Raw genomic sequence first — 57,671 nt, forward strand, 5'->3', positions numbered from 1 at the left:
ATTGGACTCTAGACAAGCCCCACTCCACCCGGAGGTCTTCTTCATGTCACCAAACCACGCCGAGCGTCATCAACGTCCGTGGTCAATACACCTAGTACGCCGTCAAATCCCGTGTCGGACCTTCCCCGCCGATAAGCTGTGCGCATGAACGGCACTCCCTACCCCAACGGCATGACGGCGAAGCTTCGGTTCGGCGCATTGGTACTGGGTGCTGTCCTGCTGACAACTACCGCGGCCTGTTCCACTGAAAACAAGGGGCCACAGGTTTCCCAGACCTCCGGCTCCCATCCCAATGGTTCAGAGTCAGGCCTCCCGTCCCAAGGCTCCGGGTCGAAAAGCACGACGCCGCCAGGAGACGCCGTCTCCAACCCGCCGTCCGCGACACCCGGCTCAAGTGCTGCAACCAGCTCTGACCCGAGCCCGGCAGCCACGGCGTTGACCTGGAAGACCTACACGGATCCCGCCAAAAAAATCAGCTTCGAACTCCCCGGCGATTGGATTGCCCAGTCGGTCACGGCTCAAGCCGGCTCATTGCCCGGTGCCCTGAAGGTCGAAGTCAAAGATGGCGGGGGCCGATACATCGCGACCCTGCAGACAGGTCTGCCTCCTGCAGGTCCAATCTCCTGCCCCGCGGGCCAAAGCCATCCCTACGTTGTTATCAGCAGTGTGCCACTGGATGTTCCGCACTCCGATGGTTCGGACACCATTGATCCCCGCGTCGTTTTCCGCGTGATCCAGGGCTACAAATTCTTCGGATCCTATGGCATCACCAACATGGTGGCTGGCGCCGACGGGCATGCCTGCGAACTGAGGAACCGCGTTCAGGGGCCTGCCGGCAAGGGCGACTACTCTTTCGGGGATGTCACGGCGGTCCATGCCTTCGCCGCCGATGAAAAAGTAGCCCCCGCAAAGACTTTTGACACCTTGGACCTGGCCGCGAAGTACGTCGCCCACGATTCTGAATTCGCGAACGTCCAACGGATGCTACTGTCTCTGAAGGTCAATCTGTAGTCCTGCGGTTGGCTGATCCACACAACGGCGACATCGGGGGCTGTCCCGCCGCAACCCACCCCGGAGATCAATGGAACGCAACGTTGCTGCCAAGCTCGTTTTCAAGACTGTAGCCAACACGAAAGTGGCCATGGCCATTGCCGTGGCCAACAATCCGGGGTACGAGTCAGTGACGGAAACACTCTCCATCACTCTGGATGGGAACGAGATTCCTTTCGCTGAACTCAGCGACCATCACGGGGGCCGCTTCCAATATATGGAATTCGCGGAGCCCAGCGAAGTGACGGTTGACTACCAGGCAACGGTCCATGGCTTCGCAGAATGCGACACACCCTCTCCGATGGAACTCATCCGGTACGTCCGGCCGAGCCGCTACGCCGAATCTGATCGGTTGCTGCCCACCTCTTACGCCGAGTTCGGCAGCCTTGGCGGGGCCGAACTGCTCCACGCTGTCCGCGATTGGGTCAACGGAGAGCTTCGTTACGTCAGTGGGTCCTCACGAGGAACCGACGGGGCGGTGGAGACGCTTCTCCACCGCCGGGGTGTATGCCGTGACTTCGCCCATCTGGCCATCGCCCTGTTGCGGTCCAAGGATGTTCCCGCCCGCCTCGCGGCTGTGTACGCACCCGGTCTGAGCCCCATGGACTTCCACGCTGTGGCAGAGGCCTACATCGAGAATGAATGGCACATCATCGATCCCACGGGGCTGGCGCCCCGCGGGTCCATGCTTCGCATTACGGCAGGACGGGATTCTTCAGACACAGCCTTCTTGTCCACTGTAGGTGGCAGCCTGTCGCTGAAGACCCTCAAAGTCAGTGCATCAGTCAACGGTGAGCTCCCAATGGAGGATCCACGGCAGCTCGTCCGCCTGCGCTGAGATAACCTGCGCTGAAATTAACCTGCGCAGGGTGGCAGGCTTACCCGTGCGTCCCCTGGTGTCCTGACACCGAGGCCCGCAGCTTCTCCGTCAGCCGCAACAGCTCGCGCTGCTCCTCCACAGTCAGCGCCGGCCCCACGAGTTGCGCAATATCACGCACGTGTTCCCGGCCAATTGTTTTTTGCAGCTCGCTGCCTGATTCGGTCAGGGACAGCAGCACTCCACGGCCGTCGTCGGGCGCTGTTGTCCGTTCCACCAAACCGCGCTTCTCCAGACGGTCCACCAAACGGCTCAGGCTGGACTGGCTCAGCAGCACTTTGTCATTGATCTCGTTCAACCGCAGCTGGCCCGAAGGGCATCGCGAGAGCGTGAACAGGACGTCGTACTCCTTCACGGGCAGTGATTTGAACGCAGGACCTGATTGAAGTTTCCGCATCACCGCCACCTGGGAGCGGAACAGCGACTCCCAGGTCTCGGCCGCGAGGCGAACGGCGGATGACGCCGAAGGGCTGGACATCAGGCCTCCTGACCCGGGGCTCCAGCTGGAGCAGACTCGTTGACGCTGGCCTCCATGGCGGCAGCAACGCGGGAAGCATGCGTCGGCGCGTCCGGCACGGTGGCCGGCTTCAAGGCAGCATATTCCTTGCGGAGCACGGGAAGGACTTCCTCGCCGAAGAGGTCAAGCTGCTCCAGTACGGTCTTCAGGGGCAAACCTGCGTGATCGATCAGGAACAACTGCCGCTGGTAGTCGCCAAAGAACTCACGGAAGGTGAGCGTCTTCTCGATGACTTCCTGCGGACTGCCCACGGTCAGGGGAGTCTGTGAGGTGAAGTCCTCCAAGGAAGGGCCGTGGCCGTACACCGGCGCGTTGTCGAAGTAGGGGCGGAACTCCTTGACGGCGTCCTGGGAATTCTTCCTCATGAAGAACTGGCCACCCAATCCCACGATTGCCTGGTCGGCCGTGCCGTGCCCATAGTGCTCGTAGCGCTCGCGGTAGAGGCCGATCAACTGCTGGTAGTGCTCCTTGGGCCAGAAGATGTTGTTGGCGAAGAAGCCGTCGCCATAGTAGGCAGCTACTTCGGCGATCTGCGGCGTGCGGATTGATCCGTGCCACACGAAGGGGGCAACGCCGTCCAAGGGGCGCGGTGTGGACGTGAAGTTCTGCAGTGGTGTGCGGAACTTGCCCGACCAATTGACCGTATCCTCATCCCACAACTTGCGGAGCAGGCTGTAGTTTTCGATCGCGAGCTCGATCCCGTCCTGGATGTTCTTGCCGAACCAGGGGTATACAGGAGCTGTGTTCCCGCGCCCAAGCACCAGATCTACCCGGCCATCGGAGAGATGCTGCAGCATCGCGAAGTCCTCGGCGATCTTGACCGGGTCATTCGTGGTGATCAGGGTTGTGGCCGTGGACAAGGTGATGCGCTCGGTCTGGGCTGCGATGTAGGCCAGGGTGGTGGTGGGGGAGGATGAGAAGAAGGGCCGGTTGTGGTGCTCGCCAATGGCATAGACATCCATGCCGATTTCTTCAACCTTTTTGGCGATGGCAACCGAGGCCTTGATGCGTTCGTTCTCCGTGGGCGTGCGGCCCGTGGTGGGGTCAGTGGTGATGTCACTGACGCTGAATACGCCGATCTGCATGATGTGCCTTTCTCCCTGCCCGTGGTGCCGGGCTCTGTAAACAGTGTATCCCAAACTAGATGCATTTGCATGTATCACTGCCTGTAACAGGACAGGGCCGGGAATTGTTCCCGGCCCTGTTGGCTGTGATGCGGCGCTACTCCGCGGGGTTGTTTGCCGCCCGGCGTCCGGTAACGCGGGGCACCATTCCAGTGGTCCAATCGGCGAAGTCGTCCTTGCCGTTCCCGCCGTTTCCCGGACCGGGTGTGACTTCGGGACGGTGTTGCAATTGCTTCAGGAGTTGTTTTTTCTCCCGGCGTCCCTCCACCAGCTTGTAAAGGACGGGGACCAGGATGAGTGTTAGCGCCGTCGAGGACACCAGGCCACCGATCACGACGATTGCCAGCGGCTGCGAAATGAAACCACCGCCACCAGTGAGGCCCAGGGCCATCGGAGTCAGCGCGAACACCGTGGCCAACGCCGTCATCAGGATGGGGCGCAGGCGCTGACGGGCACCGTGGGTAATGGCATCAGCCACGTTCATGCCCGGCGTGCGGTTGTGGGGTTTGCGGTACTGGTTGATGAGGTCGATCAGCACGATTGCGTTGGTGACCACGATGCCAACAAGCATCAGCATGCCAATCAGCGATGGCAAACCCAGCGGAACGCCCGTAGCCAACAGCAAGCCCACAGCGCCCGTGGCAGCGAAGGGGACGGAAACCAGGAGGATCAGCGGCTGCACCAACGATTTGAAGGCGGCCACCATGATCACGTAGACGATCGCGATCGCGGCCAGGAGAGCCAGGCCAAGTTGCCGGAAGGACTCCGCCTGCTGCGTCGTGGCACCACCGATCGCGGCAGTGACGCCGGCAGGCAAGTCAACGGACGCCAACCGCTTCTGAACTTCCGTGCTGACGCTGCCAAGGTTGGACCCCGACGGCGTCACCGTCACCTTCGCGGTCCGCTGGCCGTTGCTGCTGGTGATGGACACCGGCGTATCGACTTGTTCCACGGTCGCGATACTCTCCAGCGACACAGGACCACGCGGCGTCGGAAGTGGCAGTGCGCGTACCGCCACGATGCTGGTAAAGCGCGTTCCCTTTCCAATCTGGACGGGGTAGTCGTTGGTCTCGATGCGTACCGTACCTGCCGGAACCGGGCTGACGGTCGACGCCAGGAAAGCCCCCACCTGCTCCTCCGTCAGACCGGCGGCCACTGCCTTCGCACGATCCACGCGCACTTGGACCACGGACTGGTTCGCGGCGAGGTTAGTAGACACCTCGGTGCTGCCGGGTACGTCCTGCATCGCCTTGACCATGGTGTCACTTGCAGGTTGAAGATCAGCGGAATTGGCGGCCTTGATGGTGATGTCCACCGTCGATGATGTGCCAAATCCGCCCTGCTGGGAACCCACACTGATCTTGCCCGCTGCACCCTGGAGCTTGGAGCGGACATCATCCTGAAGCTTCTTCTGGTTCGCTTTCTCGTCCGTAACGATCGTGAAGGTCGAGTTGGAGGAACCAGTTGACGTTAGCGCGGCGAAGCCGGACTGGGCGTTACCGGACGTCACCTGGACGTCCTTGATGCCCTCCATGCCCCGGAGCGTATCCTCCACCTTGGTGGCTTCAGCGCTGGTGGCCTCCAGGCTCGTTCCTGCGGGAAGGACCTGGCGCACTGTCATGCTGTTCTCGCCGGATCTCCCCAGCAGGTCCGTGGCAAGCAGCGGCGATACCGCGACCGTCGCCACCAGCACCAAGGCCGCCGCAGACAAAGTAAGGACGGGGTGCTTCTGGGTCTTCGCGAGGATAGGCAAATAACCCCGCTGGAGCCGGCTGCGCTGCTCGGCCTCCCGGGCCTTCGCAGCAGCCTCGTTGCGCGTGATTGATGCTTCGGCATCCTGGCGGGGCGAAGGAAGGAACCAGTAAGCCAGGACTGGAACGATCGTGAGGGAAACCAGCAGGGATGACAACAGGGCGATGGTTACCGTCAGGGCAAAGGGCCGGAACAACTCGCCCGCGAGGTCCCCAACGAAGGCGATGGGCAGGAAGACAGCCACTGTGGTCAGGGTGGACGCAGTGATAGCGCCGGCAACTTCCCGGATGGAGGTCAGGATGGCGGCCAGCTTGTGCTCGCCATAACTTAAGTGCCGCTTGATGTTCTCGATCACCACGATCGAATCATCAACCACACGGCCAATGGCGATGGTAAGCGCACCGAGAGTAAGGATGTTCAACGAGTAGCCCGCGGCGGAAATGCCGATGAACGTAATTAAGAGGGAAAGCGGGATCGACACTGCGGTAACCAGCGTGGACCGCACGGACATGAGGAAGACAAGGATGACAGCGACGGCAAATCCCAGGCCAAGGAGCCCTTCGGTGGTGAGGTCCTTGATGGACTTCTCTATGAAGGGAGCCTGGTCGAAGACTGGCGTGAAGGCAGCGTTGTTCCCCAACTCTGCTTCCATCGGCGCAAGTGCGTCCCGCACCGCGTGCGAAATCGCCACAGTGTCGCCTTCGGGCTTCTTGGTGACTGACAGCGCCAGCGTTGGCTTGCCATTCGTGCGCGTGATGGACGTGGCGGCATCGTCCTCGATGCTGACATCAGCCACAGTTCCGATGGTGGCGGAATCCTTGGCGCCGGATATCGGCAAGCCCTTAATGACGTCAAGGGAATCAACCGGGCTGCCCAGTTGCAGGGACAGGGTTTTGCCCTGGTCCTCTATGGTGCCCACAGGAACCAGGGCACCGTTGTTCTTCAGTGCGCTGCTGATCGACTGGATGGACGCACCCTTCGCCGCAAGATCGGCAGGGCGGGGCTGGATCAGGATGTGCTGCTTGGAGCCGCCAGTCAGATCGGCGCCGCGTACGCCGTCGATTTTTTGCAGTCGGGGAACGCTCAAGCGCTGGAGGTCGGCATTGAGTTCGCTGAGCGGTTTGTCAGAGGAGACAGCCAGGAACACGATCGGAAAGTCACTGATGTTGCCGGCAATGGATTGAGGTTCGACGTCGGCCGGAAGCACGCGTTTGGCGTTGGATATCGCGCGGTCGATCTGGTTCCGTGCACGGTCAAGGTTGGAGCCGTACGTGAACACCATGGTGATCTGCGAAACACCATTGCGGGATGTGGAGGTAGTGGACTCAAGTCCCTCGACGCTGTTCAGGGCCGTCTCAAGGGGCCTGCTCAGCTGCTTGTCCACCACTTCGGGAGAAGCGCCCGGCATGGAGGTAATGACGGTGATCTGCGGGAACTCGATCGACGGAATAAGTTCCTGCTTGAGCGAGCCCATGGTGATCACGCCGAACACCGCCGCAAAGACGGTGATCAGCGCGATCAGGGCACGGTTTCCCAGGGACAACGTGGCCAGGCGGAACATTGCATAGTCTCCTGAGATCTACGGAATAATTCGGCTGACGGGAACCCGGCCGCAGCCCCGGCCGGCCTAGCCCTGGAGGGCGTTGGCCACTTCCAATTGCAGCGACCGTGCAGTGCTTGCCTCAAGCTCGGCGGCAAGCTCCGGGTTCTCGTTAAGCTTCACGCCATAGCCCGGCATCATGTCCTTGAGCTTGGACTGCCAACCCTTGAAGTTCTTGGGGAACGTCTTCTGCAACAGCTCAATCATGATCGGAACAGCCGTGGAAGCTCCCGGAGACGCACCCAAAAGGGCGCCGATTGAACCATCACGGGACGCGATGACCTCAGTACCGAACTGCAGTATGCCGCCCTTTTGCGGGTGCTTCTTGATGATCTGGACGCGCTGGCCTGCAGTGATCAGCTCCCAATCAGCGCCAACGGCCTCGGGATAGTACTCACGCAAGGACTCCACCTTCGCCTCGTGGCGCTTGGCTACCTCTTTGATGAGGTAAGCAGTGAGGTCCATATTGTCCTTGGCCACCGCCAGCATCGGAATGATATTCCCCGGGCGGATGGACAGCGGAAGGTCCAGGTAGCTGGAGGTCTTCAGGAAGTTCGTGGAGAAACCAGCGTACGGCCCAAAGAGGAGTGAACGCTTGCCCTCAACAAACCGGGTATCCAGGTGGGGGACGGACATGGGTGGGGCGCCAACGGACGCCTGGCCATATACCTTGGCGCTGTGCTGGGAGGTGATGGACTCGTCCGTGCAGCGGAAGAACTGGCCGGAGACGGGGAATCCGCCATAGCCTTTGCTTTCCGGGATGCCCGAGGCTTGAAGCAGGTGCAGTGCGCCACCACCGGCGCCCACGAAGACGAACTTGGCGTGGATGCGGCCGTGCTCACCTGATTTGGGGTGTTTGAGGGAAAGATCCCAACCGCCACCTGATGCACGATGGATGTTGGTGACGTCGTGGCCAAAGTTGACCTCGGCGCCGGTGGCCCGCAGGTAGCCGGTCAGTTCACGGGTCAGGGCGCCGAAATCGACGTCGGTGCCTTCCGCCGCGCGGGTGGCTGCAACGCGCTGCTTGCGGTCCCGGCCCTTGACGATCAGGGGTGCCCACTTGGCGATCTTGTCCTGGTCCTCGGTGTATTCCATGCTGCGGAACAGCGTGTTGGGCTTGAGGGCCTCGTACCGGGTCTTCAGGAAGTTCGCGTGATCGTCGCCGATGACGAAGCTCATGTGCGGAACAGTGTTTATGAAGCCCTTGGGGGAGCCAATGACATTGCTGTCCACCAGATGGGACCAGAACTGACGCGAAAGTTGGAACTGCTCATTGATGTGGATGGCCTTGGAAGGATCCACAGAGCCGTCTTTGGCCGCGGGGGAGTAGTTAAGCTCACACAGCGCAGCATGTCCGGTGCCGGCGTTGTTCCATGGTCCGGAGCTTTCGAGTCCCGCTTCTTCGAGTCGTTCAAAGAGGGAGATGGTCCAGGTGGGTTCGAGTTGCTTGATGAACGCACCAAGGGTGGCACTCATGATTCCGCCGCCAATAAGGACGACGTCGGCATGTTGAGTCTTGGAAATGAAGGTCACGATCAATCTCCGTTAGCGGCGGCACTGGCTGTCACAGAATATCCCCGGGCAGACGCAATACTGAAATTACAGGGAATCGTCAAGGCTTTAAGCGGACGTTTGTGAAAACTTCGTTGAGGACAGGTGAAGCGGGATAGCTTTCCACCTTGTCGGACAGGGCAAGCGCCGAGATGGGGAAGGCTATGGGCACGGCCGGTACGGAGGCCGCTATCTCGGCATTGACGGACTGGTACTGGGTATTGCGCTCATCGCCATCGGGCAGGGCGCGGGCCCGCTCGATCTTGTGGAAAACTTCCGAATCCGTATATCCGAACTCACCCCTGGCCTCTCCGAAAAGCGGGCCCAGGAAGTTGTCAGCGTCCGCATAGGAGCCATTCCAGCCCAGGAGGTGCAGGGCGTGATCGCCAGGGGACTGCACCTTTTGGAGATAGCCATCCTCCCAGTCCACGGGAACCGGCTTGATATTGATGCCTACGGCAACGAGCTGGCGGCTGATCTCGGCGTAGATCTTCTCCGGGGTGGGCATGTAGGCCCGTGTGGCGTTGAGCGGATAGTAGAACTTCAGTTCCTCGCCTTTGTACCCGGCCTTCTCCAGCAGCTCCTTCGCCTTCTCCGGGTTGTATCCCAGCGACGGGGCATTGTTGTTGAAACCGCTGAGCTTCGGGGGAACAAATTGAGAAGCTTGTGCCGTGTTGTCTATGAAGAACCTGCGGATGAGCGATTCCTTGTCAATAGCCATCTCGATGGCTTGGCGGACTTCCAGCTTGTCCAAGGGTGCAACCGCCTGGTTCATGCCGAGGTACATCACCGAGAACGGGTCACGCTGGATGATCTGGACACCCTTTTTGACCAGTTGATCAAAGGTTCCGGATGTCACCAGATCGTAGGCGTCGATCTTGCCGTCCAGGAGCGCTTGCTGGCGCGTTTCGGCGTGGTCGTAAGGAATGAAGTTGATGACGGCGATTTGGCCCCTGTTGCCCCAGTAGCCCTTATAGCTGGTCAACGTGATCTTGTGTTCGTCCCAGGCAGTGAATGCGTAAGGGCCTGTCCCCACCGGATGGCTGGCGTAGGCGGACACCGCCTGGCCATTTTGCGCCTTGTCCAGGACGTTGGCCTTCTGTCCTTCCAAAGCGGCGGGGGAGGATATGGCAAAGGCGGGAAGCGTCAGGGCCTGCAGGAAACCTGTGAAGGGCCGGGTGAGGTTGATCTGGACGTTGCTGGCGGAAACAACCTTGCAGTCCTTGAAGATCGAAAACACGGGCTCGTCCGAATAGGCCTTGAAGACGCCTTGGAATGAGATCCCGGGCGCTTGCTTCCTCAGGTCGGCGGGAAACGTAAACCAGCGGTTGAAGTTGGCGCAAACGGCAGCGGCATCAAACGGCGTTCCATCATGGAAGGTTACTTTTTCACGCAGCTTGAAGTCGTAGCTCAGCCCGTTGTTGCTGTCTTTCCATTCCGTGGCGAGGAGGGCAGTAGTCTGCCCCGTGGTGCCGTCGACGCCTACAAGTCCCTCAAGGACCTGGCGGGTCACGCGGTATGACTCCGAATCTGCTGTCATTGCCGGGTCGAGGCCCAACGGCATGGATGCCGTACCGAAATTAAACGTAGCCGTCGGCTCCGCAGCTGCCGTGCTGCTTGCCGATGACGACGCTGCAGGCCCAGGCGTTCCGGTACATGATGCCAGTCCCAAAATCACGAGGACTGCCGTGAACAGTATTCCCAGCCGCCGTATCTTGCTGCTTGCCACTCTTGTCCCCTCAAGCCGGTCGGAAGTGCTGTGGCCGGCTTCGGCCAGACCGCATTCCAGTCTAGTTGAACGCCCCCGGTGCCGGTTCAGGCGTGTTGCGGGCATGGTCCCCGTCTGCTTGAGGAAAGAACACCCCCGGTCCGAATGAAATGTTCAGCGAACCGGGGGCGTTTCAGAATCCGTGGTTCTTCACCACTGTGTTGCTGTCGTGTTGCTCCAACTGCTGTGTTGTTACCTCTGCTGTGCGCAAGGGGGGACTTGAACCCCCACGCCCGAAGGCACAGGAACCTAAATCCTGCGTGTCTGCCAATTTCACCACTCGCGCTGGCTGGCCACTGGACTGCCCTGTGGGCTGACCGGAGCCTTCTTCCGGCCTCCAGTGTACCCGCTACTTGTCGAGTTTGAGGTCGCGGCGAAGCTTGGCGACGTGCCCAGTGGCTCTGACGTTGTACTGGGCCAAATGGACCTTTCCGTCCGGATCCACCACGATCGTGGAACGGATGAGGCCCATGTAGGTGCGGCCATAATTCTTTTTCTCGCCCCAGGCGCCGTAGGCATCGGCCACCGAATGCTCTGCGTCCGAGAGTATGCGGAACGTCAGCTGTTCTTCCCCCGCAAACTTGGCCAGTGCTTTCACCGGATCTGGAGAGACTCCCACTACTTCATAACCCGAAGTCTGGAGGGACGCGAGGTTGTCCCGGAAATCACATGCCTCCTTGGTGCAGCCGGGCGTAGATGCTGCCGGATAAAAGTAGACAATGACTTTCCGTCCACGGAAGTCGGAAAGACTGACGTTGTTGCCATCTTGGTCTTGAAGAGTGAAGTCCGGGGCTACATCACCGGGAATAAGACGTTCCGCCATAATTTGCTCCTTGCTAACGTTCGCGACTCCCCAGCTTAGTGGCCGGAAGCAACGGCGACAGCTTCCACACGCATATACTGGCGGCATGCCAGATATGGAGAGATGGCCCACCACGCGATTGCTTTCAACAGCTGCGCGACTCGTGGAAATCTCATGGAATGAAAAATTGAAGAACATCGGACTGACGCATGCCGGCGTGATCGCCATGGAAGTCCTTGCTGCGAAAGGGCCCATTACGCAGGCTGCTTTGGCTGAAGTTGCCAGGGTCAAGGCGCAGACCATGGGCACTACTCTTGCACGGCTTGAGCTGCACGGGCATGTCAGCCGCCAGCGCAGCGACTCGGATCGCCGCAGCCACGTTGTGACGCTCACGGACGCCGGTTCTGCAGCTTTGGCCGAAGCTGTGCGGCTTGAGCAGGACGTGCTGGCCCTGGTTGAGGTCGACACCGCCAGGCTGCGCGACGAACTCAAGATCGTCGTCCGTGGCCTCGCCGGAATACCCGCGCTTGACCGTTCGGTGGGGGACGCCAACCCGCCGGTTTGAACCCGACCCGCCCGAACGTGACCAGGTCAAGCTGACTCATTCCCCTGAGCCACGCCGGTAAGGAATTTCCCGGCATGGGAAAGCAGGAAAAGCCAAAGCAGGAAAGGCTCCGGATCGTAGCAACGATCCGGAGCCTTTCCTATTCTGTGCACCCCCCGGGACTCGAACCCGGAACCCATTGATTAAGAGTCAATTGCTCTGCCAGTTGAGCTAGAGGTGCAGCTATTGTTTCGGTCAAAACGAAGGAGTCATATTCTCCGTGACGTCCGCAACGACAGATAACTCTACACCACTTTTTGAGGGCTGCTAACCAGAATTAGCCCGGCGTGATGCATTCCACGAAGAGTGGTGTTCCAGCGCAACAAAGCAACGAAAAAAGGCCTTGGAGTGAATATCACTCCAAGGCCTTCCCTTGGTGCACCCCCCGGGACTCGAACCCGGAACCCATTGATTAAGAGTCAATTGCTCTGCCAGTTGAGCTAGAGGTGCAGCTGTTGATTTCGACCATACCCGGGGGCTTTTGTTCCCTCAGCGATCTCCGCAACGACATGTAACTCTACACGACTTCGGCGGATGAGGGAAATCGGCGGCGCCGGGCGTTGTAGGTTCACGAAGACGCCCTCAAAATCAGCGCAAAATCAGGGTTTCTGTTGTTGCTGAGGACCCACAGGGTCCCGTCGGGAGCCTTGGCGACATCCCTTAGGCGACCATACTCGCCTGTGAAGTAAGCCACAGGTGAACCCGCATTGTCGCCGTTGAGCGGGATGGCCCAAAGCCGTTGGCCGCGAAGGGCGCCCGTGTAGGCCACGCCGTCGGCAATTTCCAATCCGCTGGGTGACGCGTCAGCGGTTGAAGGCCAAACAACCTTGGCATCAATGAACCCGCTGCGGCCCGGGGCGCCCGTCACTGTGGGCCAGCCGTAGTTGCCGCCAGCGGTAATCAGGTTCAGTTCGTCGTCCACGTCCGGACCAAACTCACTGGCCCATAACCTCCCCTCACTGTCCCATGCCAAACCCTGCACGTTCCGGTGTCCGTAGCTATAGACGGGGTTGTCTCCGAACGGGTTGCCCGGAGCAGGGCGTCCGTCAACAGTCAGCCGGAGGATCTTCCCGCCCAATGCGTTTGTATCCTGGGGTTGTTCCCGGCGCTGCGAATCGCCGGTGCCCACATAGAGGAAGCCGTCAGGACCAAAACGGATCCGGCCGCCGTTGTGGGTTGAAGCCTTTGATATGCCGGAAAAGACCACGTCAGGGTCGCCGAGCCTCAAAGTGCCTCCCGGCTCTTCCGACAAGCGCATTCTGGCGATCCGGTTGTCCGTGGCTGACGTGAAATAGGCGTAAAGCCAGCGGTCACTGGCGAAGGCGGGAGACAGGGCAAGGCCTAGAAGCCCACCTTCGCCACCATGATCGACGCCGGCAACCTCACCGATGGTCGTTGTCCTGCCGTCACGAATGCTTTTGACCTGGGCCGAATCGCGTTCTGACACGATGGCTGTGCCGTCCGGCAGGAAGACGACGGACCACGGCAGCTGCAGGCCGGCGTCGAGCTTTTGCTGTACCTCCAATTTTGGTGGAAAAGCAGGTGGCACCAACCCGGAGGTGGAGCCCGTCCCGGGCGACACGGGGACACTGGAGCGGATGGAGCCGTCAGGGGTGGCCGCGGAACCTGGCGACGACGGACTACCCGTGCAAGCCGCCAGCAGGGCCGCCAGTAAAAAAGCGGCCGGAAACAGCACTGCGGCCCGGGTGGGCACCAACCGGCAGAAACCGTTGGCGGGTTGGTCGCCAGCATTTGCTGCATATCTGCCCATATCGCTCTCCCACGAACGATTCCCGGAAGTGAGTCCGGTTACCTGCGGAGCACTCAGTACCTGTTCCGTTCAGTGCCTGTTCCGCGGAGGAGGGCGGAACCCGGCCGCTTCCGCATGCGCGGCGGATTCGAACCACACATCCGCGGTTGCTTCGGCGTAGCCGGCGGTATCTTCATCGTGATAGGTCATCGTTGTAGCGTTGGCCTTCACCGGGTAGCCCTCGGGGCCAGTGCCGTCTGCCGCGGCTCCTGCAGAGCCAACCCCATAGGGATGCTCTGCGGCGAGATGGCCCGTTGCTGCCGTTGAATCGTCGTCGTCCGTTTCAGCAGCCGCGGTTTCCGCTCCCGCCAGCGTGGCCGAGTGTTGATCCGTGTATTCGTGATGGTGGACCACTGCGCCGCTTGCATCCGTCCACGAGGATTCCCACTCAGCCTTATCGGCTGCGTTGGCGTCTGCGGCGTTGGCCGCTGACCCGTCCACCTTGGGCGCGTCGTCGGCGCGCGTCACATCATCCGCGGTCACTCCCTCAGGGGATGCGGAAACGGGGGATTCAGAAACCGATGGTTCGGAAACTTCCGGCTCAGAGGCTGCGGGCACAGAAACTGCGGGCTCGTCCGCCCTGTGTACAGATGCCGGTGTTCCGGCAGCCTCCCAGTCATCGACATCCCCGGCAGTGACCTGTGCATCCGTGTCCACCACTGGTTCATCGACTACTGGCTCGTCGAGCTCAGGCGTTTCAACGACAGGTTCGTCCACCGTCTGTCCGGCGTGGGCTTCGGTTTCGACGCGCGATTCCATACTGGATTCGACGGGGCCGCTGCCCTCAGCCGCTGCCTTCCCCATATTCGTGACCCCAGCCAGGCCCGCCACGCCAGCCACCGCCGCTGCCGTATCCGGCATCGACATCGTGTCGCTGGGTTCCATTGCGGCGGGTGGGGCAGTGCCCGGCCGTCCGGGAGCCCCGGTTCCAGCGGCAGTGGTTCCAGCGGCAGTGGTTCCAGGGGCAGTGGTTCCAGAGGCAGTGCCCAATGGTGCAGTTGAGGAATTCCTGGCGTTGTTGCGGCTCAGGAGCCACCAAACAATCGCGACGATCAGCACAATAACAATGACCCAAATCAACCAGTCCATGGTGAGGCCCTTCTGCTCACAGGGTGCAGTTAGTGGTATTTCCGACGTTACGTGGCTGCAAATGGGGTGTCCAGCGTTTAGGGGCCTTCCAGCCCCGGTTGTGATGCAGTTGGCGACTTCACGGAAATGGCCGGTTTTCCGTCGGCGGCGAGGAAATATTCTTCTCTTCGTGCTTAATCCGGGTCGAATACGTCGTGGGCCGCTTCCGCTGACACATAGACTTTGGTCCATGAGCGACGCCACCCGAATTGCGACAGATACCAAACCGGACATCAAGCCCCGCAGCAGGGTCGTAACCGACGGAATTCACGCCGCACCCGCGCGTGGCATGTTCCGTGCTGTGGGGATGGGGGATGACGACTTCGCCAAACCGCAAATTGGTGTCGCCAGCTCGTGGAATGAAATTACCCCCTGCAACCTTTCCCTCAACCGTCTTGCGCAGGGCGCCAAGGAAGGGGTCCACGCCGGTGGTGGATTCCCTATGCAGTTCGGCACCATCTCCGTCTCGGACGGTATTTCCATGGGTCACGAGGGCATGCACTTCTCGCTCGTTTCCCGTGAGGTCATTGCCGACTCTGTCGAAACCGTGATGCAGGCAGAGCGCATTGATGGCTCGGTTCTCCTGGCTGGTTGCGACAAGTCCCTTCCCGGCATGCTCATGGCTGCTGCCCGGCTGGACCTCGCCTCCGTCTTCCTCTATGCCGGATCGATCATGCCCGGATGGGTCAAGCTCGAGGACGGCTCGGAGAAGGAAGTCACGCTTATTGATGCCTTCGAGGCTGTCGGCGCCTGTGCAGCAGGCAAGATGAGCATGGAGGACCTCACCCGCATCGAAAAAGCCATTTGTCCCGGCGAAGGCGCCTGTGGCGGTATGTACACGGCCAATACGATGGCATGCATTGGCGAGGCGCTGGGCATGTCCCTCCCGGGTTCGGCCGCCCCGCCATCGGCAGACCGCCGTCGCGATGACTTTGCACGCAAGTCCGGCGAAGCCGTGGTGAACCTGCTTCGCCTGGGAATCACTGCACGCGACATCATGACCAAGAAGGCGTTCGAAAATGCCATCGCCGTCACCATGGCGTTCGGCGGATCCACCAACGCAGTCCTGCACTTGCTCGCCATTGCCCGCGAAGCCGAGGTTGAACTGACCCTGGATGACTTCAACCGCATCGGCGATAAGATCCCGCACCTCGGGGACCTAAAGCCTTTCGGCCGCTATGTCATGACTGATGTGGACAAGATCGGCGGCGTGCCGGTCATCATGAAAGCGCTTCTCGACGCCGGGCTGCTGCACGGTGACTGCCTTACCGTTACGGGCAAGACGCTCGCCGAGAACCTCGCCTCGATCAACCCGCCGGACCTTGACGGCAAGATCCTTCGGGCACTGGACAACCCCATCCACAAGACCGGTGGTATCACCATCCTGCACGGCACCATGGCTCCGGAAGGGGCTGTGGTGAAGAGCGCCGGCTTCGACGCCGACGTCTTTGAGGGCACGGCACGCGTTTTCGAGCGCGAGCAAGGGGCCCTGAACGCACTCGACAACGGTGAGATCCACAAGGGCGACGTCGTGGTCATCCGCTATGAAGGCCCCAAGGGTGGTCCGGGCATGCGCGAGATGCTTGCGATCACCGGCGCCATCAAGGGCGCCGGACTGGGCAAGGATGTGCTGCTGTTGACCGATGGCCGCTTCTCCGGCGGTACCACCGGTTTGTGCATTGGCCACGTTGCGCCTGAAGCGGTCGACGGCGGTCCCATCGCCTTCGTCCAGGACGGCGACCGCATTCGTGTTGACATCGCGGCACGTTCATTCGACCTCCTGGTGGACGCGGCGGAGCTTGAAGCCCGCAAGGTTGGCTGGGAGCCCCTGCCGGCGAAGTTTACGAAGGGCGTTTTGGCCAAGTATGCAAAGCTGGTCCACAGCGCGTCCACGGGAGCTTACTGCGGCTGATGCCTGTACCGGACTCCCGGGCCTTTGGCGGGGGAGTCCGGTAGGCGGACACCACTGTCCATATGGTGAGATACGATGGTGGTCAATTGACACGTATCTCACTTAGAGGGAACACTGAACGCATGATCTCATTCGTTACCGTCGGCGTCGTCGTACTTACCAAGCGCGTGGCTTAGCCCGACTGGTAACGAACTGTCACGCGCAACCCCTCGAAAAGCCGGAAGGCTGAGGGGTTTTTTTATTCCCCGAAGCAAGACCCATCAATCGAAGATCCACTAAGGAAGAGTCCGATGAGCAAAGGATCGCCGATCAGCCCCTCGCTGATGGCTGCAAAGTCCGCTGGAGCCCCAAAGGCTCCGGATAAGGTCGACCGTACGGCTGAGGCCGTCGTCGTCGACACTGCTGCACCTCTCTCTCCTGTACTTGGGCCGAACAACGTTGTACCCCCAACGGTGATGACCGGCTCGCAAGCAATTGTCCGTTCGCTCGAAGAACTCGGCGTGGACGATATTTTCGGTTTGCCCGGTGGCGCGATCCTGCCCACCTACGACCCCTTGATGGCCTCCAGCATGAATCACATCCTGGTCCGTCACGAACAGGGAGCCGGCCACGCCGCGCAAGGCTACGCCATGGTTACCGGACGGGTTGGCGTTTGCATCGCCACCTCGGGACCCGGTGCCACAAACCTCGTTACCGCCATCATGGACGCCCACATGGATTCCGTGCCGATGGTGGCCATCACCGGCCAGGTTTCCAGCGGAGTCATCGGCACCGATGCCTTCCAGGAAGCGGACATCGTGGGTATCACCATGCCCATCACCAAGCACTCGTTCCTGGTGACTGACCCCAACGACATTCCGCATGTCATGGCAGAAGCTTTCCACCTCGCGTCCACGGGCCGCCCGGGACCCGTCCTGGTTGACATCGCCAAGGACGCCCAGGTAGGCCAGATGACTTTCTCCTGGCCGCCGAAAGTTGACTTGCCGGGCTATCGTCCTGTGGTCCGCGGCCACAGCAAGCAAGTGCGCGAAGCTGCCAAGCTGATCGCTGCCTCCAGCAAGCCTGTTCTCTACGTGGGTGGCGGTGTGGTCAAGGGACACGCCTCTGCAGAACTCATGGAGCTGGCGCTGGCAACCGGAGCGCCGGTAGTCACCACGCTGATGGCCCGCGGCGCCTTCCCTGACTCGCATCCACTCCATGTTGGAATGCCGGGCATGCACGGCTCCGTATCTGCTGTCACCGCCCTGCAGCAGGCAGACCTCCTCATTACCCTCGGTGCCCGGTTCGATGACCGCGTTACAGGTGTGCTGAAGACGTTCGCTCCCTTCGCCAAGGTGATCCACGCGGATATCGATCCCGCGGAAATCTCCAAGAACCGGACGGCCGATGTCCCGATTGTCGGTTCGGTGAAGGAGATCATTCCGGAACTGACCGAGGCCGTGAAGACGCAGTTCGAGCAAAGCGGTGCACCGGACCTGGATGCATGGTGGGCGTTCCTGGGCAACCTGCGCGACACCTACCCCCTGGGCTGGACTGAACCCGAGGACGGACTGACGGCACCGCAGCGCGTGATCAAGCGCATCGGCGAGCTCACAGGTCCGGAGGGTATCTACGTGGCCGGCGTCGGCCAGCACCAGATGTGGGCTGCGCAGTTCATCAAGTACGAGCGCCCCCACGCCTGGCTGAACTCCGGTGGAGCCGGAACCATGGGATACTCGGTTCCGGCAGCCATGGGTGCCAAGGTTGGTGAGCCGGACCGCGTGGTCTGGGCCATTGACGGCGACGGCTGCTTCCAGATGACCAATCAGGAACTGGCCACCTGCGCCATCAACAACATCCCGATCAAGGTCGCCATTATCAACAACTCCTCGCTGGGCATGGTCCGCCAATGGCAGACACTGTTCTACGAAGGCCGTTACTCGAACACGGATCTGAACACCGGCCACGACACCGTCCGCATTCCGGACTTCGTCAAGCTGGCGGACGCCTATGGTTGTGCCGCACTGCGTTGTGAGCGGGACGAAGACATCGATGCCACCATCCAGAAGGCACTTGAAATCAACGACCGCCCGGTCGTGATCGACTTTGTCGTCAGCCCCAACTCGATGGTCTGGCCGATGGTGCCGGCAGGTGTCAGCAATGACCAGATCCAGGTTGCCCGCAATATGACCCCGGAATGGGAAGAGGAGGACTAGGCATGAGCCGCCACACACTGTCCGTTCTGGTCGAAGACAAGCCCGGCGTGCTGACCCGCGTAGCCAGCCTCTTCGCCCGGCGCGCGTTCAACATCAATTCACTGGCTGTGGGACCCACCGAGGTTCCCGGCATGTCCCGCATGACGGTCGTCGTCGATGCCGACGGCGACCTCATCGAGCAGGTCACCAAGCAGCTCAACAAGTTGATCAACGTGATTAAGATCGTTGAGCTGACTTCCGAATCTTCCGTACAACGCGACCACATCCTGGTCAAGGTACGTGCGGATGCCGCGACACGCCTGCAGGTAACCCAAGCTGCAGACCTGTTCCGTGCCGCCGTCGTCGACGTGTCTACAGACTCGTTGGTGATCGAGGCAACCGGTACCCCCGAGAAGCTCGCCGCACTGCTCTCAGTGCTCGAGCCGTTCGGCATCCGTGAAATCGTGCAGTCCGGCACCCTGGCCGTTGGACGGGGATCCCGCTCCATGAGTGACAGGGCGCTCCGCTCCGCGTAGGAAACAGGCATAGGCCGCGTTAGCATGCCATGCCGAGCGTTGCGTCCAGTACCGCAGCACCACATCAATATCCAGAAACCACTCAAGAGGAGTTACGCAAGTGACTGAAATGTTCTACGACGACGACGCAGACCTGTCGATCATCCAGGGCCGCAAGGTTGCCATCGTCGGCTACGGTTCCCAGGGCCACGCGCACGCACTGAACCTGCGCGATTCCGGCGTCGAGGTTGTTATCGCGCTGAAGGAAGGGTCGAAGTCGACCGCCAAGGCAGAAGACGCCGGCTTCACTGTCAAGAACGTTGCCGACGCCGCTGAATGGGCAGACGTCATCATGATCCTCGCGCCGGACCAGCACCAGCGCTCGATCTACAACGACTCCATCAAGGACAAGCTGACCGAAGGCAAGGCACTCGCCTTCGCCCACGGCTTCAACATCCGCTTCGGCTACATCGAGCCCCCTGCAGGCGTTGACGTCATCCTGGTCGCTCCGAAGGCTCCGGGTCACACCGTGCGCCGCGAGTTCGAAGCCGGCCGTGGCATCCCGGACATCATCGCTGTTGAGCAGGACGCATCCGGTTCCGCTTGGGAGCTGGCCAAGTCCTACGCCAAGGCCATCGGTGGCACCCGCGCCGGTGTCATCAAGACCACCTTCACCGAAGAGACCGAAACCGACCTCTTCGGCGAGCAGTCGGTCCTTTGTGGCGGCGTTTCCCAGCTGGTCCAGTACGGCTTCGAAACCCTCACCGAAGCCGGCTACCAGCCGCAGATCGCCTACTTCGAGGTCCTTCACGAGCTCAAGCTCATCGTTGACCTCATGTGGGAAGGTGGCATCGCCAAGCAGCGCTGGAGCGTCTCCGATACCGCAGAGTACGGCGACTACGTTTCCGGCCCCCGCGTGATCACTCCCGAGGTGAAGGAAAACATGAAGGCTGTCCTCGCGGACATCCAGAGCGGCGCCTTCGCCAAGCGCTTCATCGAGGACCAGGACAACGGTGCCGTCGAGTTCAAGGAACTGCGTGCCAAGGCAGAGCAGCACCCGATCGAAGAGGTTGGCCGCGAACTGCGTTCCCTGTTCTCCTGGCAGCAGCAGGACCAGGACTACGTCGAAGGCTCCGCAGCCCGCTGATCCTTTGCCCAGTGCCCTGGGCACTGGAAGCGACGCCCGTCCGGCGAACAAAGCCGGGCGGGCGTCGCTGTTTCGCAGCCGCTCCTCCCAACACAGCGTCCTGTGAATTTCTTCACAACAACCTCAACCGGGCCGTAACATCGTTCACCGGCACCGGAATCCCTGTCCAGGTTCGATATTCTGGGCTGGTCCCGGCGTCGTGTCCGGGCCCGGCGCATCCGCTCCTTGTCCAGTACTGTCCCAAAGTTGTCCAAAGTAAGGTGCCACCCCGTGTCAGCCACCAAACCCGTCGTCCTCCTCGCTGAGGAACTTTCACCCGCCACCGTCGAGGCATTGGGTCCGGACTTTGAAATCCGCCAAACCGACGGCGCCGACCGTTCCCAGCTGCTGTCCGCCATCGCCGACGTCGACGCAATCCTGGTTCGCTCGGCTACCCAGGTTGATGCCGAAGCCATTGCCGCGGCGAAGAACCTTAAGGTCATCGCCCGGGCCGGCGTGGGACTGGACAACGTGGACATCAAGTCCGCAACGCAGGCCGGTGTCATGGTCGTCAACGCACCGACGTCCAACATCGTTTCAGCAGCCGAGTTGACGGTCGGCCACATCCTGAGCCTTGCCCGCCACATTCCCCAGGCTAGCTCCGCGCTGAAGAACGGTGAGTGGAAGCGCTCCAAGTACACGGGCATCGAACTCTTCGAGAAGAAGATCGGCATTATCGGCCTGGGCCGTATCGGCGCCCTTGTCGCAGCCCGCCTTCAGGGATTCGAAACGGAGATCCTGGCGTACGACCCCTACATCACCGCCGCTCGCGCCGCACAGCTCGGGGTCAAGCTGGTCACCCTTGATGAACTCCTGGAAAACTCCGACTTCATCACCATCCACATGCCCAAGACGCCCGAGACGGTGGGCATGCTCGGCGCCGACGCCTTCCGCAAGATGAAGGAAACGGCCTACGTCATCAACGTGGCCCGTGGCGGCCTGGTGGATGAGGAAGCACTCTACATCGCGCTGAAGGAAGGCCAGATTGCCGGTGCCGGCGTGGATGTCTTCGTCAAGGAACCCAGCACGGATCTGCCTTTCTTCGAACTGGACAACGTGGTCGTTACCCCGCACCTCGGCGCATCCACTGACGAAGCCCAGGAAAAGGCCGGCGTCTCGGTGGCCAAGTCCGTACGCCTTGCCCTTGCCGGCGAGCTCGTGCCCGATGCCGTAAACGTCGCAGGCGGTGTGATCGCTCCGGACATCCGTCCGGGTATCCCGCTGATCGAAAAGCTCGGCCGGATCTTCACGGCGCTGACCCATGCGTCGCTGACCCAGATCGACGTCGAGGTTGCCGGCGAGATTGCCGCGCTGGACGTCAAGGTGCTTGAGCTGGCTGCCCTGAAGGGCGTCTTCGCCGATGTTGTCACGGAGCAGGTCTCCTACGTCAACGCCCCCGTCATCGCAGAGCAGCGCGGAATCAATACCCGTCTGATCACCACCCCGGACGCCGAGGACTACCGCAACGTCCTCACGATCCGCGGTGCGCTCAGCGACGGTTCCCAGATCTCCGTTGCCGGTACGCTGACGGGACCCAAGCAAGTTGAGAAGCTCGTTGGCGTCAACGGCTACGACGTCGAAATCCCCATCAGTGAGCACTTGGTGGTGGTGGCCTACGCGGACCGTCCCGGTGTCATTGGCACCATCGGCCACATCCTGGGCATGAACAACATCAACATCGGCGGCATGCAGGTTGCACGCCAGACCGAGGGAGGCCAGGTGCTTGCGCTCCTGACCATCGACAGTTCTGTTCCGCAGCAGGTCCTGGAAGCCATCAAGGCGGGCATTGGCGCCGATATGGTCCGCGAGGTGGACCTGGAGGACTAGGACTGCTCCTCATCAGCCAACTTCGCGTGCCGGGGACACACCACTGACACGCAACGGTGGCCGGTCTGCTTACAATGGCTTGGTCCGGGATTCGGACCCGGCAGCAGGCCGGCCACTACTTTTTGCACATAGAGCCCGGGATTCCTTTGTGTTTTTCAAAGATTCACGGAGCATGTGTGCGCGCCCGCAATCAAGGTCTCAGGGAGCCCAATGAACGCCGTCCAAAGGTTCATCAGAAGCCGTGTGCTGCTGCTGACCGCGGCCATTTTGATCGTCGCGATGTGCTTGTCCGTCCTAGTCCAGAGCCAGTCACAGGCCGCTCTGAACAGGACTGTGGATGAGAACTCGCGGGGACTCTACGACATCCTGGTCCAGGCAAAGCCGGACCCCTCACAGGACGGGGACGGCGGTGCTCTGATCCAGCCGGAAATCGCCAATGGGCAGGGCGGCATCAGCTTTGAGCAGCTCGAGAAAATCCGCACCATGGGCCAGACGGCGGTCGCTGCTCCCATCAGCCTCGTTTCGCGGGTTTCGCAGAACCTCGAGGCTCCGCGCCTCAATGCCATGGACTACCTTGGGTACAACGCCGGCCTTGCCGGTGGCATAACTGCAGGGGACCCCTCGGCCATGGATTCCAGCAAGTGGCCCGCAGCTGAATCCGTTTTGTCCGACACGCCCAAGAAGTACCGGCTGACGGCCTCCGCCACCAGCTCCGATGGCGTCAACCAGCAAACCCTTTTCAAGACGAGCGCCGAAGGGACCCTGGGCAAGGGCCGTCTGATCCAGGAACAGGCTGCCGGTGGTTCGAATGTCCGGATCGCAGGTCCGGACGGCGAAACCGGAATTAAGTTCCCCGCTCCCGCACTCGGCTCGGAGCACAACCTCTTCAATCTTTCGGTGGCACTTCCATTGGCGCCGGAGGTGACTGAGTCCGTCGTCGCCGTCGACCCTGCCTCCGAGAGGGCATTGTTGGGCTCCGCAGGTGATTTCCTTGCACCCTTGGAAAAGGCTCCGCCAGCGGACGCGCGCAATGCGGGCGCTATTGGCCGCCATTTCGAAAGTCTCTTCACCAGCGGCCTCAGCATGGACCAGCTTGAAGAAGGACCTGATTTCCTTGGTGTCAAGCTCAAGTACTGGGCTCCCCTGATGACGCAGTACCAGCAGGCAAAGCGCGACGGACTGCTGACCGACGATTCCCAGGCCATTCCGCTGATTGTTCGCTCGGGGACGTCCCTGGACCTGAAGTACTCGGTCAAGATCGAGGAAATCGATAACAACGGCAAGGTGGTCAACGAAGTCGGCACTGTAACGCGGTCCCTGGACAAGGACTACCTGCCGTTCGTTTCCAAAGCCCCGTTTGCCCTTGAATGGCCGGGTTCAACAGACCACAGCCAGCTCCTGGGCAGTACTGCCTCCTTCAGCCAGGGGCTTTACAACCCGGCCACCTGGAGTACTGCTTTCGCTGCAGCCCCGAAGTACAAGGAGGGCGACGAAGCCTCCAATGGTGCTTCGGACAAGACAGCAACGCCGGGGGACTGGGTCACAGTCAACCGCCTTCCGGAAAAGTCGTCCTTTGGCGCAGCCGTAGACCAGACCCAGCGCAAGCCTGTGGATGAGCGTTCCTACCGGGAAGACCTGGAAACCGGAAAAAAGCCCGCCACTCCCATGCCGATGGTGTACGGCACGTTTAATCCGGCAGACGTTCAGGCCGCAGCCGGTGACGTTAACAAGCTCCCATTGGGCGGCTATGACCCAGCTCCGATGACACTGAGCAAGGATGCCGAGGGCAAAGACGCCGATGACACGGTCCTGAAGCCATCACTGAGCGCCACAGGTCTGGTCAGCCAGTCGGCCGGCGCCATCACTGACTATTACGGCCTGGCCGCAGCCCGTGGCTATGACACCAACGCCGACGTCATCGACGCCATCCGCGTCCGCGCCAACGCCACTGGAACGTGGAAGCAGGCGCAGCCGGAGGTCGAAAAGCTGGCCGCCCAGATCCGTGAACTGGGCCTTGAAGCGACCGTGGTGGCAGGTTCCGCCCGCGAAGACGCCAATATCTTCGTCCCCGGATACAGCAAGGACGACGCCGGCAAGGAGTCACCGCTGGGCACAGTCCAGCAGTCCTGGGTTCGGCAGGATGCTGCTGACGCCGTTTCGGGTTCGCTGACAGGGACAAACATCACCCTTCTCTTCCTGACGCTTCTGGGCGCCACGCTACTCACTGGTGCCTCGACCGTCAGCTACATCCGGCAGCGCCGGAGCGAAGCTGGCATCCTGAGGGCAATGGGCTGGACGCAGAAGCGCGTCAGGTCCTGGGTGCTGGAAGAGTTTGCCGTGGGCGCGGCTGCCCTGGCCGCCGCGGGGATCATTTTGAGCCTGCTCAGTTGGAACCTTGCCACGGTGATCGTCTCGGTGACCATGCTCATCATCTACAGTGGCGCTGCCTTGCTGGCTGCCCAGCAGTTGCGCCACCGCGTGGTGGTAGACCAGGAACCCCAGCATGATGAACGCCTCGTCACTGTTGATTCGCCCCTGACGTTCGCCAACAGGCAGCTCACCACCAACCGGTTCAATTCTGTCTCGCTGGCCGTGGCTGTGGGCGTTTTCGGTGCCGCAGTGGGGGCCTTGATCGCACTGTTGATCGACATCCCCCGGGCAGCAGGGGCCAGTGCTTTGAGTGGGCTGGCGGCCGCGAGCATTGCTTTGCCAAGCGTGATCCTCGCCGTGTTTGGTGTGGTTGTGGGTCTGCTGCTCACACTCGTGACCGGGCGGTTCGAGCTCCACGCCAAGCGCGAGTATCTGGGCACTTTGCGTGCCATGGGCTGGAACCCGGACATGCTGGGCCAGGTCCGCTTCTTTGAAAATGCACTTGTCGGCACCGTGGCGCTTCCCTTGGGTGTCCTTGGTGCCCTTGGACTGGGGCTGCTCCTTGCTCCGTACGCAGCACTCTGGGCCGGGCTGGCCGGACTGCTGGCCGTAATTTGCTGGATTCCGATTGCAACGAAAGTAGTCAAATGACTGACAACCTCAACCCCGAGCTGACGGCGACCCCGGAATCCACGGACGAGTCGCTGCAGACCCGTGCCAACACCATTGTCCGGGCGTCCGACCACGCGACACCCTTGGAGCTTAGCCGCGTCACTATCCACTACGGCGGAGACAAGGGCGGCGCCGAGGAAGTCGACGTCGTGGATGACTTCAACCTGACCCTGCACGCAGGCGAGATGCACTGCATCGCCGGCCGAAGCGGCTCGGGCAAGACCAGTATCCTGACCGTCAGCGCCGGGCTGACCCTGCCGACGTCGGGCACCGTGTTTTGGGAAGGCCAGTCCCTGGCGTCAATGGGCGACGACGAGATCGCCGACAGGCGCCGTGCCTTGATTGGCTACGTCGATCAGGGCGGCGCCTTGATCGACGGCATGAGTGCCCTCGAGAACGTGCTGCTGCCCGCCGTGCCGGATGGAGAAGTTGAACAGCGCACGGAGATGGCCAAGGACCTCCTGGACCTGGTGGGCCTCGGACGCCGCATGCGGCACCGTCCCGCCCAGCTGTCCGGCGGTGAGCGCCAGCGTGTGGCAATTGCGAGGGCCCTGATCCTGGGAACCCGCGTACTGGTGGTGGATGAGCCCACCGCCAGCTTGGACCGTGCTGCAGCCAACCGCATCATCGGCATCCTGAAGGACACAACCAACGATGGCATCGCTGTGCTCGTGGCTTCACACGACCACGAACTGGTCCGGCTCAGCGATACGCTGACCGAACTGAACTAGTCCGCAAGACTGCTCCTTCGCCGGGATATCCGGCACAGACCGGACCGGCCGTCATTTGCGGCCGGTTCAGTCATTCCATCCGAAAAAAAGGTAACTTCTTAGAGTGACGTCTGCAGAGAAATCCCCGTTCTACATCACCACGGCCATCAGCTACCCCAATGGCGTGCCTCATATCGGACACGCCTACGAGGTCATCGCGACTGATGCCATGGCGCGGTTCAAGCGCCTCGACGGCCATGAGGTGTTCTTCATGACCGGCACGGACGAGCACGGGCTCAAAATGCAGCAGTCGGCCGAGAAGGAAGGCATTACTGCCAAGCAGCTCGCGGATCGCAACTCGGCGGCGTTCAAGCAGATGAGCCAGGACCTGGGAATCTCCCATGACCGTTTCATCCGCACCACGGACCCGGACCACTACACGGCGTCGCAAGCCATCTGGAAGAAGATGGAAGCGAACGGTGACATCTACTTGTCCAAGTACGAGGGCTGGTACTCGGTCCGCGACGAAGCGTACTACGTCGAGGACGACACCGTTGTGAAGGAAGACGGCCTCCGGTACTCGAAGGAGACGGACACCCCCGTCACCTGGACTGCCGAGGAGAGCTACTTCTTCCGCTTGTCCGCTTACCAGGAGAAACTCCTGGCCCTCTATGAGGCCCAGCCTGAGTTTGGTGCGCCGCAGTCCCGGTTCAACGAGGTCATCAGTTTTGTGAAGCGTGGGCTTGAGGATCTCTCCATCAGCCGCACCACCTTTGACTGGGGTGTCCCTGTTCCGGGCGATGAGAAGCACGTCATGTACGTCTGGGTGGATGCCTTGACCAATTACCTGACCGGCGCCGGATACCCGGACGTGGAGTCCGAGTCCTTCAGGAAGTTCTGGCCAGCCGATGTCCACGTCATCGGCAAGGACATTTCCCGTTTCCATGCGATCTACTGGCCGGCCTTCCTCATGAGCGCAGGCCTGGCATTGCCCAAGCGCGTCATGATCCACGGCTTCCTGACCAACAACGGCGTGAAGATGTCCAAGTCGCTGGGCAATGTCGTCGCCCCCCAGGACTTCGTGGCGCAGTACGGGCTGGACCAGTGCCGCTTCTTCTTCCTCCGGGAAGTCCCGTTTGGTGCCGATGGCAGCTACAACCACGAGGCTATCGTGGGCCGCATGAATTCGGACCTGGCCAACAACTTCGGCAATCTTGCCCAGCGGTCGTTGTCCATGGTCGCGAAGAACTGTGAGGGCAAGGTTCCTGTCCCCGGAAAGTTCACGGCTGAGGACAATGCCTTGCTTGCCAAGGCCGGAGAATTGCTGGCTACCGCCCGGGGCGCCTTTGACAAGCAGGAGTTCAGCCGGGCCCTGGAGGCTATCTGGACAGTGCTTGGCGACACCAACGCTTACTTCGCCGAGCAGGCCCCGTGGGTGCTGCGGAAGACCGACGTCGAGCGGATGAATACCGTGCTTTACGTCACCCTGGAAGTTGTCCGCATCGTGGCGATCCTCGCCCAGCCGGTGATGCCTTCCTCGTCCGCGAAGCTTCTTGAGGTGCTCGGACAGCCCGAAGGCGAAGCCAGGCAGTTTGCTGCCATCGCAACGCCGATCGTCGCGGGAACTGAACTTCCCGCTCCGACGCCGATCTTCCCCCGCTACGAGGAACCAGCCGAGGCATAACGTTCTCTCACATAACAGCCATTAACGAGAATTGCTCTCTCACTTCCTCCCCCTCGGGTGAGGGAAGTGAGAGAGCAATTCTCGTATCGCGTGATGATGTGAGAGAAGAATTAGGCCGTGGCCAGACCCTCCACAGGCGACAGTCGTGCTGCCCGATGGGCGGGAATCACGGAGGCCAGCAAACCAGCCACTACAGCGACGCCGAACACGGCCAGCAGTTGCAGCCACGGTACGGCGGGAACCACATCTGCGACGCCGCCAAGGGTAGCTTGCGCTCCCAGCCAGCCGTAGACAATGCCGATGCCCGCACCGAGGACTGCGGCCACGCCAGCTACGAGGACGGCCTCGATCGCGAGCATTCCCCGGAGCTGGCCCTTCGTCAGGCCCAGTGCCCTCAGCAAGGAGTTCTCCCGCGTTCGTTCAAGGACGGACAGCGACAACGTGTTCGCCACGCCGATAAGGGCAATCACCACTGCCACTCCCAGCAAGCCGGTGACCACCAGCAACAGGACATCGATGATGCTGTTGAAGGTCACGCGCTCGATGGCGGCGCCGCTAACAGTGCGCTCGTGCACGCCGAGGGCGGAGGCAATCTCCTTCTGAATGGCCTGAACCTGTTCGCTGGACACAGAATCAGCGAGCTTCACCCACACCATGCCCGGCGTTTCCGGGAGGGCACCCGCTGTGATGCTCAAGCTTTCCACGAAGGCCGGGACGTGGCGGGTCCGCAGGACTTTCGCGTCGAGAGACGCTGTGCCGGCCGCCGTCGTGATGGTCGCGCGACCTCCAGCGGAGTCCTCGGGCAGGTAGACCGTGCCTGGGCCCGGCTTCAGGTTGTTGTCGCGGAGGATAGAGGCAGCATCGCCCGACGAGAGCGAATAGACGGTCCTCCCTCCGTCGGGCGTGGACTCGGCGAGGGTCCCAACGGCCGGTAGGAGGACCGCATTGCTGACCCCGTCGAGTGTCTTGATACGCGAGATCGCTTCTGCTGGATCGGCTGAACTGTCTACCGCGGTGATGGCAGCGAGATCCACAGGGTAGTTCTCGGCCAGCGTTGCATTGAACGCTTGCCGTGACGTTGCGGCCCCGGTCATCATCAGCGAAACCAGCGTTACGCCGATCAGCAAGGCAGCGGCAGTCGCCGAGGTACGTGCCGGGTTGCGCGTCGCGTTGACGGCGGCGAGCTTGCCGGGCACCCCTGCGGGGGCGGCCAACCGGCCGGCGAGGGCCACCACTGTGGGAATGAACAATGAGGAGCAGAGCAGAATCCCGACGAAGGAAACCGCGCCGCCAAGCAAAGCAACCAGCAATGAGACCGTGGTGCTGCCGAAAATCAACAGTGATACGCCGCCGATCAGGGCAATCAGGCCCAGCGCCAGCCGCACATTTCCTCGACGGTTGCCAACTGTCGCGTCGTCGGCGGGCCTCAGCGCAGCCAGTGGAGCGACCGATGTAGCCGCCCTGGCGGGGACGAGGGCCGCGACGACGGTCAGCAGGGTTCCCGCGACCAGCCCGGCGATGATTGCCGACGGCGGTATGGCCAGAGTGGCGAACGCTTGCTCTGGTTGTGTCTTGGCCCAGGCGACCAGCCCGGTCATCAGGCCCATCGCAGCCAGGACACCCAGAATCGATGAGACGAAGCCAACCACGAGGGCCTCCAGCATGACGGAGCCGCGGATCTGCGAGCGGCCTGCACCCAGGCAACGTAGCAACGCCAATTCGCGGGTCCGCTGTGCCACCAGCACGGAGAAGGTATTGGCCACCACCAGAGTGGAGACGAGGATAGCGACACCTGCGAAGGCGAGCAGGACGATAGTCAATTGGTCCTGACCAGCGCTGAGCATGGCGACCGTGGAGGTGACCTTCTCCTGGGCCGTTTCCAGGACAGGCGCGTCGGCACCTGCGGCTTCCATGCGGTGCGCGATGTACTCCTTCGCTGCGGGGACGTCTTCGTCGGGTTGCAGGACGAACTGCAGTCCCGAATATCCTGCTCCGGCATCCTGCACCGCGTCCAGGACAGACTCCGAAGCGACAAGCTGGGCCGCCGAGGACGAGAACGGATCGTTCGTAGCTTGAATCAGGCCGGTAACTGTCACCTTGGCAGTCTTGACGGATCCTCCACCGTGCAGCTCGAGCGTACTTCCAACCGTGAGTCCGAGATGCTCTGCTGTCTTGACGTCGATCACGGCTTCGAAGGGTTGCGACGGCATGGAACCTGAGGACAAGGTCGCGCCCTCCAAGGGTGAGGGCGCCGTATTTCGAAGCCGGCCCTGCTGTTCTCCGCCGCCGGCCACGAACGTCACGTAAGTGGAGCGTTCGGCGTAGTGGTCCTTGACTGCGGGCGCGGACCTCGCGGCATCCACCGCTGCCTGGCTGAAGGCGTCACCGTTCTTGGATGTAGCAATAAGATCCGCGTTACGGTAGGCCTCGCCGATACTCGCGCCAAGCGAAGCATTGGTGCTCGCGCCCACCATCAGCGTGGCGGAGAGGAACGCAACGGACAGCATCACGGCGAGCCCGATTGCGACGAATCGTCGGAAGTGCGTCGTCAATTGGGAGAGAGCTACGCGCAGCATGCCTTAAGCCCCCAGCTTGCCGAGAGCCGTCAAAACTGATTCGGCTGTGGGCTTCTGGATCTCGCCTACCAGACCGCCGTCGCTCATCAGCACCACGCGGTCGGCAAAGCTTGCGGCGACGGGGTCATGGGTCACCATGATGATGGTCTGCCCCATCTCCTGGCTGCTGCGACGCAGGAGCGCAAGCACTTCGCCGCCGGCTTTGGAGTCCAGGTTCCCGGTGGGCTCGTCACCAAACACGACGTCGGGACGCGTCAGTAGCGCTCGGGCTACGGCGACACGCTGCTGCTGTCCGCCTGACAACTCGTGGGGTCTGTGCTTCAACCGGTCCTTCAACCCGAGGGTGTTGACTACGGTATCCAGCCACCCGGCGTCGGCGGTTGTTCCCGCCAAAGCGAGCGGCAGCGTGATGTTCTGCTCCGCTGTCAGTGTGGGCACCAGATTGAAGGCCTGGAACACGAAGCCAATGCGCTCGCGTCGAAGGGCGGTGAGTTGGCGGTCGTTGAGCCCGGTGAGCTCCGTGCCGCCCAGGACGATCCGTCCGGAGTCCGCCGTATCAAGGCCGGCGAGGCAATGCATGAGCGTGGATTTGCCCGATCCTGAAGGTCCCATGATTGCGGTGAATTTGCCTGCGTCGAAGCCCACCGATACCTCGTTCAGGGCCATGACACGGGTATCGCCGCGTCCATAGGCCTTTGTCAGCGCGAAAGCTTCAACGGCAGTGCGTGGCCTGGCTGCATCGGCTTCAGCGGGGCGACCGTTACCTGTTGGGTGGGGGAGAGGCGTGAAAGTTGTCATATTTTCACGCTATGTGCCGGGGATGCGCCGCCGGATCCGGCCACGGACCCATTCCGGGCAAGTCCAGCTCATACCGTGGTCTGAGGCCGGCGATCACGTGATGGGGCGTAGCTAGCTTCCTGGGGCGACCACGCCTGTCTCGTAGGCGATGACCACCACCTGCACACGGTCCCGCGCTCCGAGCTTGGCCAGGATATGGCCCACATGGGTCTTCACGGTTGCCTCGGAAAGGAACAGTCCCGCGGCGATCTCCGGATTCGACTGCCCCTGGGCGATCAGCTGGAAAACCTCGCGTTCACGGGCAGTGAGGCGTTCGACCGCGGCGGCGTGTCCGCTTTGTTCCGGTGTCTGCTTTCTGAGCAGGGGAGCCACGTGCTCCAGCAATCTCCGAGTGGTGGATGGGGCGATGACGGCGTCGCCACGGTAGACCGTGCGGATGGCCTCCAGCAGTTCCTCTGGCGGAGCGTCCTTGAGCAGGAATCCGCTGGCGCCGGCCTGGATTGCAGCCAAAGCATACTCGTCGAGGTCGAAGGTGGTGAGGACCACGATTTTGACCTCCGCCCGCTGGGAGCCCGAGGGCTGGGTGGCCGCCTGTTCCAAAATGCGTCTCGTGGCTTCGATGCCGTCCATACCTGGCATGCGGACATCCATGAGGACGACATCTGCTGTGACTGCGTTAAGAGCCTGGATTGCCTCGATTCCGTTGCCTGCCTCTGCCACCACCTGAAGATCGGGTTGGGAATTAATCAGCATGCCGAACCCCGAGCGGACCAACTGTTGGTCATCGACGAGCGCCACCCGGATGGGTGCGGCGAGTGCAGGCATGGCTTAGGCCTCCGAATAGGGAATGAAAGCGGACACACGGAAACCGCCGCCTGGCAAGGGGCCTGCGGTCAAGGAACCATCGTAGAGGGAGATACGCTCGATCATGCCCCGCAGCCCGTTTCCCCCACCTGCGGCGGGCGGATCAGCTGCGGCGCCCCGACCGTCGTCGACGATGTTCAGCGCTAGACCGCGACCCTGCCACGTGAGCGTCACGCTCGCTCCGGCGTGGGGTCCTGCGTGCTTCATGATGTTGGTGAGTGCTTCCTGGATGATCCGGTAGGCAGTGAGTTCGGCCCCGGCCGGAAGCGCCCGGCGAGGCATGCCAAGCTCTTCGAAGGAGATCTGCAGCCTTGCTGCGCGGAAACCCAGCAGAAGTTCGTCGAGATCGGAAAGCCCCGGCTGGGGCCTTGTCGGTGCTGCCTCATCCGAGCGCAGCACGCCGAGCAGCCTTCGCATCTCACCGAGGGAGTCCCGGCCCGTGGCGGCGATGGTGGCCAGCGCTTCGGTGGCCAGTTCCGGCTTGGCGGCGGCAGCGTACCGGGCACCATCGGCCTGGGTGATGATGACGGACAGAGAATGCGCCACGATGTCGTGCATTTCCCGGGCGATGTGGGAGCGTTCATCAGCTGCGGCCAGCTGGCGCTCCTGTTGCTGTTCGATTTCAAGGCGTCGGGTCCGGTCCTCAAGGGCCTGGAGCTGGAGCCGTCGAACGCGGGTAAGATCGCCGAGCGTCCAACTGACCAGCACCAGCATCCAGATAAGGACTGTGTAGAGGGCCCCAATGGTAAGGCCCATGATGCCGGACTCAGCGGGGCTCGAGTATTCGCGCGTAGTGAGCATGACGCCGCCCAGCAAGCCAAGCAAGAGGACCGTCCGGCTTGCCCATGCCGGCCCGTAGGCGGCCGTGGCGTAGATGACCAGCGGAACCGCAATTTGGCCAGCCACCGGTTCCGCGCCTACGGCCCACTGGATCAGGCACACCAAAACCACGACGGCGGCAGCCACCACGGGACGTGTCCTTCGCCATGCCAGGGGCAACAGCAGGCCGCAGGAGAAGAAAAACAGCAAGGGGCGGTCGGCCATGAGATAGACAGGTCCGAACAAGAGGACCAGCAGGCACGTTGCCGCCATATCTACCTTGAAGCGGTTGATCCGGAACCATTCGTATATCGCGTGCCTTCTATCCACGATACGACTCTATGTGCTGGGTTTGGGCCCGGGCGTCATGCCCTGGTCTGATTCGTGCTGGTGGCCTGTTCGAAGTGTGAGACGATTTTGACCAACATGTGGATTGCTTGGCTAGATAGACCTATGAGTGCATCGTCCATCAATCTCGCTGTCATCCCCGGTGACGGCATTGGCCCCGAGGTCATCGCCGAAGCCATCAAGGTCCTGGAAAAGGCTGTCGCCGCCGATGGCGTTGCCCTTGAGCAGACCCACTACAAGCTCGGTGCGCAGCACTGGCTTGAGACGGGCGAGACCCTTCCGGACGAGGTCCTTGCAGACCTCCGTACCCGCGATGCCATCCTCTTCGGTGCTGTTGGCGCCGCACCCGGCGACACCCGTATTCCTTCGGGCATCATCGAACGCGAGATGCTGCTCAAGCTCCGCTTCAGCCTGGACCACTACGTGAACCTGCGTCCGTCACGCCTCTACGGAACGGTTGGCAGCCCGCTGGCCAACCCCGGCACCATCGACTTCATTGTGGTGCGCGAAGGCACGGAAGGTCCCTATGTGGGCAACGGTGGAACGCTGCGCGGCGGAACCCCGCACGAAGTTGCCACCGAAGTCTCCCTTAACACTGCCCATGGCGTGGAGCGCGTGGTGCGGGATGCATTCCGCCGCGCCAGCGAACGTCCGCGCAAGCACGTCACCCTCGTCCACAAGCACAACGTCCTGGTCTTCGCCGGACACTTGTGGAAGCGCACCGTTGAAGCAGTGGCCAGCGAATTCCCCGAGGTCACGCACGACTACCTTCACATCGATGCTGCAACCATCTTCATGGTCACCGACCCCTCCCGCTTCGATGTCATCGTCACCGACAACCTTTTCGGCGACATCCTGACCGACCTCGCAGCTGCCGTTACGGGCGGCATCGGCTTGGCGGCATCGGGCAATATCAACATGGACCGCACAGCACCGTCCATGTTCGAACCCGTCCACGGCTCAGCACCGGATATCGCCGGACAGCAGAAAGCCGATCCCACCGCGGCCATCCTCTCCGCAGTGCTCCTCCTGGACCACCTTGGCTACACCACGGCGGCCCGCAAGATCGAGGCGGCAGTGGTCGCCGACGTCGAAAGCCGCACCGGCGAGCCGCGCTCTACTGCGGCGATCGGCGATGCCATTGCGGCGGCACTTTAGGCCCATTTCTCAGGCGTAAGCTTGTCTTGAATTATTTACCTGCTTCCTTGGTCCACCGCTGAACCGCTTCCTCCGGGACCCGTTTCGCGCTACCAGGTAGCTGACTGTGGAGGAAACATGACTCAGACTGCCCACGGCGTCGAATTCAGCCAGCAGCTTTCGGAAACCCCGAAATCTGCTGAGGAGCGTGCAGCCGTCCTGGCGAACCCAGGCTTTGGCGATTACTTCACCGACCACACCGCCGTCGTTGACTACAAAGTCGACGCCGATGGAAATGGCGGTTGGCAGAACGCCCGGATCGAGCCCTACGGACCAATCTCGCTGGATCCTTCGGCCGCAGTCCTGCACTACGGCCAGGAGATCTTTGAAGGCCTGAAGGCATACCGCCACGCTGACGGTTCGGTGTGGACCTTCCGCCCCGAAGCGAACGCCGCGCGGCTGAACAAATCGGCCCGCCGCCTGGCCCTCCCGGAGCTGCCCGAGGAATACTTCCTGGGTGCTATCCGCGAGCTCGTGCAGGCGGATAAGGAATGGGTGCCTTCCGGCGACGGTGAAGCTCTGTACTTGCGCCCCTTCATGATCGCCACCGAGGCCTTCCTCGGTGTGCGGGCCGCCAGGGAAGTATCCTTCCGCGTTATCGCCTCTCCAGCCGGCAACTACTTCGGTGGCGAACTGAAGCCCGTTTCCATCTGGATTTCCCGTGAATATGCACGCGCGGGCCGCGGGGGAACAGGTGCAGCCAAGTGCGGTGGCAACTACGCCGCCTCCCTCATCGCGCAGCAGGAAGCCGAAGCGAACGGTTGCAAGCAGGTACTTTTCCTGGACCAATTCAACGACGACGCCGTGGAAGAACTCGGCGGCATGAACGTCTTCTTCGTCATGAAGGACGGCTCGCTCGTTACCCCCGCACTGACCGGGACCATCCTGGAAGGTGTCACCCGTTCGTCCGTAATCCAGGTTGCCAAGGACATGGGCCGCGAGGTTTCCGAGCGAAAGATCACACTCGACGAATGGCGCGAGGGAGTTGCTTCCGGCGAAATCGCTGAAGTCTTCGCTTGCGGTACGGCGGCCGTGATCACCCCGATCGGTGTCCTCAAGGACGCCACGGAATTCATCGGATCCGAGGACGCCAAGGCAGGCGAAACCACCATGGCCATCCGCCGGCAACTCCTGGGAATCCAGACCGGTACCGTCGAGGACACCCACGGCTGGCTGACCCGCCTGGTTTAGTTCAGGACGCAACTGAAACGAACGACGGCGGCCCTTCTGTTTGGTGACAAACGGAAGGGCCGCCGTTGCCATGCCCCCGATGTTCTCTCACATCCTGACCGTTTGGCGGGAATGTTCTCTCACATCCTGACCGTTTGGCGGGAATGTTCTCTCACATCCTGAGCGTTTGGCGGGAATGTTTTCTCACACGCGGAGGGGTTGGTTGACGTCAACGGTGAGCCCGCCGTCGAAGTCCAAATGAGCGAGGATCGGTGGAAACGGGGCAGGATGTGAGCGAGGATCGGTGGAAACGGGACAGGATGTGAGCGAGGATCGGAAGTGGTGCAAGATGGGACGGTGACTTCAGAATCCATGGGGACTTCCAGCGACTCACCTTTCAGCGACTCACCTTCCGGCGATTACACCTCTGCGCTGCAGCAGAGCAGCACTCTCACCCGCTTCCGGCTGGCACCAAACCCGGGCCCGATGAGCCTGGATGGCACCAACTCCTACGTCATCAGCGCGGGGGATTCGGGCCATGTTGCCGTCGTGGATCCCGGTCCGGAAGACGAGGGGCACCTGGCTGAGCTGGCAGCGGCCGGGGTGGTGGACGTGGTGCTTATTACGCACCGGCACGCTGACCACACTGCAGCGTCCGCCAGGTTCCATGAACTGACAGGCGCTCCCGTCAGGGCTGCTGCCGCGGAGTACTGCCACGGTGGCGAGCCTCTCGTGGACGGCGAAGTGCTCCGTGCCGGCGGCGTGGAGATCCGTGTCCTTGCCACCCCGGGCCACACGTCGGATTCCTTGTGCTTCCACCTCCCCGAGGACGGTCCCACAGGCTCCGTTCTGACGGGTGACACCATCCTGGGCCGTGGCACCACTGTGCTGGACTACCCCGATGGCCGCTTGGGTGATTACCTTGCCAGTCTGGACAGGCTCGAATCCCTGGGCCCGGCTACGCTCCTTCCCGCCCACGGACCGGTGCTTGCAGCCTTGGATGTGAGATGCCGCGAGTACCGCGAACATCGCCAGCAGCGGCTCGACCAGATCAGGGCTGCGTTGGCACAGCTCGGCCAGGATGCGCCGATTGCCGCAGTTACTGATGCGGTGTATCCCGACGTCGACCCTTCAGTCAGGTGGGCAGCTGAGACGTCGGTCGCAGCGCAATTGGAGTACCTTCGCGGTTAGCGGGCAAACGTCCATGCGCCGGAAGGTAGGCTTGAGCCCATGCGTATCGCCCGGTTTGTAGTTGATTCTGATCCCCTTTATGGCGTTGTTGAAGGCGAGCCCGGTAGTGAGGAAATCACTGTCATCAACGGTGACCCCTTCTTCAATGGCGTCGAACGTACCCACGTGAAGCACAAGCTTGAGGATGTGCGGCTCCTTGCCCCGATCATTCCGCGCAGTAAGGTGATCGGCGTTGGGCGTAACTTTGCCGAGCATGCTGCTGAGCTGGGCAACGAGGTTCCGCAGCATCCATTGCTCTTCCTTAAGCCGAACACCTCCGTCATCGGGCCAAACGATCCGATCGTCCTCCCGGAGTTCTCTGATGAAGTCTCCTTCGAAGCGGAGCTTTGCGTCATCATCGGCCGTATTTGCAAGGACGTCCCCGAGGAACGCGCCGACGACGTCATTTTTGGTTACACCTGTGGAAACGACCTCACGGCCCGTGACGTGCAGAAGACCGACCTCCAGTGGGCCCGCGCCAAGGGCTTTGACACCTCCGCTCCGCTCGGCCCGTGGATCGAAACTGAACTTGATCCGGACGACCTCTCCATCCAGGGCCGGCTCAATGGTGAACTTCGGCAGGACGGCAGCACCAACCAGATGATTCGCGGCGTGCGCGAGCTCGTCTCGATCGTCTCCCAGGCCTTTACGCTCCTTCCGGGCGATGTCATCATGACCGGGACGCCTGCCGGCGTGGGCCTGGTCAATGAGGGCGACCGCTTCGAAGTGGAGATTGAAGGCATCGGGCGCTTGTCCAACCCCGTGGTTCGCCGCTAGCGGCCGCACCAGAGCATAGGGCCCGACGACGGCACGCGGCTTTCGTACGAAAGCAGCGTGCCGTCGTCGAGCCTTTCCGGCGGGGAACCGGGCCGATATCAAGCGGTAAAGTTGAAGCACTATGACTACTGCTTCTGCGTCCAGCGCTGCCTCCAGCGCCATCCCTGCCGTCAACGCCGAGACTCCAGTCCGCGTCCGCTTCTGCCCGTCGCCTACGGGAACGCCGCACGTTGGCCTGATCCGCACCGCCCTGTTCAACTGGGCTTATGCGCGCCATACCGGTGGCAAGTTGATATTCCGCATTGAGGACACTGACTCTGCCCGCGACAGCGAGGAGAGCTACCATCAGCTGCTGGATGCGCTGAAGTGGCTCGGCATCGACTGGGATGAGGGCGTCGAGGTAGGCGGCCCACATGAGCCATACCGCCAGTCACAGCGTGGAGGTATCTACCAGGACGTCATCGCCAAGCTCAAGGCCGGGGGACATGTCTACGAGTCATACTCCACGCCGGAAGAGATCGAAGCCCGCCACAGGGCGGCCGGCCGCGACCCCAAACTGGGCTATGACGGCTTCGACCGCCACCTGACCGAGGAACAGCTTGCCCAGTTCAAGGCCGAAGGCCGGGAAGCCGTGCTGCGCCTTCGCATGCCGGATGAGGATCTGACCTTCAAGGACCTCGTCCGCGGGGAAATCACGTTCAAGGCCGGTTCCGTGCCTGACTTCGCGGTTGTGCGTGCCAATGGTGCTCCGCTGTACACGCTGGTGAACCCGGTGGACGATGCCCTCATGGGCATCACGCACGTCCTTCGCGGGGAGGACCTCCTGAGCTCCACGCCCCGGCAGATCGCACTGTACCGGGCTCTCTACGCCATCGGCGTGGCGGAGTACATGCCGGAATTCGGTCACCTGCCCTACGTCATGGGCCAGGGAAACAAGAAGCTTTCCAAACGGGATCCGGAATCCAGCCTCTTCCTGCACCGCGAGCGTGGCTTCATCCCTGAGGGCCTGCTCAACTACCTTTCCCTGCTGGGCTGGTCGCTGAGCGCGGACGAGGACATCTTCACGGTGGAGCAGCTTGTGGCCAACTTCGACATCCACGATGTCCTGGGTAACCCTGCGCGCTTCGATCTTAAGAAAGCCGAGGCCATCAACGGGACCCATGTGCGCCTGCTCGAGCCGGAGGATTTCAAGCAACGGCTCGTCCCGTACCTCCGGGCTGCAGGTTTCGTGGGGGAGATCCTTACCGCCCGGCAGGAGGAGATCCTCGCTGAGGCGGCTCCGCTGGTTCAGGAACGTATTACCCTGTTGGGCGAAGCCCCTGAAATGTTGGCCTTCCTCTTCAAGGCGGACGACGCGATCGATGTTGCCGACGACGCCCGCAAGGGGCTCCCGGAGAACCTGCAGGAAGTGCTTGACGCGGCACTTGCTGCGTTGGAGCCCATAGAGGATTGGACCGCTGAGAACATTCAGACGGCACTTAAACAGGCTTTGGTCGAGGATCTGGGCATTAAGCCCCGAGCTGCCTTTGGGCCGGTGCGCACCGCTATTTCAGGCCGACGTATTTCTCCGCCGCTTTTCGAGTCAATGGTGATCCTGGGTAAGGATTCTTCATTGGCCCGCGTTCGCGCGTTCCGGGGCTAAGCGGCAACGGTCATGGCTATTGAAAGCTCCTTCGGAACTATCCGCGGTGTTCTGTTCGACATCGATGACACCTTGGTGGACCTTGAGTACGCCATGACAACGGCTCTGCGTGATGTTAGCGAGCATCTCCTGCCCGGCCTTGACCAGGTCGGGTGGGTGAAGTTCGGCCGCATCTTCACGCACGAAACAACGCATTTCTATGACCGCTACCTTGCTGGCGAACTGACCTTCAATGAGCAGCGCCTTTTGAGGGGCAGGGCGGCCCTGGGCCACTTTGGGGTGGAGCTCGGAGACGGTGAGGAATCGCAGTCGTGGGTTGCTGAGTACCATCAGCGGCAAACGGCATACGTGCGCGCTTTCGACGACGTAGCTGGTGTGCTGGATGCGCTCGATGCTGCGGACATTCCCTACGGTGCCGTCAGCAACAACGTTCATGACTACCAACGGGCCAAGTTGGATGGCGCGGGCCTGTCCAGGATCAAGATCCTCGTAGGAACGGATACGGTGGGCGTGCCGAAGCCGCATCCTGCCATCTACCTGGAGGGCGTGCGGCTTCTGGGGACAGAACCAGGCGAGACTCTCTACGTTGGGGACAACCGGCTTCTTGATGCTGACGGCGCAACTGCGGCCGGCCTGATTGGCGTGTGGCTCAACAGGACCGGGGAAGAAGTCGAAGAGTTCGCCGGGCGTCAGGTGGATTCGTTGTCGAGACTGCTGATGAGGGCACCTTCTGCGGCCTGACATCCGTGTGATGCAGGTAACGGCTTCGCGATTTGTGCAGGTGGCAAGACTCCGGTAGAGTCATTACTCGTGCTGAGGGGCACGGAGGGAAAAGCCAAGGGAAACCACGGCGGCGAACTCCGGTCCGAAAGTCACTTTGGGATATGGTGTAATTGGCAACACTACGGTTTCTGGTACCGTCATTCTAGGTTCGAGTCCTGGTATCCCAGCTCTGAAATTCCGCGCTATTGCAGCGGAAAATCAGAATTCCAGATCGCTTCGCCGATTTGGAAGAGAGCTGAAAGTATGAAATACTCATTCAGCTTGTTCGCCGGAAACGGTGACAAAAAAGTGCAAGGCCCCATCGTATAGCGGCCTAGTACGCCGCCCTCTCACGGCGGTAACGCGGGTTCGAATCCCGCTGGGGTCACAAACAATTCCCCCGGAACTTTGGTTCCGGGGGAATTTTTGGTTCAAGCGCATTTGTGGTCATGAGCCGGCATTCCGGGTTGGCGCCCCGACATTCCCGCGCTCCTTATAACCCGCGGACAGTCTTTGGGCTGGCATGATGATGCTGTGACCGCACATGAAGAGCCGCCAAGAGCAGGGACCAGCCCTGTCGCCAATAAAGCACAGGCTGATGCTGTCAACACCCTTGAAGCGGCCCGCAACGAACTGGCCGGCATCACCTTGCCACTCGCCCTGCCCGACGCCGAAGCCGGTCGGCGCTTGATCAGGGAGACCCTCGCGCAGCTCGACGACTACGTGATTCCCCGGTACCGCAGCCTGGACGCGCCGCTGTTGGCCGTCGTCGGAGGTTCCACTGGCGCGGGTAAATCGACGCTGGTTAATGCGCTGGTAGGCTACCCGGTCACACGTGCCGGAGCTATTAGACCGACAACGCGCCAGCCGATCCTCCTCCACCATCCGCAGGATGGCGAGTGGTTTGAGGGCCAGCGCATACTTCCCAACCTGGAGCGAATCAGGGGTAGCGTCCCTGCGCAACCGTTGCCTGCAAATCAAGCCGGGGTCGAACCGGATGCCCAGGCAATCACGTCCCTGGTGCTCGTGGGTTCCGATCATGTGCCCCCGGGCGTGGCGATTCTGGATGCGCCGGACGTCGACTCCATTTCCGATAACAATCGGAGGCTGGCAGGTCAGCTCCTCGCCGCAGCGGACCTTTGGGTGTTCGTCACCACGGCAAACAGATACGCCGACGCCGTCCCGTGGCGCCTGCTCCTGGATGCGGCTTCGCGGGACATCACGGTCGCCGTGGTGCTGGACCGCGTGCCACCGGCAGCGGAGGAAGAGGTCAGGACGGACCTGAAGGCGATGTTGGATCGTCAGGGCCTGGCTGCTGCAGAACTCTTTGTGGTGCACGAAAGTGGTTTGGATGATTTGGGAATGCTGCCGCCCGAAACTGTCAGTGGGCTGAGACTTTGGCTTGCCGGCCTTGCCGCTGACGCTGCCGGACGAGCGGGCGTTGCAAGGCGTACGCTCAACGGAGCCATCAAAGCGGTGAGCGCCCGGTTTGAAGCTATTGCAGCTGCGGCTGCGGCCCAGGATGCTGCGGCCCATGAGCTGCGCTCCGTCTGCGTTCACGAATACGACGACGCCCTAGTGCGGATTCTGGACGCGACCAAGGACGGTGCGCTCCTCCGCGGCGAAGTGCTGGCACGATGGCAGGATTTTGTGGGAACGGGTGAATTCTTCCGGGCCTTGGAGCAGAACATCGGGCGCATGCGGGACCGGATCGGAGCATTCTTCAGGGGTGAACCTGCGCCGGCCGTAAAAGTCGAAACGGCGATCGAAACGGGCCTGCAAGCGGTGATTCTCGATGAGGCCGCCAATGCCGCAGAAAACGTCGACAGGCGCTGGCGCTCGGATGCGGCAGGCCGTCAACTCCTGGGTGCCGCAGATCTTTCAGGAACCAGTCCTGGCTTTGACGCGAAGGCCGCTGCCGCCATCCGCTCCTGGCAGGAAGGACTCATGGAACTGATCCGCACCCAAGGTCAGGAAAAGCGCACGCAGGCCCGTTGGCTCTCCTTCGGCGTGAACGGTCTTGGCGCAGCACTGATGGTGGTGGTTTTCTCCATGACTGCCGGTTTGACCGGATTGGAGATAGGCATTGCCGGGGGAACGGCTGTGGTGGGGCAGAAGCTCCTTGAAGCTGTCTTCGGTGAGGATGCCGTCCGTCGGCTTGCCCAGCAGGCCAGGGCCGATCTTCACACGTCCTGCCAACGCCTCCTCGAGGAAGAGCGGAACAGGTTCCTCAGCAGGCTGGAGGCCACTGGTTTGGAGCCTGGCACCGTTCATGGCGATATGGACCTCGCCCGCCACGCCAAGGCACTCCGTCGCCTGGCAGGGGCGGCATGAGCCGACACAGCCAAATCCGGGAATCGTCCCAACTTCAGCGGCGGCTCGAAGCGCTCAACACAGCACGGGAACTGGCCGAGGGAGTGCTGCCCGAGCAGGATCTGCAATCCGTGTATGAGGTCCTTGAGCGGGCAACGTCCAGGCGCTCGTTGTCGGCAGGACACACGGTGGTGGGTTTCTTCGGGGCCACAGGGAGTGGCAAGTCTTCCTTGTTCAATGCCGTTTCCAGCAGCAATCTCGCAACCGCGGCGGCCCGTCGACCCACGACATCCGCGCCATTGGCGGGAATTTGGGGCGAGGAAGGAAGCGGGCCGCTGCTGGACTGGCTCGGAGTGCAGGAGCGCCACAGCCTGCCTGGGCTCCCAGGCCTGGCCACTGCCGAGAGCGGCCTGATCCTGCTGGACCTTCCCGACTTTGACTCAACGAAAGTGGAGAACCGGGAGGTAGTCCAGCGCATGGTCGGGATGGTGGATGTCCTGGTCTGGGTACTGGACCCGCAGAAGTATGCAGATGCCGCCGTGCACAACGACTTCCTGCGCCCGATGGCCTCCCATGGAGCAGTCACACTTGTTGTCCTGAACCAGATAGACAAGCTCAATGACGCGGACACCGCTGATGTGCTTCATTCCCTGAAAGGAATCCTGGAGCGCGACGGTCTGGCGGACGTTCGCGTCCTGGGCGCCTCGGCACTGTCCGGCGAAGGCATCGACGCCGTCCGTGGTGCCATCCGGGACGTCGTGACCCAGCGGGAGGCAACCACAAAACGCCTGGCTGCCGATGTCTCCAAGGCTGCAGCCGAACTGTCCATGGCTTCGGGTGCAGGCGAGGCCCGCGGCATCAAGGCAAGCACCAAGGCCAAGCTCGCCAATGAATTGTCGTCGGCGGCCAACGTACCTGTGGTGGTTGATGCGGTAGCGCGATCATTCAAGAGGGAATCGGCGCGGAGGACGGGATGGCCCGTGACGCGATGGTTGCTGCGCTTCCGGCCGGATCCCCTGAGGAGGCTGAATCTGGGCAGGCAGGACACCAGGCCCGAGCTCAACCGGACTTCCTTGCCGGTAGCCGGCGCACCCGAACGAGCGAGGACAGATGCAGCCGTGCGTGATTTTGTGGATGAGGCTTCTGACGGCGCTCCTGGCCCCTGGCGGGCATCCATCCGTGGCGTGGCCAGGGGAGGCCGCGAGCAACTGCCGGATGCCCTGGACCAAGCCATCGCCGGGACGGATCTCAAAACGTCAAAACGTCCCTTCTGGTGGTTGTTGTTCAACTCACTCCAATGGATCGCGCTTCTCCTGGCAGTTGGTGGCCTTGGATGGCTTGGGGTCCTGGCAGCGCTCGGCTATTTCCAAATGCCTGTTCCGGAGGTGCCGAGGACTGAAGGATGGCCCTGGCCTACGTTGATGGTGGCCTGTGGTGTGGTTCTGGGGATCGTTCTGGCCATCTTCGGCAGAATCATCGGCGGCTGGGCCGCGCGCGTGCGCGCCAAGGGCGTGGCCAAGAGGCTGAAAGCGGCAATAGCAGGCGTAGCTGAGCGGCGCATCGTGGAGCCGGTGGAGGTGGAGATTGCCCGTTTGGGTGCCTTCAATGCAGCCTTGAAAGCCGCGCGTAAAGGATAGGGATACCTCTAGAGAGCGGCCGCAGCGTCCTTGACTTTGATCAACGTCCGAAGGTTCCGCGTTGTGGTGCTGGCCTTGTACCGCGGCTTGGCGGAGAGTTTGCTGAAGGGACTGGCCAAGGTTCCTCCGGCGGGTGCCAACCATGCGGAAGCTTCCGGTCCAAGCCGCACCTGTTCCACGCCACCAAGGGCCTCGCCGGCCTCAAAGAGTTCGTCCAGCATGGCTTTGTCGGAGGTGAGGGTGATGTAGCTGTGCGTGGCCTTGTCGTCGGCAGGGTACGGGCAGGCATCCACGAGTTCGGACACCCGCGAAGCAGTGAGGACAACGACCCAGGCGTCGTAGCCGAAGGATTCACGCAGGCACTTTTCGAACTGGACCTTGACATCCTTGATGCTCAAATCACTCTTCAGGACAACGTTTCCACTCGCCAGCAGCGTCTTGACGTCAGAGAATGGATAGCCCTTAAGTGCTGATTTCAGTTCGGCCATCTTGATGTTGATCCCGCTGACGTTGATGCCCCTAAGGAATACTGCGTAGGTGGTCATGGACGTCCCCCTTCAATAACGGCAGGTCTAGTCGTTGTTCTTGCGCAAAGCCTCTGTCAGTACCCGGGCGGCATTGCAGACGACCTCGGCGTGCAATCGTCCTGGCTGGCGCGTGAGGCGCTCAATCGGACCTGAAATGGAAACCGCGGCTATGACCCTTCCCGAGGGTCCACGGACCGGAGCGGAAACCGAGGCGACCCCTGGCTCGCGTTCGCCCAGGCTCTGACCCCAGCCCCGGCGTCGTACTCCTGCCAGGACGGTGGGCGTAAAGCGGGCGTTCTGCAATCCTTCCAGCAGGCGGTCGTGGTCTTCCCAGGCGAGGAGGACCTGTGCGGCCGAGCCGGCTTTCATGGACAGCTGGGTTCCCACCGGAATGGTATCGCGCAGCCCGATCGGACGCTCCGCTGAGGCAACGCATACGCGCCAATCGCCCTGCCTGCGGAAAATCTGGGCGCTCTCGCCGGTAGCGTCCCGCAGTTGGATGAGTACGGGCCCGGCAGAGGCGATGAGCCGGTCTTCGCCAGCCGCGGATGCGAGCTCCACCAGGCGACTGCCCAGAACGAAGCGTCCCTGGATGTCGCGACTGACCAGCCGGTGGTGGACCAAGGCCAGCGCGAGCCGGTGAACGGTGGGCCGGGCGAGGCCCGTGGCCGCTACAAGTTGCGCAAGTGTCGTTGGCCCGGCCTCGAGGGCATCGAGTACTTGGGCCGCTTTATCAATGACCCCGACTCCACTAGAATTGTCCATGTAATGATATTGCCGTCTCAATATCTGAGATGCAAGTTGTTTCACTGGCCTATTTTGCAACAGTGCTGCTTCAGTGGTTCGAAGAGTTCAGTGGTTCGAAGAACAGTTCAGCGGATGAAGAACATCCAACTTCAGTGAAGGGAGCAAGGCCGTGGGAAAGACACTGGCCGAGAAAGTCTGGGACGCGCACGTAGTGCGCAAGGGTGAAGGCGAAGGAGCCAATGCCCAGCCCGACCTTCTTTTCATTGACTTGCACCTGGTCCACGAGGTGACGTCACCGCAGGCTTTCGAGGGGCTGCGCCTTGCCGGCCGCAAGCTGCGACGCACCGACCTCACCATTGCCACGGAGGACCACAACACTCCCACCCTGGACATCGACAAGCCCATCGCGGACCTCACCAGCCGCACGCAGATTGAAACGCTGCGCGCCAACTGCAAGGAATTCGGCGTCCGCCTGCACTCGCTCGGCGATAAGGAGCAGGGCATCGTGCACGTCGTGGGTCCGCAGCTGGGCCTGACCCAGCCGGGCATGACCGTGGTGTGTGGCGACTCGCACACCTCCACGCACGGCGCCTTCGGTGCACTTGCCATGGGCATCGGAACCTCTGAAGTCGAACACGTGATGGCAACCCAGACGCTGTCCTTGAAGCCGTTCAAAACCATGGCGATCAACGTTGAGGGGACGCTGCGCCCGGGAGTTACCGCCAAGGACATCATCCTGGCCGTCATCGCCAAGATCGGTACCGGCGGAGGCCAGGGCTACGTCCTGGAATACCGCGGCTCTGCCATCCGGGCCCTGTCGATGGATGCCCGGATGACCATCTGCAACATGTCCATCGAAGCCGGCGCGCGTGCCGGAATGGTGGCTCCGGACCAGATCACCTACGACTACATGCAGGGCCGTCCGCATGCGCCAGAAGGCGCTGACTGGGACGCCGCCGTCGAGTACTGGAACACGCTGCACACTGACGCCGACGCGACGTTCGACGTCGAAGTGGACCTCGATGCGAACACTCTCGAGCCGTTCGTCACCTGGGGCACCAACCCCGGCCAGGGCGTTTCGCTGTCAGCCAAGGTTCCGTCCCCGGAGGACTTCGGCGACGAGAACGCCAAGGCTGCCGCCGAGCGCGCGCTGCAGTACATGGGCCTTGAGGCGGGCACCCCCATGAAAGACATCCGCGTGGATACCGTCTTCCTGGGCTCCTGCACCAATTCCCGCATCGAGGACCTTCGTGCTGCCGCCGACATCATCCGCGGCCGCGAGAAGGACCCGGATATCCGCATGCTCGTGGTGCCGGGTTCCGCCCGTGTCCGGCTCGAAGCCGAAGCCGAGGGCCTGGATAAAGTCTTCAAGGATTTCGGAGCCGAGTGGCGCTTCGCCGGTTGCTCGATGTGCCTTGGCATGAACCCGGACCAACTGGAGCCGGGGGAGCGCTGCGCCTCGACGTCCAACCGCAACTTTGAGGGCCGCCAGGGCAAGGGCGGCCGTACGCACCTTGTCTCTCCCGTGGTGGCTGCCGCGACAGCCGTCCGCGGAACGCTGAGCTCGCCGTCGGACCTTGAGCCGGCTTCTGCAGGCACATTGACCGGAACCGCAGTCTAGGAGGATCCCATGGAAGCATTCACTACCCACACCGGCATCGGCGTTCCGCTGCGCCAGAGCAATGTGGATACCGACCAAATCATTCCGGCGGTCTACCTCAAGCGCATCACGCGCACCGGCTTCGAAGACGCCCTCTTCGCCGCCTGGCGCAAGGACGAGTCGTTCATCCTCAACCAGGCCCCGTTCAAGGCCGGCTCGGTGCTGGTGGCCGGCCCGGACTTTGGGACGGGTTCCTCCCGTGAGCACGCTGTCTGGGCGTTGAAGGACTACGGCTTCAAAACTGTGCTGTCCTCACGTTTCGCCGATATTTTCCGCGGCAACTCAGGCAAGCAGGGACTGCTGGCAGCCCAGGTGGCACAGGATGACATCGAGCTCATCTGGAAGATCCTGGAGAACGCTCCCGGCACTGAGGTCAAGGTGGACCTGGTCTCCAAGACGGTGGAATGCGGCAACGTCGTGGCTCCGTTCGAGATCGACGACTACACGCGCTGGCGGCTCCTGGAAGGCCTCGACGACATCGGGCTCACCCTGCAGCACGAAGAAGACATCACCGCCTACGAGGCCACAAGGCCCTCGTTCAAGCCGAAGACACTTCCGGCGAAAAGCTGACGAATTCGTCGGCGGCTGAATGCTGCGGAACGAGGACCGGTGGGCCCCCAGGGTGGGCTCACCGGTCTTTTTTTCGGAGGATTGGTGGATACAGGATCTGCCCGGCACGGGGCAGCTCCATTTCGGTTAGGTAACCCGAGCTTCTATGCTTAGCTGGAGCCTTTGTAAGTATGGGGGGCGAGTAGTCGTGAGGAAACCGGTATAGATGAGTAGTGTTCTGACAATCCGCGGTGGCGTCCCGTTGACAGGGCGGGTGACCGTTCGCGGTGCCAAGAACCTTGTGCCCAAGGCCATGGTGGCGGCGTTGCTGGGCAGCGAACCATCAGTGCTTCGGAACGTGCCGGAAATCAAGGACGTGGAGGTTGTTACCAGCCTGCTGAAGCTCCACGGGGTGACTGTGGTCAAGGACCCCGATACGGGTGATCTGACACTGAATCCGAAGGATGCCAAAACGGCATCCAGCACCGCCATTGACGCGCATGCCGGCGATTCACGCATCCCGATCCTGCTGTGCGGCCCCCTGATCCATGCGATCGGAGAGGCTTTCATTCCGGACCTTGGCGGCTGCAAGATTGGCGACCGTCCTATCGACTACCATCTGAACGTCCTGCGCCAGTTTGGCGCCGTTGTGGAAAAGCGCCCGGGCGGCATCCACATCTCCGCACCCAACGGACTGCACGGCGCCAAGATCTCCCTTCCCTATCCATCAGTGGGCGCAACCGAGCAGGTGTTGCTGAGCGCTACGCGCGCGGAAGGAATCACGGAACTCAGCGGGGCTGCGACCGAACCGGAGATCATAGATCTCATCGCCGTGCTGCAGAAAATGGGCGCCATCATCAGTGTCCAGACTGACCGGACCATCCGCATCGAGGGTGTCAAGGACCTTGGTGGCTACAACCACCGGGCGCTTCCGGACCGGAACGAGACTGCGTCCTGGGCCTCGGCCGCGTTGGTTACGCGTGGCGACATTTTTGTTGAAGGTGCTTCACAGCGGGACATGATGACCTTCCTGAACACCTACCGCAAGGTGGGGGGCGGCATGGACATTGGTGATGACGGCATCCGTTTTTACCACCCCGGAGGCAAGCTTTCCCCGCTGGTCCTGGAGACGGATGTGCACCCAGGCTTCATGACTGACTGGCAGCAGCCCCTGGTGGTGGCTTTGACCCAGGCGGAGGGCGTGTCGATTGTGCATGAGACGGTCTATGAGAACCGTTTCGGCTTCACCGATGCCCTGGCCCGGATGGGTGCAAACATCCAGGTCCACCGTGAGTGCCTTGGCAGTGTTCCCTGCCGCTTCGGCCAGAGGAACTTCCTGCATTCCGCAGTGATCTCCGGGCCTACGCCGCTGCGGGGGACCGAGATTGACATCCCCGATCTTCGTGGCGGCTTCAGCCACCTCATTGCAGCTTTGGCCGCGACCGGCACCTCCAGGGTCACAGGCATCGATATCATCAACCGTGGATACGAGCGCTTTACGGAGAAGCTCGCTGGCCTGGGCGCCGATTTCGACATCATCACCACCAAGTAGCGGGGGACCCTTTGAAGGAATCGGCCAAGAGCCGGGCTACGTTCATGCTCCTGGCGGGCATTGCGCGTCCGTTGATGAACCTCCTGATGGGCAAGAAGTGGGAGGGCACCGGGAAGCTCCCCGCGGGCGGCTTCATCGCAGCACCGAACCACTGCACCGAAATTGATCCCGTCGTGATCGGGCACATGCTCTACAACCAGAAGCGTCCTCCGCATTTCCTCGCGAAGGCAGGCCTCTTCAAAGCACCTGTGCTGGGAGCCTTGCTGCGGGCGACGAACCAGATTCCGGTTGAACGCTCGACGGCGGGAGCCAACCGCTCGCTGCAAATCGCCCAAGAGGTGGTGGACGCCGGAGGTGCCATCATTATCTACCCCGAGGGAACCCTGACCCGGGACCCGGACCTGTGGCCGATGAAGGGCCACACTGGCGCTGCCCGCCTGGCATTGCAGACAGGTGCACCGGTTGTTCCGATGGCCCACTGGGGCGCCCATGAGGTTTTCCCCCGATATGCCAAGCGTTTCCACGTCTTCCCTCGAAAGACCGTCAGGGTTCTCGTAGGTGAGCCCGTGGACCTGAGCGCTTTCGCGGACCGGCCCATGGACCGTGCCACGCTGTCCGAAGCTACAGACGTCATCATGGAGGCGGTAACCGAGCTCCTGGCAACCCTGCGGGGCGAGGAGCCGCCCGCCGAACGCTGGGATCCGGCCGTTCATAAGCAGGCCAAACATGGCCGGTTCGTGGAGCGTGGTTCAAACGCTGCACGCGGCGAAGCGCCTGAAAAGGCTGCAGAACCCGCTGGCAACGATGCATCTCTTGAGAACCCGGAACCGGAGGGCAGCAAATGACGGTTATTGAAAGCCGTGTCCCTGCTCCGGATACCGTAGCTGTACTTGGCGCAGGTTCGTGGGGAACTACGTTCGCCAAGATCCTCGCGGATGCTGCTTCCACTACCGGGGTGGAGCGGAGGATCCGGATTTGGGGGCGGCGCGCAGGGGTGGTTGATCAGATCAATGCTGAGCACCGCAATGAGCAGTACTTGAAGGACATCGAACTTCCCCACGCAGTCACCGCATCCACGGATGTTGCAGAGGTCCTGCAGGATGCCGGTCTCGTGGTCCTTGCCGTGCCGGCCCAATCGCTGCGGCCCCAGTTGGGGGAATGGAAGCGCCTGCTCGCCCCGGACGCAATTGTCGTATCGCTGATGAAGGGCCTCGAACTGGGGACTGACGCACGCATGAGCGAGGTCATCGCCCAGGAGCTAGGCATCCCGGAATCACGTGTGGTGGTGGTCTCCGGACCCAACCTCGCCATGGAGATTGCCAGGGAACAACCCACTGCGTCTGTAGTTGCCTGCAGTGACGCCGATACGGCCGCCGCAATCGCGCTCTGCTGCACCGCACCGTACTTCCGTCCCTATACCAGCACCGATGTTGTGGGCGTGGAGATCGGCGGGATCGTCAAGAATGTGATTGCCCTTGCTGTAGGTATTTGCGAGGGGCGCCAAATGGGTGACAACACCAAAGCGTCAGTCATCACGCGAGGCCTCGCTGAGACGTCCCGGCTTGCCTTGGCGCTGGGTGGAGAGGCCCACACCATGGCGGGTCTCGCGGGGCTCGGCGACCTCGTTGCAACGTGCTCCTCTGCCCTCTCCCGCAATCACACAGCTGGAAGGCTATTGGGCGAGGGGCTTAGCCTCGAGCAGGTGGCTGAACAGATGACGCAAACCGCTGAAGGTATTAAGTCCGGCCCTGCCGTGCATGAATTGGCTGGCAAACTGAATGTCGAAATGCCCATTACGGCCGCCGTTGTGGCGGTGCTTGAAGGCAAAATGTCCGTTGATGACCTGGGGCCGCGATTGCTGGCCCGGGCCCTGAAGTCCGAAGGCGACTACTGATTGTGACTGAAGAATCCACCCCCGTAACCGGCCGTCGACCCCGTGTGGCGGTCCTTTTCGGCGGACGTTCCAGCGAACACGCTGTTAGCTGCGTGACGGCGGCAGGCGTCATGGGTGCCATTGACAAGAGCAAGTACGACGTCGTGCCCATTGGTATTGCCAAGTCCGGACAGTGGGTCCTTGCATCAGGGGACACCAGCCAGTGGTCCTTGAGCTCGTCCGCACTTCCTGAGGTATCGCCGTCGGACCGGACTGTCACGTTGGCAGAGGTGGGCGGCGAGCACCAGCTCATCGTGACCGCGCCAAATGCCATACCCGAGGAACTCGGCTCCGTGGACGTCGTCTTTCCTTTGCTCCATGGCCCTTGGGGCGAGGACGGAACCGTCCAGGGCCTCCTGGAGCTATCCGACACACGTTATGTTGGTGCCGGCGTGCTTGCCTCGGCAGTAGGCATGGACAAGCACTTCATGAAAGTAGTTTTCGAAGCCGCTGGACTGACGGTGGGGCCTTATATCGCCGTCACGGACCGCGAGTGGCTCACGGACGCCGAGGCTGTCCGCAAGCGCGTGGACAAGCTCGGTTTCCCGGTTTTCGTCAAGCCTGCCCGTGCCGGCTCCTCCATGGGAATTTCCAAGGTGGATTCTTTGGAGGGGCTGGACGCTGCCATCGAGGAAGCCCGCCGCCACGACCTGAAATTGGTCATTGAAGCCGGCATTGCAGGGCGTGAAATCGAGTGCGCTGTGCTGCAGGGCAGGGGTACCGATGCGCCCCGTACCTCCATGCCCGGCGAAATTGCGGTGGCTCCCGGCGAACACCAGTTCTATGACTTCGCTGCCAAATATGTCGAAGATGGTGCTGCCGCGTTGAGTTGCCCGGCCGATATGCCGGACGAGGCCATTGCGCGCGTCCGGGAATTGGCCGCTGCCGCCTTCGATGCCGTGGGCGCGGAAGGACTGAGCCGGGTGGACTTCTTCTACACGCCCGCGGGTGAGCTGATTATTAACGAAATCAACACCATGCCCGGCTTCACTCCGAAGAGCATGTACCCGCAGATGTGGGCGGCTTCAGGTTTGCCGTATCCGGAGCTGATCGATGAACTCATCCATCTGGCCCTGACCCGCAAAACGGGCCTGCGTTAACCCAAGCCGGCAGCGGCTGGTGTCGATAGGCAGGACCGGCGCCAGCTGCCCTTTAGCCGGTTGAGCCCCCGCTATTTGGCGGTCGGGAGGTTCTGCAGGTCTTCCTGGCCCACGCAATGGCGCGTTGCTTTGATCTTCCCGGCAGCGGCTGCGAGTTCGGTGAGGACTGTGGCCGAGCTGATGTTGGCGGCTTCCAATTTGACCGGATCGACGAGGATTTCCGTTGCCGGTTCGCGTCCAAAGGTGGTCAGGGTATAGACGCCATCGCCTTCTTTGATCACCCAGTCGATGTCATTTACGCTGACGCAACGGTCAGTGGTTGGTCCAGGGACGTTGACACCGCAGCGCAGGATGATCTGGGAAGGATCGCCCCACGCAGCAGTGGCCTGGCTGTTGGTCTTGCGGAGTGCGGCATCGCCGATTTTGTCCGGGAGCGCCACCATCATCGGGGCGCAGGCCGGATTGGCGGCGTCGGTTGCCGCCGTGACGTCCACAGTGGGGGCGCAGGCTGAAACTGCGAGCACGGACGCTGCGGCCAAGCTGAAGGCCACGGCAGTCCGCGGAAGGGTCTTTCGGTGCATCATTCAAGCCTATCCCGCCCACGCAGCCGCCCGGCATGAGGTTGGTGCACTCGTTACGAGGGTCACATTGCCGATGGTGCGCCCGGTGCAGGCTCCGGCGATATTTTGTCGGTGTCCCGCGATAGCGTAGAGCCGTGCCCCCAAAACAGCCATCCGAAGTTCAGCCATCCGAAGAACGTCCAACAGTCGCAGATCTGTCGGAGTCCGACCTCCTTGCCCTGATCTTCCCCCGACTCAACAGCAGCCCCAGCGTCCTGCTGGGTCCCGGCGACGACGCCGCCCTGGTTGCCGCCACAGACGGCCGCACACTGATTTCCATCGATACCCAGACCCAGGACCAGGACTTCAGGCTGGAGTGGAACAACGGCTATCGAACCACAGGATACGACGTCGGATGGAAGTCCGCGGCACAGAACCTTAGCGATATCAACGCCATGGGCGGAACGGCCACCTCGCTGGTGGTGAGCCTGACCATGCCGCCGGCCACACCAGTTCAATGGGTGAAGGACTTCGCGGACGGCCTCACCGCTGGAATCATCGGGCTGGGGGTTCCTGATTGCTCCGTCGCAGGAGGAGACCTCGGCCGTGGCCGGGAGATTGCGGTGACCGTCGCCGTCGTCGGTACTTTGGCTGGAGAGGATCCCGTACTACGTTCCGGGGCAAAGCCGGGAGATGTCGTGGCAGTGGCAGGTACCCTGGGGCGTGCTGCCGCAGGTCTGGCGCTGTTGGAAAGCGATGTCACCCTAACAGACCTCTCTGCTGGGCAGCGTGCCCTGTTGGATAGCCAATGCCGGCCATTGCCGCCGTTGGCTGCCGGGCCGCTTGCCGCACGTTCGGGCGCAACAGCAATGATGGACATTTCAGATGGTCTGCTGCGAGACGGCGGTCGGCTCGCCGCGGCAAGCAACGTCATCCTGGACTTTGACGCTGTTGCGTTGAAGGCCCATGCAGTTCCACTGGAACCAGCTGCCGCCTTGCTGGGTGTGGATGCCATGCCATGGGTGCTGGGCGGGGGAGAGGACCACGGGCTGCTGGCTACCTTCCCAGCCGGAATTCAGCTGCCGGAGGGCTTTACTGCGATAGGCTCAGTTCAGGCCGTTGCCCAGTCTCAAGGCACCGGCGTCCGGATTGCCGGACAAGCTGCTGACACCGTGGGATGGGATCATTTTGCAGACTAAGATCGCCGCGAATGCGCACGCCATGAAACGTTGGCTCGGCAAGACAGAGGTGGTCCTGGGCAACCATAGCGACCGCCTGAACGCGATCAACATCTTTCCCGTCGCAGACGGTGATACTGGGACCAACCTTTACCTGACGGCGCGCGCAGCTGTGGCCGCGGTGGCCGGCACCGCTTCGGACGCTGTCGAAACCGGCAACGACGTCGGTGCTGTGCTGTCACGCGCTGGTCAGGCCGCCATGGAACAGGCAAGGGGTAACTCCGGCACCCTTTTTGCTGTTTTCCTGTGCGCTGCGGCGGAGCCGCTGTCCGGAAAAGCGCGCCTGAGTGCGCCGCTGCTGGCCACAGCCCTTAACAGGGCCCAGATCCGGGCTTGGTCGGCCTTGAGCGAACCAGTGTCCGGAACCATGCTGTCCGTCCTTGAAGCAGCGGCCCATGCAGCCCAGGCAGCGGATTCTTCCCAGAACGGCGATGACAGCAACCACGCGCTGGGCGTTGCCTTGGATGCAGTGGTGGAAGCCGCCTTCCAGGCCGTTGTACGCACAGAGGACGAACTCGCACCCCTGCAGGCGGCGCATGTGGTGGACGCCGGGGGCGTAGGTATGTTGCTGGTGCTGGACTGTCTCCGCTCCGCAGTGCTCGGCGAAGAACTGCAGGATGAGCTCCTCGATGGCCTCCACGGCTACCAGCTGCAGGATCCGCACATCCACCAGCAGATGCCGGCCGACGACGGCGTGGAAGTCATGTGTACCATCAGCCTTTCGCCCTTGGACGCGGCCGTGCTGCGCCAACGCCTGGACGAGATGGGTGATTCCGTCATCATGAGCCAGGTTGGCACTACAGGTCACCATCCAGACGACGACGAATCCACCGCTGAGGCCAGTTATCGTTGGCGTGTGCATGTCCACGTACCTGATCCCGCGCCGGCCGTAGCGCTCATCAGGTCTCTGGGGGAGCCAACGGAAATTGCCGTCAGCCAGCTTGCCCTGCCCCGGGAATATGAAGACGGGTCGCGGGATTTTGAAGACGGGTCCCGGGATTTTGAAGCAACACAAACTGCAGAACCCAACAGCATCCCGGGCCAGTCACGGCATGAATACTGAGCTGGAACTGCCCCTGGAACGCAGGATCGGCAAGCGCTCGGCGTCCGTCATTGACAAGCACCTTGGCCTCAAGACGACCGGCGCGCTGCTTAACTACTTTCCGCGCAGGTACTTGAGCAGGGGCGAACTTACTCCCATCAGTAATCTTCCCCTGGACGAGGAAGTCACGCTGATTGCGCGGGTCCTGTCCAACAGCACACGTCAGATGCGTGCCCGAAGAGGTTCCATTACGGACGTCGTAGTGACTGATGAAGCCGGTGGAAGCCACGTTCCTGGCACCTTGAAAGTCAGTTTTTTCAATGGGTTCCGGGCCAAGGCGGAACTCCTTCCGGGCCGCCGGGCAATGTTTTCCGGCAAGGTGACCCGGTATGGGGGCGCCTTGGGGCTGACCAACCCGGACTTCCTGTTGCTGGATGAGGATCCGGATGCTGACGGCTCCATTGACCCTGAAAAGTTGGCAGCGATGCCTATCCCTGTCTATCCCGCAACGGCAAAGCTGACAAGCTGGTCCATTCACAAGGTGATTACGGCGTTGCTGCAAACCCTTGACCTCGATGCCTTGGCGGATCCCCTCCCGGAGTCCATTGTCAGCAGGGACGGACTGCTGAGCGTGGCTGATGCTTATCGCCTGATCCACTCGCCTGAGACTGCCAGAGACTGGCAGCGGGCGCAGGAACGCTTCCGCTACCAGGAGGCGCTGGTGCTGCAGGCGGCTTTGGCGCGACGACGTGCCCAGCTTGCTGCAGAGGAAGCCACAGCCCGGCGTCCAGTCAGCGGCGGCCTGCTGGAAGAGTTCGACCGGAACCTGCCCTTCACGCTCACTGCCGGCCAGACAGCGGTGGGAAAGACGCTTTCAGAAGAACTTGGCCAGGACACCCCCATGAATCGACTCCTGCAGGGTGAGGTCGGCTCGGGCAAGACTATTGTGGCGCTGCGGGCGATGCTGCAGGTGGTTGACGCGGGAGGGCAGGCGGCGCTCCTGGCGCCCACGGAAGTTTTGGCTGCGCAGCATTTCGAGTCCATCCGCAGGACCCTGGGGCCGCTGGCCCGCGATCACCTTTTTGGCGGTACCGGGATGCTCGGAACCGGCATCGGTGATGAGGCCGGGCGGGCTGGTGTCCAGGTGACCCTGCTGACCGGGTCCATGCCAACGGCGGCGCGAAAACAGGCCATGCTCGATGCCGCTTCAGGAAACGCAGGCATCGTGATCGGAACCCACGCTCTGTTGAGCGACAAAACCAGTTTTCAGGACCTCGGCTTGATCGTGGTGGACGAGCAGCACCGCTTCGGCGTGGAGCAACGTGACGCATTGCGTGCCAAGGCCCAACGTCCGCCGCATCTGCTGGTTATGACTGCCACGCCTATTCCCCGCACAGTGGCGATGACCGTGTTCGGCGATCTTGAAACTTCCATCCTCGATGAACTTCCCGCTGGGCGGGCGCCTATTTCCACCCATGTTGTGGGGCTTGCCGAGAACCCGGGCTGGGCGGATCGAATCTGGAAACGGTCACGGGAAGAAGTCGACGCCGGTCATCAGGTCTACGTTGTATGTCCCAAGATCGGCTCGGACGACGACGGGGACTTCAGCCCGGGCGAAGCGGAACCAAGCGACGCCGAACTCTCGGACGAAGGTCCGGCCCGCGAGCTCGCTTCGGTGACGGCCGTCGTCGAAAGCCTGGTTCAGGAGCCGTCTTTGGCAGGGGTGCCTGTGGCGCCCCTCCATGGTCGTCAGGACCCGCTGCTAAAAACCGAAACCATGGCTTCGTTCGCGGCAAACCAGACCAAGGTGCTGGTCTCCACCACGGTTATCGAGGTGGGTGTCGATGTTCACAATGCCACCTTGATGGTCATCCTGGACGCCGATCGTTTTGGTATTTCCCAACTCCACCAGCTTCGTGGCCGGGTTGGCCGTGGCGGTCTGCCGGGGACGTGCCTGCTGGTCACTACTTTGGAGCCGGGGCACCCGAGCCGTCGAAGACTGGATGCCGTGGCGTCCACCACCGACGGGTTCGAGCTCTCCCAGGAGGACCTGAAACTCCGCCGTGAGGGCGATATCCTGGGCGCCTCGCAATCAGGTGGGCGGTCCACGCTTAAGCTGCTGCGTGTCCTGGAGCACGAAGACCTGATTGCCCGTGCACGCGCGGACGCACAGGCCCTTGTTGCCCAGGACCCGGCCCTGCGTCACCAGCCGGTCCTGGCCGCGACCATTGATGAATACTTGAACCCTGAAAAGGAGGCGTTCCTTGAACGCGGTTAGAGAATCCCCGGGTACGCGCAGTGCTAAACGGTCGGGCACCGGCAATGGAGAGGCGCTGTGAGCCGGATCATTGCCGGAGTTGCTGGTGGGAATCCGCTTACGAGCGTGCCCGGGACCGCAACGCGGCCCACTACGGACCGTGTTAAGGAAGCACTGTTTTCCCGGCTCGAGTCTTTGGCTGTCATCGATGATTCCCGGGTGTTGGATCTCTATGCCGGTTCCGGAGCCCTGGGTGTGGAAAGCGCCAGCCGGGGCGCCCGCAGCGTGGATCTGGTGGAATTCGATGCCAAGGCCAGTGATGCCTGCCAACGCAACGCGGATTTGGTCAACCAAATCCTGGGCGGCAAGAAAGTTTCAGTCCATCGGTCCAAGGTGGAGTCTTTCCTGGAGCGCGCCACAGCACGCGATGTGTGGGACCTGGTGTTCCTGGATCCGCCATATCCGCTGGACGAACCAGCGTTGAGTGCCGTGCTGGCCAAGTTGTCGCCCCACTTGGATGAAGGGGCGGTCGTGGTGGTGGAGAGGTCGTCCAGGAGTGCCGAACCGGACTGGCCTGAAGCGCTGGAGTGTTTCGCTGACAAGAAGTACGGCGAGACCAAGCTGTGGTTCGCTGAACCCTCCTAGCCTGAAATTCTGTCCAGGTCCACGCCGTGGAGGACTGTTGCCGGGTGTGGGCCGCGCGAGAGTAGCGCGCTGGTCCACGCTGCCGGCCATGGCGT

At 61.9% G+C, this 57,671-nt stretch carries 45 protein-coding genes and 5 tRNA genes (1 of these 50 running past the window's edge); 31 read left to right on the plus strand and 19 right to left on the minus strand.

Translation table 11 applies throughout. The features are described 5' to 3' along the window. Window positions 1-144 precede the first annotated feature (144 nt). Together J2Y41_RS20290 and J2Y41_RS20295 are read left to right on the plus strand one after the other, a co-directional pair. Window positions 145-1,011 carry a hypothetical protein gene (locus tag J2Y41_RS20290; RefSeq protein ID WP_309931217.1) on the plus strand — a complete coding sequence of 289 codons (867 nt, stop codon included), beginning with the start codon at window positions 145-147 and terminating at the stop codon, window positions 1,009-1,011. Window positions 1,012-1,081: 70 nt separating this feature from the next. Next, window positions 1,082-1,888 carry a transglutaminase family protein gene (locus J2Y41_RS20295; RefSeq protein WP_224164620.1) on the plus strand — a complete coding sequence of 269 codons (807 nt, stop codon included), beginning with the start codon at window positions 1,082-1,084 and terminating at the stop codon, window positions 1,886-1,888. 40 nt (window positions 1,889-1,928) lie between these two features. On the opposite strand, the gene J2Y41_RS20300 is transcribed toward J2Y41_RS20295, so the two are convergent. The 7 genes from J2Y41_RS20300 to bcp all read right to left on the minus strand — a co-directional run bounded on the left by J2Y41_RS20300 (window position 1,929) and on the right by bcp (window position 11,062). Continuing rightward, entirely contained in the window at window positions 1,929-2,405 is a 477-nt protein-coding gene (locus tag J2Y41_RS20300; protein WP_309931219.1) for a MarR family winged helix-turn-helix transcriptional regulator, read from the minus strand. Further along, entirely contained in the window at window positions 2,405-3,529 is a 1,125-nt protein-coding gene (locus J2Y41_RS20305) for an LLM class flavin-dependent oxidoreductase (RefSeq protein ID WP_309931222.1), read from the minus strand. The genes J2Y41_RS20300 and J2Y41_RS20305 overlap by 1 nt, the downstream gene beginning before the upstream one ends. Before the next feature lie 136 nt (window positions 3,530-3,665). Then, window positions 3,666-6,881, minus strand: a complete 3,216-nt coding sequence (locus J2Y41_RS20310) for an efflux RND transporter permease subunit (RefSeq protein ID WP_309931224.1) — start codon at window positions 6,879-6,881, stop codon at window positions 3,666-3,668. 66 nt (window positions 6,882-6,947) lie between these two features. Continuing rightward, window positions 6,948-8,453 carry a malate:quinone oxidoreductase gene (locus J2Y41_RS20315; protein ID WP_309931227.1) on the minus strand — a complete coding sequence of 502 codons (1,506 nt, stop codon included), beginning with the start codon at window positions 8,451-8,453 and terminating at the stop codon, window positions 6,948-6,950. A gap of 79 nt (window positions 8,454-8,532) precedes the next feature. After that, on the minus strand, window positions 8,533-10,200 hold the full coding sequence (locus J2Y41_RS20320; protein ID WP_309931229.1) for an ABC transporter substrate-binding protein: 1,668 nt from the start codon (window positions 10,198-10,200) through the stop codon (window positions 8,533-8,535). Between the two features lie 243 nt (window positions 10,201-10,443). Beyond that, window positions 10,444-10,525 (minus strand) — tRNA-Leu (locus J2Y41_RS20325). A 63-nt stretch (window positions 10,526-10,588) separates the two neighbouring features. Next, window positions 10,589-11,062 carry a thioredoxin-dependent thiol peroxidase gene (gene bcp, locus J2Y41_RS20330; RefSeq protein ID WP_224164614.1) on the minus strand — a complete coding sequence of 158 codons (474 nt, stop codon included), beginning with the start codon at window positions 11,060-11,062 and terminating at the stop codon, window positions 10,589-10,591. 85 nt (window positions 11,063-11,147) lie between these two features. Here bcp and J2Y41_RS20335 point away from each other — a divergent pair, with 85 nt between their 5' ends. Beyond that, window positions 11,148-11,606, plus strand: a complete 459-nt coding sequence (locus J2Y41_RS20335; protein WP_224164613.1) for a MarR family winged helix-turn-helix transcriptional regulator — start codon at window positions 11,148-11,150, stop codon at window positions 11,604-11,606. 147 nt (window positions 11,607-11,753) lie between these two features. Here the strand turns inward: J2Y41_RS20335 and J2Y41_RS20340 are convergent. From J2Y41_RS20340 to J2Y41_RS20355, 4 genes are all read right to left on the minus strand, one after another. Then, window positions 11,754-11,826: transfer RNA gene (locus J2Y41_RS20340), tRNA-Lys, on the minus strand. Window positions 11,827-12,019: 193 nt separating this feature from the next. After that, window positions 12,020-12,095, minus strand: a tRNA-Lys gene (locus J2Y41_RS20345). 118 nt (window positions 12,096-12,213) lie between these two features. Beyond that, the gene (locus J2Y41_RS20350; protein WP_309931235.1) at window positions 12,214-13,416 is read right to left on the minus strand and encodes a PQQ-dependent sugar dehydrogenase; all 1,203 of its coding nucleotides are present in this window, start codon (window positions 13,414-13,416) and stop codon (window positions 12,214-12,216) included. Window positions 13,417-13,485: 69 nt separating this feature from the next. Further along, on the minus strand, window positions 13,486-14,544 hold the full coding sequence (locus J2Y41_RS20355) for a hypothetical protein (protein WP_309931237.1): 1,059 nt from the start codon (window positions 14,542-14,544) through the stop codon (window positions 13,486-13,488). 229 nt (window positions 14,545-14,773) lie between these two features. Here J2Y41_RS20355 and ilvD point away from each other — a divergent pair, with 229 nt between their 5' ends. The 8 genes from ilvD to metG all read left to right on the plus strand — a co-directional run bounded on the left by ilvD (window position 14,774) and on the right by metG (window position 27,633). Then, on the plus strand, window positions 14,774-16,495 hold the full coding sequence (gene ilvD / locus J2Y41_RS20360; protein ID WP_309931239.1) for a dihydroxy-acid dehydratase: 1,722 nt from the start codon (window positions 14,774-14,776) through the stop codon (window positions 16,493-16,495). A 290-nt stretch (window positions 16,496-16,785) separates the two neighbouring features. After that, window positions 16,786-18,690, plus strand: a complete 1,905-nt coding sequence (locus J2Y41_RS20365; protein WP_224090848.1) for an acetolactate synthase large subunit — start codon at window positions 16,786-16,788, stop codon at window positions 18,688-18,690. 2 nt (window positions 18,691-18,692) lie between these two features. Further along, window positions 18,693-19,205: an acetolactate synthase small subunit gene (ilvN, locus tag J2Y41_RS20370; RefSeq protein WP_216923893.1), complete on the plus strand. Its 513-nt coding sequence runs from the start codon at window positions 18,693-18,695 to the stop codon at window positions 19,203-19,205. 100 nt (window positions 19,206-19,305) lie between these two features. After that, the gene (gene ilvC / locus J2Y41_RS20375) at window positions 19,306-20,331 is read left to right on the plus strand and encodes a ketol-acid reductoisomerase (RefSeq protein WP_263422257.1); all 1,026 of its coding nucleotides are present in this window, start codon (window positions 19,306-19,308) and stop codon (window positions 20,329-20,331) included. Between the two features lie 270 nt (window positions 20,332-20,601). Beyond that, a complete protein-coding gene (gene serA / locus J2Y41_RS20380; RefSeq protein ID WP_216923891.1) occupies window positions 20,602-22,197 on the plus strand; it encodes a phosphoglycerate dehydrogenase in 1,596 nt (531 codons plus the stop codon). A 210-nt stretch (window positions 22,198-22,407) separates the two neighbouring features. Beyond that, window positions 22,408-25,218 (plus strand): FtsX-like permease family protein, encoded by a 2,811-nt coding sequence (locus J2Y41_RS20385; protein ID WP_224090847.1) that lies wholly within the window; start codon window positions 22,408-22,410, stop codon window positions 25,216-25,218. Next, window positions 25,215-25,970 (plus strand): ABC transporter ATP-binding protein, encoded by a 756-nt coding sequence (locus tag J2Y41_RS20390; RefSeq protein ID WP_224090846.1) that lies wholly within the window; start codon window positions 25,215-25,217, stop codon window positions 25,968-25,970. Before J2Y41_RS20385 ends, J2Y41_RS20390 begins: the two co-directional genes overlap by 4 nt. A 103-nt stretch (window positions 25,971-26,073) precedes the next feature. Continuing rightward, window positions 26,074-27,633, plus strand: a complete 1,560-nt coding sequence (metG, locus tag J2Y41_RS20395; protein ID WP_309931246.1) for a methionine--tRNA ligase — start codon at window positions 26,074-26,076, stop codon at window positions 27,631-27,633. Between the two features lie 110 nt (window positions 27,634-27,743). Here metG and J2Y41_RS20400 read toward each other — a convergent pair whose 3' ends face one another. The 4 genes from J2Y41_RS20400 to J2Y41_RS20415 all read right to left on the minus strand — a co-directional run bounded on the left by J2Y41_RS20400 (window position 27,744) and on the right by J2Y41_RS20415 (window position 32,963). Then, on the minus strand, window positions 27,744-30,209 hold the full coding sequence (locus J2Y41_RS20400; RefSeq protein ID WP_309931248.1) for an ABC transporter permease: 2,466 nt from the start codon (window positions 30,207-30,209) through the stop codon (window positions 27,744-27,746). Window positions 30,210-30,212: 3 nt separating this feature from the next. Then, entirely contained in the window at window positions 30,213-31,007 is a 795-nt protein-coding gene (locus tag J2Y41_RS20405; protein ID WP_224090844.1) for an ABC transporter ATP-binding protein, read from the minus strand. Window positions 31,008-31,118: 111 nt separating this feature from the next. Beyond that, entirely contained in the window at window positions 31,119-31,832 is a 714-nt protein-coding gene (locus J2Y41_RS20410) for a response regulator transcription factor (RefSeq protein WP_224090843.1), read from the minus strand. 3 nt (window positions 31,833-31,835) lie between these two features. After that, window positions 31,836-32,963 carry a sensor histidine kinase gene (locus tag J2Y41_RS20415; RefSeq protein WP_396133573.1) on the minus strand — a complete coding sequence of 376 codons (1,128 nt, stop codon included), beginning with the start codon at window positions 32,961-32,963 and terminating at the stop codon, window positions 31,836-31,838. Between the two features lie 180 nt (window positions 32,964-33,143). Between J2Y41_RS20415 and J2Y41_RS20420 the strand changes: the two genes are divergently transcribed. The 10 genes from J2Y41_RS20420 (at window position 33,144) to J2Y41_RS20465 (ending at window position 43,766) form a co-directional block, all read left to right on the plus strand. Beyond that, window positions 33,144-34,196, plus strand: coding sequence for a 3-isopropylmalate dehydrogenase (locus tag J2Y41_RS20420; RefSeq protein WP_224090841.1), 1,053 nt, complete (start codon window positions 33,144-33,146; stop codon window positions 34,194-34,196). 117 nt (window positions 34,197-34,313) lie between these two features. Beyond that, on the plus strand, window positions 34,314-35,426 hold the full coding sequence (locus J2Y41_RS20425; protein ID WP_224164606.1) for a branched-chain amino acid aminotransferase: 1,113 nt from the start codon (window positions 34,314-34,316) through the stop codon (window positions 35,424-35,426). 351 nt (window positions 35,427-35,777) lie between these two features. Then, a complete protein-coding gene (locus tag J2Y41_RS20430; RefSeq protein WP_309931336.1) occupies window positions 35,778-36,596 on the plus strand; it encodes an MBL fold metallo-hydrolase in 819 nt (272 codons plus the stop codon). 39 nt (window positions 36,597-36,635) lie between these two features. Continuing rightward, entirely contained in the window at window positions 36,636-37,412 is a 777-nt protein-coding gene (locus J2Y41_RS20435; protein WP_309931253.1) for a fumarylacetoacetate hydrolase family protein, read from the plus strand. Window positions 37,413-37,533: 121 nt separating this feature from the next. Next, window positions 37,534-39,054, plus strand: coding sequence for a glutamate--tRNA ligase (gltX, locus tag J2Y41_RS20440; protein ID WP_224090829.1), 1,521 nt, complete (start codon window positions 37,534-37,536; stop codon window positions 39,052-39,054). Window positions 39,055-39,066: 12 nt separating this feature from the next. Continuing rightward, window positions 39,067-39,795, plus strand: coding sequence for an HAD family hydrolase (locus J2Y41_RS20445; RefSeq protein WP_309931255.1), 729 nt, complete (start codon window positions 39,067-39,069; stop codon window positions 39,793-39,795). A gap of 137 nt (window positions 39,796-39,932) precedes the next feature. After that, a tRNA-Gln gene (locus J2Y41_RS20450) sits at window positions 39,933-40,004 on the plus strand. Between the two features lie 127 nt (window positions 40,005-40,131). Then, window positions 40,132-40,204, plus strand: a tRNA-Glu gene (locus J2Y41_RS20455). A 146-nt stretch (window positions 40,205-40,350) separates the two neighbouring features. Beyond that, window positions 40,351-42,150 (plus strand): dynamin family protein, encoded by a 1,800-nt coding sequence (locus J2Y41_RS20460; protein WP_309931258.1) that lies wholly within the window; start codon window positions 40,351-40,353, stop codon window positions 42,148-42,150. Further along, window positions 42,147-43,766, plus strand: a complete 1,620-nt coding sequence (locus J2Y41_RS20465) for a GTPase (protein WP_309931260.1) — start codon at window positions 42,147-42,149, stop codon at window positions 43,764-43,766. Before J2Y41_RS20460 ends, J2Y41_RS20465 begins: the two co-directional genes overlap by 4 nt. Before the next feature lie 8 nt (window positions 43,767-43,774). Here J2Y41_RS20465 and J2Y41_RS20470 read toward each other — a convergent pair whose 3' ends face one another. Both J2Y41_RS20470 and J2Y41_RS20475 read right to left on the minus strand, forming a co-directional pair. Further along, window positions 43,775-44,311 (minus strand): DUF1697 domain-containing protein, encoded by a 537-nt coding sequence (locus tag J2Y41_RS20470; protein ID WP_309931262.1) that lies wholly within the window; start codon window positions 44,309-44,311, stop codon window positions 43,775-43,777. A gap of 27 nt (window positions 44,312-44,338) precedes the next feature. Continuing rightward, window positions 44,339-45,058, minus strand: a complete 720-nt coding sequence (locus J2Y41_RS20475; RefSeq protein ID WP_014922101.1) for an IclR family transcriptional regulator — start codon at window positions 45,056-45,058, stop codon at window positions 44,339-44,341. A 151-nt stretch (window positions 45,059-45,209) separates the two neighbouring features. On the opposite strand from J2Y41_RS20475, the gene leuC reads away from it, so the two are divergent. The 6 genes from leuC (at window position 45,210) to J2Y41_RS20505 (ending at window position 51,834) form a co-directional block, all read left to right on the plus strand. Next, window positions 45,210-46,661, plus strand: a complete 1,452-nt coding sequence (gene leuC, locus J2Y41_RS20480; RefSeq protein WP_309931265.1) for a 3-isopropylmalate dehydratase large subunit — start codon at window positions 45,210-45,212, stop codon at window positions 46,659-46,661. A 9-nt stretch (window positions 46,662-46,670) separates the two neighbouring features. After that, window positions 46,671-47,270, plus strand: coding sequence for a 3-isopropylmalate dehydratase small subunit (leuD, locus tag J2Y41_RS20485; protein WP_224164601.1), 600 nt, complete (start codon window positions 46,671-46,673; stop codon window positions 47,268-47,270). A 205-nt stretch (window positions 47,271-47,475) separates the two neighbouring features. Continuing rightward, window positions 47,476-48,801: a UDP-N-acetylglucosamine 1-carboxyvinyltransferase gene (gene murA / locus J2Y41_RS20490; RefSeq protein ID WP_224090824.1), complete on the plus strand. Its 1,326-nt coding sequence runs from the start codon at window positions 47,476-47,478 to the stop codon at window positions 48,799-48,801. 11 nt (window positions 48,802-48,812) lie between these two features. Then, window positions 48,813-49,646 (plus strand): lysophospholipid acyltransferase family protein, encoded by an 834-nt coding sequence (locus J2Y41_RS20495; protein ID WP_309931268.1) that lies wholly within the window; start codon window positions 48,813-48,815, stop codon window positions 49,644-49,646. Beyond that, entirely contained in the window at window positions 49,643-50,695 is a 1,053-nt protein-coding gene (locus J2Y41_RS20500) for an NAD(P)H-dependent glycerol-3-phosphate dehydrogenase (RefSeq protein ID WP_309931270.1), read from the plus strand. The genes J2Y41_RS20495 and J2Y41_RS20500 overlap by 4 nt, the downstream gene beginning before the upstream one ends. Beyond that, window positions 50,695-51,834, plus strand: a complete 1,140-nt coding sequence (locus tag J2Y41_RS20505) for a D-alanine--D-alanine ligase family protein (protein ID WP_224091052.1) — start codon at window positions 50,695-50,697, stop codon at window positions 51,832-51,834. Before J2Y41_RS20500 ends, J2Y41_RS20505 begins: the two co-directional genes overlap by 1 nt. A gap of 71 nt (window positions 51,835-51,905) precedes the next feature. Here J2Y41_RS20505 and J2Y41_RS20510 read toward each other — a convergent pair whose 3' ends face one another. Beyond that, on the minus strand, window positions 51,906-52,415 hold the full coding sequence (locus tag J2Y41_RS20510; protein WP_216923870.1) for a DUF3515 domain-containing protein: 510 nt from the start codon (window positions 52,413-52,415) through the stop codon (window positions 51,906-51,908). 134 nt (window positions 52,416-52,549) lie between these two features. On the opposite strand from J2Y41_RS20510, the gene thiL reads away from it, so the two are divergent. The 4 genes from thiL to rsmD are packed head-to-tail and all read left to right on the plus strand — an operon-like array spanning window position 52,550 to window position 57,576. Next, on the plus strand, window positions 52,550-53,593 hold the full coding sequence (thiL, locus tag J2Y41_RS20515) for a thiamine-phosphate kinase (RefSeq protein ID WP_309931274.1): 1,044 nt from the start codon (window positions 52,550-52,552) through the stop codon (window positions 53,591-53,593). Window positions 53,594-53,615: 22 nt separating this feature from the next. Next, complete coding sequence (locus J2Y41_RS20520; RefSeq protein ID WP_309931276.1) at window positions 53,616-54,695, plus strand: DAK2 domain-containing protein; 1,080 nt, start codon at window positions 53,616-53,618, stop codon at window positions 54,693-54,695. Next, window positions 54,685-56,952: an ATP-dependent DNA helicase RecG gene (locus tag J2Y41_RS20525; protein ID WP_309931278.1), complete on the plus strand. Its 2,268-nt coding sequence runs from the start codon at window positions 54,685-54,687 to the stop codon at window positions 56,950-56,952. The genes J2Y41_RS20520 and J2Y41_RS20525 overlap by 11 nt, the downstream gene beginning before the upstream one ends. A gap of 57 nt (window positions 56,953-57,009) precedes the next feature. Beyond that, on the plus strand, window positions 57,010-57,576 hold the full coding sequence (gene rsmD, locus J2Y41_RS20530; RefSeq protein WP_224164595.1) for a 16S rRNA (guanine(966)-N(2))-methyltransferase RsmD: 567 nt from the start codon (window positions 57,010-57,012) through the stop codon (window positions 57,574-57,576). Here the strand turns inward: rsmD and J2Y41_RS20535 are convergent. After that, window positions 57,573-57,671, minus strand: the 3' end of a protein-coding gene (locus tag J2Y41_RS20535) for a fused MFS/spermidine synthase (protein WP_309931281.1). It continues 561 nt past the right edge of the window; the window shows 99 of its 660 coding nt (coding positions 562-660); its start codon lies off the right edge, out of view; it ends in the stop codon at window positions 57,573-57,575. The genes rsmD and J2Y41_RS20535 overlap by 4 nt on opposite strands.

It is taken from the genome of Arthrobacter sp. 1088, assembly GCF_031455315.1.
Taxonomy (GTDB): Bacteria; Actinomycetota; Actinomycetes; order Actinomycetales; family Micrococcaceae; genus Arthrobacter.

Bases quoted from the DNA above. Each gene is read 5' to 3' on its own strand.
- J2Y41_RS20290 (WP_309931217.1), top strand. From the start codon at position 145: ATGAACGGCACTCCCTACCCCAACGGCATGACGGCGAAGCTTCGGTTC.
- J2Y41_RS20295 (WP_224164620.1), top strand. From the start codon at position 1,082: ATGGAACGCAACGTTGCTGCCAAGCTCGTTTTCAAGACTGTAGCCAAC.
- J2Y41_RS20300 (WP_309931219.1), bottom strand. From the start codon at position 2,405: ATGTCCAGCCCTTCGGCGTCATCCGCCGTTCGCCTCGCGGCCGAGACC.
- J2Y41_RS20305 (WP_309931222.1), bottom strand. From the start codon at position 3,529: ATGCAGATCGGCGTATTCAGCGTCAGTGACATCACCACTGACCCCACC.
- J2Y41_RS20310 (WP_309931224.1), bottom strand. From the start codon at position 6,881: ATGTTCCGCCTGGCCACGTTGTCCCTGGGAAACCGTGCCCTGATCGCG.
- bcp (WP_224164614.1), bottom strand. From the start codon at position 11,062: ATGGCGGAACGTCTTATTCCCGGTGATGTAGCCCCGGACTTCACTCTT.
- J2Y41_RS20335 (WP_224164613.1), top strand. From the start codon at position 11,148: ATGCCAGATATGGAGAGATGGCCCACCACGCGATTGCTTTCAACAGCT.
- J2Y41_RS20350 (WP_309931235.1), bottom strand. From the start codon at position 13,416: ATGGGCAGATATGCAGCAAATGCTGGCGACCAACCCGCCAACGGTTTC.
- J2Y41_RS20355 (WP_309931237.1), bottom strand. From the start codon at position 14,544: ATGGACTGGTTGATTTGGGTCATTGTTATTGTGCTGATCGTCGCGATT.
- ilvD (WP_309931239.1), top strand. From the start codon at position 14,774: ATGAGCGACGCCACCCGAATTGCGACAGATACCAAACCGGACATCAAG.
- J2Y41_RS20365 (WP_224090848.1), top strand. From the start codon at position 16,786: ATGAGCAAAGGATCGCCGATCAGCCCCTCGCTGATGGCTGCAAAGTCC.
- ilvN (WP_216923893.1), top strand. From the start codon at position 18,693: ATGAGCCGCCACACACTGTCCGTTCTGGTCGAAGACAAGCCCGGCGTG.
- J2Y41_RS20385 (WP_224090847.1), top strand. From the start codon at position 22,408: ATGAACGCCGTCCAAAGGTTCATCAGAAGCCGTGTGCTGCTGCTGACC.
- J2Y41_RS20390 (WP_224090846.1), top strand. From the start codon at position 25,215: ATGACTGACAACCTCAACCCCGAGCTGACGGCGACCCCGGAATCCACG.
- J2Y41_RS20400 (WP_309931248.1), bottom strand. From the start codon at position 30,209: ATGCTGCGCGTAGCTCTCTCCCAATTGACGACGCACTTCCGACGATTC.
- J2Y41_RS20405 (WP_224090844.1), bottom strand. From the start codon at position 31,007: ATGACAACTTTCACGCCTCTCCCCCACCCAACAGGTAACGGTCGCCCC.
- J2Y41_RS20410 (WP_224090843.1), bottom strand. From the start codon at position 31,832: ATGCCTGCACTCGCCGCACCCATCCGGGTGGCGCTCGTCGATGACCAA.
- J2Y41_RS20415 (WP_396133573.1), bottom strand. From the start codon at position 32,963: ATGGCGGCAACGTGCCTGCTGGTCCTCTTGTTCGGACCTGTCTATCTC.
- J2Y41_RS20420 (WP_224090841.1), top strand. From the start codon at position 33,144: ATGAGTGCATCGTCCATCAATCTCGCTGTCATCCCCGGTGACGGCATT.
- J2Y41_RS20425 (WP_224164606.1), top strand. From the start codon at position 34,314: ATGACTCAGACTGCCCACGGCGTCGAATTCAGCCAGCAGCTTTCGGAA.
- J2Y41_RS20430 (WP_309931336.1), top strand. From the start codon at position 35,778: ATGGGGACTTCCAGCGACTCACCTTTCAGCGACTCACCTTCCGGCGAT.
- J2Y41_RS20435 (WP_309931253.1), top strand. From the start codon at position 36,636: ATGCGTATCGCCCGGTTTGTAGTTGATTCTGATCCCCTTTATGGCGTT.
- gltX (WP_224090829.1), top strand. From the start codon at position 37,534: ATGACTACTGCTTCTGCGTCCAGCGCTGCCTCCAGCGCCATCCCTGCC.
- J2Y41_RS20445 (WP_309931255.1), top strand. From the start codon at position 39,067: ATGGCTATTGAAAGCTCCTTCGGAACTATCCGCGGTGTTCTGTTCGAC.
- J2Y41_RS20465 (WP_309931260.1), top strand. From the start codon at position 42,147: ATGAGCCGACACAGCCAAATCCGGGAATCGTCCCAACTTCAGCGGCGG.
- J2Y41_RS20470 (WP_309931262.1), bottom strand. From the start codon at position 44,311: ATGACCACCTACGCAGTATTCCTTAGGGGCATCAACGTCAGCGGGATC.
- J2Y41_RS20475 (WP_014922101.1), bottom strand. From the start codon at position 45,058: ATGGACAATTCTAGTGGAGTCGGGGTCATTGATAAAGCGGCCCAAGTA.
- leuD (WP_224164601.1), top strand. From the start codon at position 46,671: ATGGAAGCATTCACTACCCACACCGGCATCGGCGTTCCGCTGCGCCAG.
- murA (WP_224090824.1), top strand. From the start codon at position 47,476: ATGAGTAGTGTTCTGACAATCCGCGGTGGCGTCCCGTTGACAGGGCGG.
- J2Y41_RS20500 (WP_309931270.1), top strand. From the start codon at position 49,643: ATGACGGTTATTGAAAGCCGTGTCCCTGCTCCGGATACCGTAGCTGTA.
- J2Y41_RS20510 (WP_216923870.1), bottom strand. From the start codon at position 52,415: ATGCACCGAAAGACCCTTCCGCGGACTGCCGTGGCCTTCAGCTTGGCC.
- J2Y41_RS20520 (WP_309931276.1), top strand. From the start codon at position 53,616: ATGAAACGTTGGCTCGGCAAGACAGAGGTGGTCCTGGGCAACCATAGC.
- J2Y41_RS20525 (WP_309931278.1), top strand. From the start codon at position 54,685: ATGAATACTGAGCTGGAACTGCCCCTGGAACGCAGGATCGGCAAGCGC.